General features: G+C 61.9%; 44 protein-coding genes and 1 pseudogene (2 of these 45 only partly in view). 16 read left to right on the plus strand and 29 right to left on the minus strand.

What is annotated here, in order from left to right:
* The 14 genes in view from EPZ47_RS02220 to EPZ47_RS02285 are tightly spaced (at most 53 nt apart) and all read right to left on the minus strand, a layout consistent with a single transcriptional unit that may run on beyond the window.
* On the minus strand, positions 1-969 hold the 5' portion of the coding sequence (locus EPZ47_RS02220) for an NAD(P)/FAD-dependent oxidoreductase (RefSeq protein WP_135843338.1). The gene continues 279 nt to the left of window position 1, outside the view; 969 of the gene's 1,248 nt are visible here — the first part of the coding sequence; its start codon is at positions 967-969; its stop codon lies off the left edge, out of view.
* Complete coding sequence (locus EPZ47_RS02225; RefSeq protein ID WP_135843339.1) at positions 956-2,113, minus strand: cation:proton antiporter; 1,158 nt, start codon at positions 2,111-2,113, stop codon at positions 956-958. The genes EPZ47_RS02220 and EPZ47_RS02225 overlap by 14 nt, the downstream gene beginning before the upstream one ends.
* Positions 2,110-4,452 (minus strand): MMPL family transporter, encoded by a 2,343-nt coding sequence (locus EPZ47_RS02230; RefSeq protein ID WP_135843340.1) that lies wholly within the window; start codon positions 4,450-4,452, stop codon positions 2,110-2,112. Before EPZ47_RS02230 ends, EPZ47_RS02225 begins: the two co-directional genes overlap by 4 nt.
* Positions 4,436-5,029, minus strand: a complete 594-nt coding sequence (locus tag EPZ47_RS02235) for an outer membrane lipoprotein carrier protein LolA (protein ID WP_135843341.1) — start codon at positions 5,027-5,029, stop codon at positions 4,436-4,438. Before EPZ47_RS02235 ends, EPZ47_RS02230 begins: the two co-directional genes overlap by 17 nt.
* Complete coding sequence (locus EPZ47_RS02240) at positions 5,026-5,451, minus strand: acyl-CoA thioesterase (RefSeq protein WP_135843342.1); 426 nt, start codon at positions 5,449-5,451, stop codon at positions 5,026-5,028. The genes EPZ47_RS02235 and EPZ47_RS02240 overlap by 4 nt, the downstream gene beginning before the upstream one ends.
* Positions 5,444-6,988 carry an HAL/PAL/TAL family ammonia-lyase gene (locus EPZ47_RS02245; protein WP_135843343.1) on the minus strand — a complete coding sequence of 515 codons (1,545 nt, stop codon included), beginning with the start codon at positions 6,986-6,988 and terminating at the stop codon, positions 5,444-5,446. The genes EPZ47_RS02240 and EPZ47_RS02245 overlap by 8 nt, the downstream gene beginning before the upstream one ends.
* The gene (locus EPZ47_RS02250; protein ID WP_135843344.1) at positions 6,969-7,913 is read right to left on the minus strand and encodes an LpxL/LpxP family acyltransferase; all 945 of its coding nucleotides are present in this window, start codon (positions 7,911-7,913) and stop codon (positions 6,969-6,971) included. Before EPZ47_RS02250 ends, EPZ47_RS02245 begins: the two co-directional genes overlap by 20 nt.
* Positions 7,910-8,644, minus strand: a complete 735-nt coding sequence (locus tag EPZ47_RS02255; protein WP_135843345.1) for a glycosyltransferase family 2 protein — start codon at positions 8,642-8,644, stop codon at positions 7,910-7,912. Before EPZ47_RS02255 ends, EPZ47_RS02250 begins: the two co-directional genes overlap by 4 nt.
* 53 nt (positions 8,645-8,697) lie before the next feature.
* Complete coding sequence (locus EPZ47_RS02260; protein ID WP_135843346.1) at positions 8,698-10,377, minus strand: ApeI family dehydratase; 1,680 nt, start codon at positions 10,375-10,377, stop codon at positions 8,698-8,700.
* Positions 10,374-10,919, minus strand: coding sequence for a COG4648 family protein (locus tag EPZ47_RS02265; protein WP_135843347.1), 546 nt, complete (start codon positions 10,917-10,919; stop codon positions 10,374-10,376). The genes EPZ47_RS02260 and EPZ47_RS02265 overlap by 4 nt, the downstream gene beginning before the upstream one ends.
* Positions 10,916-11,170, minus strand: a complete 255-nt coding sequence (locus EPZ47_RS02270; RefSeq protein ID WP_135843348.1) for an acyl carrier protein — start codon at positions 11,168-11,170, stop codon at positions 10,916-10,918. Before EPZ47_RS02270 ends, EPZ47_RS02265 begins: the two co-directional genes overlap by 4 nt.
* A gap of 9 nt (positions 11,171-11,179) precedes the next feature.
* Entirely contained in the window at positions 11,180-11,437 is a 258-nt protein-coding gene (locus EPZ47_RS02275) for a phosphopantetheine-binding protein (protein WP_014336216.1), read from the minus strand.
* Positions 11,418-12,227, minus strand: a complete 810-nt coding sequence (locus EPZ47_RS02280) for a lysophospholipid acyltransferase family protein (protein ID WP_135843349.1) — start codon at positions 12,225-12,227, stop codon at positions 11,418-11,420. The genes EPZ47_RS02275 and EPZ47_RS02280 overlap by 20 nt, the downstream gene beginning before the upstream one ends.
* Positions 12,203-12,922, minus strand: a complete 720-nt coding sequence (locus EPZ47_RS02285) for a beta-ketoacyl synthase chain length factor (RefSeq protein WP_135843350.1) — start codon at positions 12,920-12,922, stop codon at positions 12,203-12,205. Before EPZ47_RS02285 ends, EPZ47_RS02280 begins: the two co-directional genes overlap by 25 nt.
* A 359-nt stretch (positions 12,923-13,281) precedes the next feature.
* Here EPZ47_RS02285 and EPZ47_RS02290 point away from each other — a divergent pair, with 359 nt between their 5' ends.
* Positions 13,282-14,052: a ParA family protein gene (locus tag EPZ47_RS02290; protein ID WP_135843351.1), complete on the plus strand. Its 771-nt coding sequence runs from the start codon at positions 13,282-13,284 to the stop codon at positions 14,050-14,052.
* 126 nt (positions 14,053-14,178) lie between these two features.
* Here the strand turns inward: EPZ47_RS02290 and trxC are convergent, their stop codons facing one another.
* Together trxC and ycaC are read right to left on the minus strand one after the other, a co-directional pair.
* Positions 14,179-14,601, minus strand: a complete 423-nt coding sequence (gene trxC / locus EPZ47_RS02295; RefSeq protein ID WP_135843352.1) for a thioredoxin TrxC — start codon at positions 14,599-14,601, stop codon at positions 14,179-14,181.
* 175 nt (positions 14,602-14,776) lie between these two features.
* A complete protein-coding gene (gene ycaC, locus EPZ47_RS02300; protein ID WP_135843353.1) occupies positions 14,777-15,403 on the minus strand; it encodes an isochorismate family cysteine hydrolase YcaC in 627 nt (208 codons plus the stop codon).
* Between the two features lie 207 nt (positions 15,404-15,610).
* Between ycaC and EPZ47_RS02305 the strand changes: the two genes are divergently transcribed.
* On the plus strand, positions 15,611-16,516 hold the full coding sequence (locus tag EPZ47_RS02305) for a LysR family transcriptional regulator (protein WP_202879090.1): 906 nt from the start codon (positions 15,611-15,613) through the stop codon (positions 16,514-16,516).
* 78 nt (positions 16,517-16,594) lie between these two features.
* Here EPZ47_RS02305 and selO read toward each other — a convergent pair whose 3' ends face one another.
* The 5 genes and pseudogenes from selO to EPZ47_RS30705 form a co-directional block, all read right to left on the minus strand.
* The gene (gene selO / locus EPZ47_RS02310) at positions 16,595-18,058 is read right to left on the minus strand and encodes a protein adenylyltransferase SelO (protein WP_135843355.1); all 1,464 of its coding nucleotides are present in this window, start codon (positions 18,056-18,058) and stop codon (positions 16,595-16,597) included.
* 38 nt (positions 18,059-18,096) lie between these two features.
* On the minus strand, positions 18,097-21,459 hold the full coding sequence (gene mscK, locus EPZ47_RS02315) for a mechanosensitive channel MscK (RefSeq protein WP_135843356.1): 3,363 nt from the start codon (positions 21,457-21,459) through the stop codon (positions 18,097-18,099).
* A gap of 34 nt (positions 21,460-21,493) precedes the next feature.
* On the minus strand, positions 21,494-23,236 hold the full coding sequence (locus EPZ47_RS02320; protein WP_135843357.1) for a potassium/proton antiporter: 1,743 nt from the start codon (positions 23,234-23,236) through the stop codon (positions 21,494-21,496).
* A 197-nt stretch (positions 23,237-23,433) separates the two neighbouring features.
* On the minus strand, positions 23,434-24,306 hold the full coding sequence (locus tag EPZ47_RS30700; protein WP_406550200.1) for a methyl-accepting chemotaxis protein: 873 nt from the start codon (positions 24,304-24,306) through the stop codon (positions 23,434-23,436).
* A 30-nt stretch (positions 24,307-24,336) separates the two neighbouring features.
* Positions 24,337-25,110 (minus strand): annotated as a pseudogene (locus EPZ47_RS30705) (MCP four helix bundle domain-containing protein); the annotation flags it as partial.
* A gap of 205 nt (positions 25,111-25,315) precedes the next feature.
* Between EPZ47_RS30705 and EPZ47_RS02330 the strand changes: the two are divergent.
* Both EPZ47_RS02330 and EPZ47_RS02335 read left to right on the plus strand, forming a co-directional pair.
* Positions 25,316-25,546, plus strand: coding sequence for a hypothetical protein (locus EPZ47_RS02330; RefSeq protein ID WP_135843359.1), 231 nt, complete (start codon positions 25,316-25,318; stop codon positions 25,544-25,546).
* On the plus strand, positions 25,543-25,845 hold the full coding sequence (locus tag EPZ47_RS02335; RefSeq protein ID WP_135843360.1) for a cell division protein ZapA: 303 nt from the start codon (positions 25,543-25,545) through the stop codon (positions 25,843-25,845). Before EPZ47_RS02330 ends, EPZ47_RS02335 begins: the two co-directional genes overlap by 4 nt.
* Positions 25,846-26,064: 219 nt before the next feature.
* Here the strand turns inward: EPZ47_RS02335 and EPZ47_RS02340 are convergent, their stop codons facing one another.
* Both EPZ47_RS02340 and putA read right to left on the minus strand, forming a co-directional pair.
* Entirely contained in the window at positions 26,065-27,867 is a 1,803-nt protein-coding gene (locus EPZ47_RS02340; protein WP_135843361.1) for an acyl-CoA dehydrogenase, read from the minus strand.
* A gap of 241 nt (positions 27,868-28,108) precedes the next feature.
* On the minus strand, positions 28,109-32,062 hold the full coding sequence (putA, locus tag EPZ47_RS02350; RefSeq protein WP_135843363.1) for a trifunctional transcriptional regulator/proline dehydrogenase/L-glutamate gamma-semialdehyde dehydrogenase: 3,954 nt from the start codon (positions 32,060-32,062) through the stop codon (positions 28,109-28,111).
* Positions 32,063-32,523: 461 nt separating this feature from the next.
* Between putA and putP the strand changes: the two genes are divergently transcribed.
* Positions 32,524-34,008: a sodium/proline symporter PutP gene (gene putP, locus EPZ47_RS02355; protein ID WP_135843364.1), complete on the plus strand. Its 1,485-nt coding sequence runs from the start codon at positions 32,524-32,526 to the stop codon at positions 34,006-34,008.
* Positions 34,009-34,128: 120 nt separating this feature from the next.
* Here putP and EPZ47_RS02360 read toward each other — a convergent pair whose 3' ends face one another.
* Positions 34,129-34,623, minus strand: coding sequence for a DUF2165 family protein (locus EPZ47_RS02360; protein WP_135843365.1), 495 nt, complete (start codon positions 34,621-34,623; stop codon positions 34,129-34,131).
* Positions 34,624-34,890: 267 nt separating this feature from the next.
* Here EPZ47_RS02360 and EPZ47_RS02365 point away from each other — a divergent pair, with 267 nt between their 5' ends.
* From EPZ47_RS02365 to EPZ47_RS02375, 3 genes are all read left to right on the plus strand, one after another.
* Positions 34,891-36,945 (plus strand): type VI secretion system Vgr family protein, encoded by a 2,055-nt coding sequence (locus tag EPZ47_RS02365; RefSeq protein ID WP_135843366.1) that lies wholly within the window; start codon positions 34,891-34,893, stop codon positions 36,943-36,945.
* Positions 36,942-37,673 (plus strand): DUF4123 domain-containing protein, encoded by a 732-nt coding sequence (locus EPZ47_RS02370; RefSeq protein ID WP_135843367.1) that lies wholly within the window; start codon positions 36,942-36,944, stop codon positions 37,671-37,673. The genes EPZ47_RS02365 and EPZ47_RS02370 overlap by 4 nt, the downstream gene beginning before the upstream one ends.
* A 166-nt stretch (positions 37,674-37,839) precedes the next feature.
* The gene (locus tag EPZ47_RS02375; RefSeq protein WP_135843368.1) at positions 37,840-38,679 is read left to right on the plus strand and encodes a 23S rRNA (adenine(2030)-N(6))-methyltransferase RlmJ; all 840 of its coding nucleotides are present in this window, start codon (positions 37,840-37,842) and stop codon (positions 38,677-38,679) included.
* 143 nt (positions 38,680-38,822) lie between these two features.
* On the opposite strand, the gene msrA is transcribed toward EPZ47_RS02375, so the two are convergent.
* From msrA to aceE, 5 genes are all read right to left on the minus strand, one after another.
* Positions 38,823-39,470: a peptide-methionine (S)-S-oxide reductase MsrA gene (msrA, locus tag EPZ47_RS02380; protein WP_135847936.1), complete on the minus strand. Its 648-nt coding sequence runs from the start codon at positions 39,468-39,470 to the stop codon at positions 38,823-38,825.
* Between the two features lie 84 nt (positions 39,471-39,554).
* Positions 39,555-42,248, minus strand: coding sequence for a putative bifunctional diguanylate cyclase/phosphodiesterase (locus EPZ47_RS02385; RefSeq protein ID WP_135843369.1), 2,694 nt, complete (start codon positions 42,246-42,248; stop codon positions 39,555-39,557).
* A gap of 193 nt (positions 42,249-42,441) precedes the next feature.
* Positions 42,442-43,833 carry an alkaline phosphatase D family protein gene (locus tag EPZ47_RS02390; protein WP_135843370.1) on the minus strand — a complete coding sequence of 464 codons (1,392 nt, stop codon included), beginning with the start codon at positions 43,831-43,833 and terminating at the stop codon, positions 42,442-42,444.
* Positions 43,834-44,259: 426 nt separating this feature from the next.
* A complete protein-coding gene (gene aceF, locus EPZ47_RS02395) occupies positions 44,260-45,903 on the minus strand; it encodes a dihydrolipoyllysine-residue acetyltransferase (protein WP_135843371.1) in 1,644 nt (547 codons plus the stop codon).
* An 11-nt stretch (positions 45,904-45,914) separates the two neighbouring features.
* Positions 45,915-48,560, minus strand: a complete 2,646-nt coding sequence (gene aceE / locus EPZ47_RS02400; RefSeq protein ID WP_135843372.1) for a pyruvate dehydrogenase (acetyl-transferring), homodimeric type — start codon at positions 48,558-48,560, stop codon at positions 45,915-45,917.
* A 383-nt stretch (positions 48,561-48,943) separates the two neighbouring features.
* Here aceE and glnE point away from each other — a divergent pair, with 383 nt between their 5' ends.
* The 8 genes from glnE to EPZ47_RS02440 form a co-directional block, all read left to right on the plus strand.
* Complete coding sequence (glnE, locus tag EPZ47_RS02405; protein ID WP_135843373.1) at positions 48,944-51,883, plus strand: bifunctional [glutamate--ammonia ligase]-adenylyl-L-tyrosine phosphorylase/[glutamate--ammonia-ligase] adenylyltransferase; 2,940 nt, start codon at positions 48,944-48,946, stop codon at positions 51,881-51,883.
* Positions 51,884-52,075: 192 nt separating this feature from the next.
* Positions 52,076-53,110 (plus strand): lipopolysaccharide heptosyltransferase II, encoded by a 1,035-nt coding sequence (waaF, locus tag EPZ47_RS02410; RefSeq protein WP_135843374.1) that lies wholly within the window; start codon positions 52,076-52,078, stop codon positions 53,108-53,110.
* Between the two features lies 1 nt (position 53,111).
* Positions 53,112-54,170, plus strand: a complete 1,059-nt coding sequence (gene waaC, locus EPZ47_RS02415) for a lipopolysaccharide heptosyltransferase I (protein ID WP_135843375.1) — start codon at positions 53,112-53,114, stop codon at positions 54,168-54,170.
* Positions 54,170-55,294: a glycosyltransferase family 4 protein gene (locus EPZ47_RS02420; RefSeq protein WP_135843376.1), complete on the plus strand. Its 1,125-nt coding sequence runs from the start codon at positions 54,170-54,172 to the stop codon at positions 55,292-55,294. The genes waaC and EPZ47_RS02420 overlap by 1 nt, the downstream gene beginning before the upstream one ends.
* Positions 55,291-56,097 (plus strand): lipopolysaccharide core heptose(I) kinase RfaP, encoded by an 807-nt coding sequence (gene rfaP / locus EPZ47_RS02425; protein WP_135843377.1) that lies wholly within the window; start codon positions 55,291-55,293, stop codon positions 56,095-56,097. The genes EPZ47_RS02420 and rfaP overlap by 4 nt, the downstream gene beginning before the upstream one ends.
* Complete coding sequence (locus tag EPZ47_RS02430) at positions 56,097-56,831, plus strand: lipopolysaccharide kinase InaA family protein (RefSeq protein WP_135843378.1); 735 nt, start codon at positions 56,097-56,099, stop codon at positions 56,829-56,831. The genes rfaP and EPZ47_RS02430 overlap by 1 nt, the downstream gene beginning before the upstream one ends.
* Positions 56,828-57,580: a lipopolysaccharide kinase InaA family protein gene (locus tag EPZ47_RS02435; RefSeq protein WP_135843379.1), complete on the plus strand. Its 753-nt coding sequence runs from the start codon at positions 56,828-56,830 to the stop codon at positions 57,578-57,580. Before EPZ47_RS02430 ends, EPZ47_RS02435 begins: the two co-directional genes overlap by 4 nt.
* Positions 57,580-57,671, plus strand: the start of a protein-coding gene (locus tag EPZ47_RS02440) for a lipopolysaccharide kinase InaA family protein (protein ID WP_135843380.1). The gene runs 1,366 nt beyond the window's last position; the window shows 92 of its 1,458 coding nt (coding positions 1-92); the start codon lies at positions 57,580-57,582; its stop codon lies beyond the right edge, outside the window. Before EPZ47_RS02435 ends, EPZ47_RS02440 begins: the two co-directional genes overlap by 1 nt.

The raw sequence follows: 57,671 nt of genomic DNA on the forward strand, positions 1-57,671 counted from the left end.
GCCAGCCGCCATGCTCGCCGAGCGCATGGCGATGGTCACGCCGGAGGAGAACACCGGGTCGAGGAATTCCGCGGCATTGCCCAGCAGGGCGAAGCCGGGACCGTGCAGGGTCTTGACGTTGGCCGAATAGCCGCCGATGGTCCGCGCCGGGGTATCCCACACCGCGTTTTTCAGCACCGCGGCCAGGCTTGGGGTTTCGTCGATGAAGCCGCGCAGGCAGGCATCGAGATCGTCGGTGCGGCCGGCGAAATGCTCTGCTGCCGCGACCACGCCCACCGAGCAGCGTCCGCCGCTGAACGGAATGGTCCAGAACCACACGTCGCGTTTGCTCGGGTGGGTGGTGATCAGGATTTTTTCCCGATCAAAATTCGCCGAGTCAATGCGATCTTCAATGTGGGTGAACACCGCTTGGCGGATCGGGAAATTCGACGGAGCCTCAAGGTCCAGCTGGCGTGGCAAGACCCGCCCATAGCCGCTGGCGTCAAGCACGAAATCGGCCTCGACCCGGTACTCGCTGCCATCTTCGCGCTGCACGCCCAGTTGGGGTTTGGTGAGGGTGAAATCGGCGTTGGCAATGGCTTGGCCATAACGGATCTCCACGCCTTGCAGCGCGGCCTGGTCGGCCAGCAACTTGTCGAAGTCGGCGCGCTGCACCTGGAAGGTCGTGGGCTTGCCATTGCTGAAGGTTTCGCCGAAATCGAAGGCGCTGTAGCGCTCGCCCCAGGCGAACGCTGCACCGTTCTTGCGTTGGAACCCGGCGGCGTTTACCGCCTCGAGCATGCCGGCCTCTTCGACGAAATCCAGGCAATGGGACAACAAGCTCTCGCCGATGGAGAACCGTGGGAAATGCTGGCGTTCGACGACCAGCACATCATGGCCTTTGCGCTTGAGCAGCGCGGCCGCGATGGCCCCGGAAGGGCCTGCGCCGATGATGACGACCTGTCGACGTTCCATTTCAACTGTTGGCACTGGGGCTCCTGGCCGGGACGGCAATCAAGGGAATACGGTGGAAGCCGGCCATGGCCGGCAGCAATGTCGCGATCAGGCCCATCAGCATCAGGGCAAAGTACAACGCCGGGCTGATGAGCTGTTGTTGCAGCAGCAGGTTGAGGAACACGATTTCACTCAAGCCGCGAATGTTCAGCAAAACACTTTCGCGCCATCGACTGGCGCCGGCGAACGAAGCCCCCGCCCAGCCCAGCCCCAGCCAGTTGCCCAGCAGCTTGCTGGCAATCGGTAACAGCAGCAATGCGCCCATCTGTACCCAATCGAGGCGACTCATCGCGCTGTGGACATCGACTTGCACAATGCCGAAGGTGAGGATCAGCGGTATCGCCACGTAGGTTTGCAAACCTTGCATCCAGCTTGCTTTGAGCGGCAATACCAACGGCACCTTGAGCATGGCCATGCACAGCAGATAACCGATGCCGACAATCAGTGCGTTGAGCCGGTAGTGTTCGGCCGCCACCAGCAGGGCGAAAAAGATCCCGCTGTGCAGCAACGGTTGGCGCAGGCCGAGCAGTCGCAACAGCAGCGGCACGCAGGCGCTGGCCAATGGCAGCAGCAGGCTGCCCAGGTGCAGGCTGCCCTGGGCCAGGGCGAACAGGCTCCAGCAGGTCAGGTCGATCAGAATCGCGGTTTGCACCAGGCGCCGGGTGGCGGTGGACGGATAGCCGATGTGCCGCAGGTACAGGTACAGCACCGGGATCGCGGTAATTGCAAACAGCAGTCCCACCGCCAGGGAGCTGATCCAGGGCTGGGGCGGCAGCAGCCAGAGCGCCGTCGCCAAACCGCAGGCAAACGGAACGCCGAAGCTTGGCAAGGCGATCTTCAGGCTTTGGCGGTCCAGGCGCAGGTCGATCACATCGCTGAGAATGTGCCCCAGCAACAGCGCAAACCCGAGGCTGTAGAGATTTTTCAGCCACACCGGCGATACCAGTTGCGCGCCGTTGAGTGACCAGCCGGGCTCGATCCAAAAGTACATCAGCAACGGCAGGCCAAACGTCGCCAACAGCAATTGGCTGACAATCGGGATCAGCCCGAAGCGACGACCTATGAGTGTCGTTACCGCGAACAGCCCCAGGGCCATGAGCCAGAACGCCAGGATCATCATGGGGTGGGCTCCGCGACCGTCGCCGCGTGGGCCTGACGCCCACCTGCCCAAGGCGCCAGCATGAAACTGAACGCCAGCCCCAGGCTCACCGCCAAGCCGAAATTACTCACCGCCGGCGTGCTGGAAAGCGCCAGCAAGCCGAACGACAGCCAAGTGGTGACCGCTGCCAGCAACGTGCCCAGCAGGCTCACCGCCGCGCCGCCGATCTGCTCGCGCATCAGGATCGCGTAGTCGACGCCGATGGCCGTCACCAGCAACAGGCCGAACAGGCTGAACAGCGTCAACGGCTCTCCCAGCCAACCGAGGCTCGCCAGGCTGCACAGCGCGGCCAGCAGCGGCAGGGCGACGATGCGCAGGGCGCCGCCGACGCCGAACGGCCAGATCAACACCAGTACGATCAGCACGCAGGACGCCAGTTTCAACTCGGCGGCGCTGATCTGCGTGGCGGCGAACACCCGGTTCAGGTCCCCCAGGCGATCCACCAGTTGTACGCCGGGCAAATCTACCGCTTGCACCCGCAGCAGTGCGGCGTCGTTCAAACCTTGCAGGCTGACCATCGCCGCTACGCCTTGCGCTGTCGGGCCGAGCCAGAGCGTGCGGTACGGCTCGGCCAACGGACCGGTCAGCGCGGCGTTAATGTCGGTCACCGGCAGGGCTTGTAATTGCGCCAGTTCCGCTTGCAGTGTGGCGACCGGTACGCCCAGATCCAGCAGCGGTTGCCAGAACGCCGGCAACCGGGCCAGGGCCTCGCGCACTTTCTGCTGTTCGGCCGGGGAGTTGACCAATTGGTTCAGGGACAGATAGCCCTGGAGTTTTTCCAGGCCGATCAATTGGTCCAGTCGCTCGTTGAGCGCTGTCTGGCGCTCCAGCAGTTGTGATTGATCGGTGGCGCGGATCAGGAAGAACTGGCTGGTGGGCTGGAAACCGGTGATGCGAGCAATGTCGCGGGCTTCGTCGGTCAGGTGCTGGGGTGTGCCGATCCACTGGCGGATGTCGTTCTTCGTGGTCAGGTGCCAGAGCCCGCCCGCGCAGAAGGCCAGCAGCAGCACCAGCAGGACGGGGGTGCCCACCCGCGTCACCAGCGTTGTGCGGGCGTTGAGCAGGTGTTCGCAGAGCTGCAGCGGCCACTGGGCCGGACGCAACTCGGCGCCCTTGAGCAGCGCCGGCAGCAGGCAGACCGCGCTCAGGTAGGCGCCGATCAGCCCGGCGGCGGAAAATATCGCGATCTGGGTCAGGGCCGGGAATGGCGTCCAGGCCAGGGCCAGGTAACCGATGCAGGTGGTCATCAGGCTCAGGCTCAGCCCCGGCAGGGTCAGGCGCAGGGCTGGCCAACTGCGCCAAGGCTTGAGGCTCCAGCTTTTGGACAGGTAGTGCAGCGGGTAATCCACGGCCACGCCGATCAGGCTGGAACCCAGCACCAGGGTCATGACGTGCATGCGGCCAAACAGCGCCACGCAGGCCACCGCGCCGAACAGCATGCCCACCAGTACCGGCACGAATGCCAGCCACACCCGCAAGCGCCGGAAGGCCAGCAACAGCAGCAGCAAGATGCCGACCGTCGCCCCACCGCCGACCCAGGTGATTTCCCGTGATGCCTGTTGCTGGCCGCTGGCGGCGTACAGCAGGCCGCTGGCCGCCAGCAGTTGCCCCTGGGCCTGGCCCGCCTGATCGCGGCTGTGCTGCAGTAACTCGGCGACTTTCAGCGGCAGGTTCATGTCGAAAGCGTTGCCATGGGTACGGGCCCGCAGCATCACCCAATGTTTGCCATCGGCTTCGGCGATCAACGCACCGCTGCCCACGTCCAGCTGTATCGCGCCGCGTTGCGGCTGGCTGTTCTGGATGCGCCCGGTCAGGCCCAGCCAGTCGTCCTGACTCGGCACCAGGCTGAAGCCGCTGAACGGGTCGAACAGGGCCTGCACCCGTTGTTGGATGAACACCTGGGGCTGGTCGATCAACTGCTGGCGGTCTGCCGCCGAGAGCATCGCCAGCCGTCCGTTAAGCAATTGCGTGCGCAGCGCCGGCAGGTCGGCCTGCAACGTCCACTGGACCTGGTCGAACAGGCCGCTGGCTTGCCACTGCTCGCCAAGTTTCTGCGCCAGGGTGATGGCTTGTTTGCGGTCGGCGTGACCGACCAGCACCAGCACCTCGCGGTTCAGCGGCTCCTGCATACGTTGCTCGGCGGTGATCTCCAAGGCATCGGGAGACGTCCCCGGCACCAGTTCCATGAGATTGGCCGACAGCGGCGCGCCGTTGCGCCATTGCCAACCGGCAAGCGCCAACACCGCCAGCAGCAGGATCAGGAACAGCCGCGGCAGCCTCCGTTCACTCGGCAAAATCATGTTGTTCCGCTTCGCTCAAAGGTTGTGCGTGGGTAGCGTCTTGCATGCGCAGTACGGTGCTGTCGCCCTGGGTTTCCAGCAGCTCGATGCGTTGCACCAGTTCGCCGCCGTCGATGTTGATCTGGTTGAAGACCTGTTTGAGCAGCATCGAACGTGGGGTCAGGGTGAGTTTCCACTGCTGCGGTTCGCCTGACAGGCTCAGCTCGAAGTCCCGTTGCAAGCCAGTGCTGTCGCCCTGCAACACCGCCAGGAACAGACGGTTCTGCTCGGCCCCGGCGCTCTTGTTCGGCAGCATCTGCCAGGTGTTGCCATCCCGCCGGGCGATGCCCTGGGCGGTGATGCGGTAGTCCTGTTGCAGCGGGGTTTGCAGCAGCCAGAGCAGGCCGTGGTTTTTCGCCAGGACAAAACGGCCCTTGCTGGTGAGGGGCTGGGGCAGGGCGCGCAGGTGTTTTTCCTGGATGAACTGGCCGTGGATCACGTCCGGGCGGGCCAGTTGATCGCTCAACTGTTGCAGGTCAAAGGCCTGGGCCAGGGGCGACAGGCAGCACAACAGTAGCCAGGCAGACAGGCGCTTCATGGCAGCATCCTTTCGACGGCTTCGACAAACACCCGGGGCGAGGCCAGCAGCATTTCACGGCGGCTCATGTCCACGGCCACCTGTACGGAGCTGGCGCGGGTCAGGCGTTCGCCGGTTGCTGCGTCGCTGATCAGGTAGTTGATCTTCAGGCGGTTTTCCCATTCCACCAGGCTGGCGCGCACGGTCAGGGTCTGGCCGAACACGGCGCTGCGCACGTAGCGCAGTTGCAGGTCGATGATCGGCCATGCATGGCCGGATTCGAGCATGTCGTTGTAGTTGTGGCCGATCCGGTCGAGCAAGGCGCAGCGGGCCACTTCCAGGTATTTGACGTAGTGACCGTGCCAGACCACGTTCATCGAATCGACGTCGAAAAATGGCACCACAATCTGGGTGTCGACGTGCAGCAGTCCCTTGCTACGCATGCAGCCTCCAGTGTTGTTCGGCGATGCGTTGCAGGCACAGGCGCAATTCGCCTTCCAGGGCGCGGTCTTCGATAACCGGTGCGAAATCCTCGGCCAGTTGTTCGTGCATGGCGGCCAGGGCCGGTGGCAGTGGTCGCGCGTCTTCAGCACGGCTGCGCAGCCATACGCCCTGATTGGCAGCCAGCAGCGTCGCGGCGGCGACTTGTTCGGTCAGTTCCAGCACGCGGATCGCATCCCGGGCGGCAATGGTGCCCATGCTCACCTTGTCCTGGTTGTGGCACTCGGTGGAGCGTGAGAACACGCTGGCCGGCATGGTGTTTTTCAGAGCCTCGGCGGTCCAGGCGCTGGTGCCGATCTGCACGGCCTTGAAACCATGGTTGAGCATCGCCCGCTCGGCGCTGGCGCCGGACAGGTTGCTCGGCAGGCCATGGTTGTAGCGCTCGTCCACCAGCAGCGCGAGTTGTCGATCCAGCAAGTCGGCGACGTTGGCCACCAGGTTCTTCAGGCTGTCCATGGCGAAGGCGATATGCCCGCCGTAGAAATGCCCACCGTGCAGCACCCGCTCGGCTTCGGCGTCGATGATCGGGTTGTCGTTGGCGCTGTTGAGTTCGGTTTCGATGAACGAGCGCAGCCAGTTCAGACTGTCGGCCAGCACGCCGAGCACATGGGGCGCGCAGCGCAGAGAGTAGCGATCCTGCAGGCGATGCAGCGGTGCAGTCGGGGCGTCGATCGCCAGGTCCTTGCGCAGCCACGCGGCGACTTGCATCTGCCCCGGGTGTGGCTTGGCGGCGAACAGGCGCTCGTCGAAGTGTTCCGGGTTGCCTTGCAGGGCGACGACGTTGAGCGCGGTGATGCGGGTTGCCAGTTGCAGCAGGTAATCGGCGCGGGCGAAGGCCAGGCAGGCCAGGCCAGTCATCACGGCGGTGCCGTTCATCAGCGCCAGGGCTTCCTTGGGCCGCAGCACCAACGGGGTCCAACCGAGTTCGCGGTGCACATCGGCGGCCAGGCGGCGTTCGCCACCGAACATCACTTCCCGCTCGCCGGACAGGGTCGCGGCGACGTAGGACAGCGGCGTCAGGTCGCCGCTGGCGCCCACCGAGCCTTCTTCCGGAATCAGCGGCAGGATGTCGTGTTCGAGAAAGGCCTGCAGGCGTTCCAGCAACTCCACCCGGACCCCGGACACGCCGTGGCACAACGACTGCAAACGCGCCGCCAACACCGCGCGAGTGGCCTGGGCGTCCAGCAGCTTGCCCAGGCCGCAGCCGTGGAACGTATACAAGTGACGCGGCAGGGCTTCGACGTGGTGCAACGGCACGGCCACTACGCAGGAATCGCCGTAACCGGTGGTCACGCCGTAGATCACGCCTTCCTTGTCCAGCAAGGAATCGAGGAATTGCGCACCCTTGGCGATGCGCTGGCGGAACGCCGGGTCATCCTGCAACTGCGTCGGCGCGTGACGGTTGGCCAGGGCCAGCACATCTTCGATGCGCAAGGGGCGTTCGCCGAAGGTTACCGGCTCAAGAGTGGGCATCGTCATCGGTCTTCCAGAAAGGGTAAAAGTTGAACCACTGTTGGGGGGCCTGGAGGCAATACTGCGCCAGGCGTTCGGCGTAGCGGCCGGCCCAGTGGGCGATCACTTGCTCGCGGTCGTTGCGTTTCCACAGTACGGCATCGGCGAAGGGCTCGAGGGTGACGCGATAGCGCCCCTCGTGCTTGAGGCACATCAGCAGGTTGATCGGGCATTTCAGCAGGCCGGCCAGCAGCCACGGCCCTTGGGGAAAGGCGGCGCGATGGCCCATGAAGTCCACGGTCACGCTGCGCCCGCCGTGCAGCGGCACGCGGTCGCCGGCAATCGCCAGCCACTCGCCGCGCTCCAGGCGTTCGCTCAGTTGCAGCATGATCACCGGGTCCAGCTCGCTGACCTGGATCAGCCGCAGGTGCGTGGCGCCGGCTTCACCCAGCAAGCGATTGAACTGCTCGGCGTGTTTGGTGTGCACCAGCACGTTCATGGTCACTTTCTCACCCAGCTCGGCCAGGGCCCGGCACATTTCCAGGTTGCCCAGGTGCGCGCCCACCAGCATCTGACCGCGGGTGTCACGCAAATGATTGCGCAGCAGCGCCTTGTCGACGATTTCGATCTGTTCGATGCTCAGCTTGCCGTTCCAGACATCGAGCTTGTCCAGCAGGGAGTCGGCGAACGCCATGAACTGGCCGAACACCCGCCGATGGGTCGGGCGCAGGTCGGGGCGCTCGCTCCAATCGGCCAGGCGCTGCTGATATTGCCAGGCGGCCTGCCGGGCGCTGCGACCGAACACGAAGAAATACAGGACGATGCCGTACAGCAGTGGGCTGAGTAGCCGGCGGCCCAGCACCTTGGCGGCGAACGCGGTGAATTTCATCAGCCAGAAACTGCCGCGTTCCTGACGGTCGGCCCAGTGTTGTTTATCTGCCTGAAGGCTCATGCCCGCCACCGTCGCCAGAGAATCAAGGGAGAACGCACCAGCATGCCGAAGAACAATCGGGTGTGCATGCTGGAAATCAGCACGTTGTCGTGGAACAGGCGAAAGTGCGAGACCCCGTCCTGGGGGTAGTGAACCCGGGTGTGCAACCAGCGCATCGGTTGGTTGCGCCAGGCCAGGCGCACGAGGATGTCGGAGTCGAAGTCCATGCGCTTGCCGATGTTCGCCGAGTCGATCAGCGCCAGGGTCGGTGGCAAGGGATAGACCCGAAAGCCGCACATGGAGTCGCGGATTTGCAGGGACAGGCTGTTGATCCAGACCATGACGTGCGTCAGGTAGCGCGCATAGAGACGGCCTTTCGGCACGCTGGCGTCGTATTGCGGATAGCCGCAGATCACTGCGTCCGGGTGGGCGCGGGACTGCTCGATAAAGGCTTTAACGTCGCCAAGGTCGTGCTGGCCGTCGGCATCCACCTGCAAGGCGTGGCTGAAGCCCAGGCGCGAAGCCTCCCGCAGGCCGGTCATCACCGCGCCGCCCTTGCCCTGGTTGACTGCCAGCCGTATCAGATGCACCTGCTCGCCGTCGGCCAGTTGCTCCAGCACGGCCGCGCAGCCCGGGCTGCTGGCGTCGTCCACCAGCACACAGGGCAGGCCGTTGGCGAGCAACGCCTGGACCACGGCGCAGATGGCGGTTTCGTGGTTGTAGACCGGAATGACGGCGCAGGGGTTATGCATGCGGCATGTCTCGGTGGCTAAAGTGCATTGTGTGGCGAGGGAGGGCGGTGCAATTAATCATTAGCCATCCCCAACACAATCCGCCCACTGGAACAGGCTGCGGTGTCATTGCGGTAGGCGAAGTACAGCTTGCCGCGTTCGCGGTCGAAGCGCAGGTGCAGCTGGACCTGATCGCCGGGGCGGACCAGTTGCTGGAATTTCAGCACTTCCATGCCGACGAATCGGGGCGGCAAGTCCAGCAGTTGTCGGCCCAGGCTCATGGCCCAGTCGACCTGCACCACGCCGGGCAGTACCGGTGCGGTGGGGAAGTGGCCGCTGAAGTACGCCAGGTCAGGCGGCACGACCAGTTGCAGGTTCCATTCACCGTCGGTTTCGACTTGTTCCAGCACTTCAGGCGCTTTGGGGCGCGGCGCCATCAGCAGGGCTTCGACTTCGGCCTGGGGCAGTTTGCCCTGGGCGTTGAGCGGCAACTGCCGCAGCCAGCGCCAGCGCCGAGGCAGGGCGAGGGTTTCGCAGTGCTCGCTCAGGTGTCGGCGCAGGCCTTCGGTAACGGCGCGCCGGCCCAGGTTGCGCAAGGCGTGCAGGCCGCTTTCGCTCAGCACCAGCAGTGCGCCGAGGGAGGCGCGGTTTTCCTGCACCACCCCCAGCCGCGCTTCGCTGACCCAGTCGTGGGCCACCAGCGCCTGTTCCAGCATCGGCAGGGAAATGCGTTTTTCTTCGAGTTTGACGATGCGGTCCAGCCGCCCGAGCAATTCGAAGCGTCCGTCCGCGGCGATTCGCGCCGCGTCGGCGGTGTGTTCCACATGCCCGGCTGGCAAGTAAGGCGAAGCGATCAGCAAGGCGCCGTCGCTGTCCTGGCTCAACGCGATACCGCAGAACGGTTGCCATAGCCCACCGCCCTGGCGCCAGGCGATGCCGCCGGTTTCCGAGCTGCCGAAGATCTCTGTTGGCCACTGACCCAGGCGTTGCTGCAGGCTTTGGGCAGCCTCGGCCGGCAAGGCGCCACCGGAGGAAAACACCCGGCGCACGCTGCTCAAGGCCGGCCAGTCGAGGTTGTCACCCATTCGCTTGAGCAGCGCCGGGCTGGCGACCCAGGCGAAGGCCGGGTGCTCGCGGCTGGCGCGCTGCAGGTCCTCCGGGAAGGCCAACTGCCGACGTACGAACACACGTCCGGCGCACAGTGGCCACAGCACTCGGAATAGCAGGCCGTAGATGTGCTGGGTGGCGACGCTGCCGATCATGCAGGCCGGGCCCAGGTCGGCGCCCCACAACTGCTCCAGGGCGTGGACTTCGTTACTCAACTGGCGCAGGTTTTTCTCGATGCGCTTGGGCTCGCCGCTGGAGCCGGAGGTGCACAGGCTCAGCCAGCAGTGATCGAGGTCCAGTTCGGCGGCGTCCAGCGGCGCCAGTTGCAAGTCGCCTGGATGGGTGTCACCGGGCTGGTCGGTCAGCCACAGGTCGACATCCGCCGCCCAGCGCTGGCGTGTTTGCGCTTGCAGGTCGGCCGGAAGCAAGACGCGAACCCCGGCGCGCCAGGCGCCAAGCAGGGCAATCGCCAGGTCGGCGGCATCTTCCAGGTGCACGGCCACATGCCGAACACCCCGGGCCTGGAGGCCGGCGGCCAGGCACAAGGCTGCGCCTCGCAGCTGCGAGTGATTCAGTGCCGGGTCGACTGCAACAGCGCGATCCGGCTGAGCCTCGAGCAACATCTGCTCAAGTGTTATCCAATTCATGGGCGGCCTCTTACCCGTTGTCGTATGAGCCATTCAATGGCAAACAGCAGCCCCATCAATCCGTAGGAAATCAGGCCGGTGTACAACATCCACCAGCTCAGCGGCGCCCAGAGGGTCAGGGCGGCGGCGAGCAAACCGTTACACAGGAAAAACACACTCCAGGCCACCGTGACCTGGCGGGTATACACCACTGCCTTGGCCGGTAGCTGCGGTTCGCGCAGGCGGGCCAGGCGTTCGATCACCGGCGGGCCGTATTTCAGGCTCAGGGCGAACAGCCCGAGCATGAAGGCGCTGATCAGCACGGGGTACCAGCGCAGCAAGAGTGGGCTGTCGAACAGCGCGAGCAATACGCAAAACATGATCGCCGTGGCCGCCATCCAGCGACTACCGGGCCCGCCCTTGCCAAGCAATGCCCGGGCCAGCCACAGGCTACCCAGTAGCAGGCCGAACTGCCACGGGGCGAAGTGCTCCATGCCGAAATACACCGCAAAGGGGTACAGCAGGCCCGCCAGCAGCAGGCCGAGGCCAATCAGCCGGGTCATGCGGCCGGTTGGACCAGTCGATAGACCGCCTCGACCACGTCGTTGACGGTGCGTACCGACTTGAATTCTTCGGCGGCGATTTTCTTGCCGGTCTGGCGCTTGATGTGGTCGATCAGGTCGACCGCGTCGATGCTGTCGATTTCCAGATCCTGGTACAGGTTCGATTCCAGCGTTACACGCTGAGGGTCCAGCTCGAAAAGCTCGACCAGAGCATCGCGCAGGGTGTTGAAAATATCGTCACGAGTTTGCATGGTCCGGTCTCAGGGGCGTTTTGCAGTGACGAAGGCCGCAAGGCTTGCCACATTGCTGAAATGGTTACGGGTGTCCTTGGCGTCGGCATCTATCTTGATGCCGTACTCCTTCTGGATCGCCAGGCCTAGCTCCAGGGCATCCACCGAGTCCAGGCCCAGGCCTTCGCCGAACAGGGTCTGGTGGTCGCCGATGTCGTCGATGCCGATATCCTCCAGGCCCAGGGCGTCGATGATCAGCTGTTTGATGTCACGGTGCAGATCGCTCATCTTCGGCGAGCTCCTTGATGTAATAGTGATGCAGAAAATCGTTGAGCCTGCGCGAAGCCTGGGGTGGCGGGCCGAGCGCGGCGAACGCCTGTGGGTCTATATCGGCCCCCACGCGAAAACTGAAGTGCACGCGGCGATGGGGGATGCGATACCAGGGTTCGGCCTTGGTCAGGGTGGTAGGGCTGACCTTGATGGTGACGGGGGTGAGGATTTTCGCACCGCGCAGGGCAATGGCCGCCGCGCCCCGATGAAAGGCTGGTGCATGGCCGGGTTGGGTGCGCGTACCTTCGGGAAATACGATCAGGCTCTGGCCGTCTTGCAGGGCATCGCTGGCGGCAGCGAGCATGTCCATGCTGCCGTCGTTGCTGATGTATTGGGTCGAGCGCAGCGGCCCGCGGGTAAAAGGGTTTTCCCACAGGCTTTGCTTGACCACGCAGTTGGCGTCGCGCACCAGCCCGATCAGGAACACCACGTCGATCAGCGACGGGTGGTTGGCGATGATCATCTGCCCGGGCCGACCGAGTTTTTCGGCGCCGTCGATCTGATAGGTGAGCACGCCGGTGCGGGCCATGAACCGGATAAAGAACCAGAACAGCCGTCCGACCGTACGCCGGGCCCGCTGTCGATGGGCCTGGGCATCGCCAGGCAGCCAGGCCAGCAACGGAAACACCAACACACGCAGGCACAGCCCGCCCAGCCCGAACAGGGCGAAGCTTGCGGCGGTCGCGAACAGGCGCCAGTAATAGGCGTCGCGATGTTTACCGGTCACCGGCTGCGTTGCCAGGTCCATACACGATTTTTCCAGGCATGTTGGCAGGTGGTTGCGTTGTTCAGTAGCGTACGCAACAGATCCAGGGCATGGGGCCAGTCGCTGCCGGGGATCTGGCCGATTGGCGCGCAAAGGTCCAACTGCCAGTCGTTGCCCGGGGTCAGCAGCAGGCCCACCGCATAGGGAAACGGTACGTCGTCGACCCAGGGGGCATACACCTGGGGTGGTTGTTCTTCGGTGACCACCAACAGCACGGCTGGTGCGCCCTCGTTCAACAGCGCGGCGGCCTCCAGCACGCCGTGTTCCAGCCCGTCACCCGTGGCGGCCAGGGCGGTCATTTCGCTGGTTTCGCCACGCATGATCGACCACAGACCGATCACTGCGTTATGCACCGACAGGCTGAACTGGGTTGGCGACAAGGGTTGGTCAGCCGCCAGGTCCTTGAGAATCTCGAACGTGCGCGGGGTTTCGCCGTGGCGGGAAATAAAGACCAACGGTAGGTCCGCTCGCCCCTCGGCCAGTGGCCAGCCGACACTGAAGGCCATCCGCGCCAGGCGGCTGAGGCGCCGGCGCTGCATGGCCGGCAGAAACGATACGTCTGGGGCGGCATCGCTGGCCGGAACTACCACCGGCTGTCGGCTCCATGCCTGCCAATCGTCCACGCTTTCGAGCCCAGGGGCCCATGCGCGCCATTGGGCGATGTTGAAATTGATCACAAAATTCACCCCACCCCTGCGGGCTTTTATTGTCACGGTTCAGTGGTTTGACCCGCGTCCAACCCTGCATGGTCTTGCGACCCAAGTGGCGCGCATTATCCCGGTGCGATTGGCTTGTAGCAAATACTGGTTACATTTTGTCCAGCAAAATGTACTGGTTGGTCCGCTTAAATGTCAGGCAGTGACATTGTCACGATCATGACGAGCATGTCTGTCGGTTGTTTCTGTCAGGTCCCAGTCGAATTGACGACTCATTGGTGGAAAAAGCCACTGATGCTGTAGTCCTTCTTCGCAGAAGGTAGCTAAGCGGTATCCCGGCCTACTACACTCGGGAATCTTTGATACACGGAGGTTTTGACATGCGGCGTGTGGTGTTCAATCAGAAAGGTGGCGTGGGCAAGTCGAGCATCGCCTGCAACCTGGCGGCGGTCAGCGCCAGCGAGGGGTATCGCACGCTGTTGGTGGATCTGGATGCCCAGGCCAACTCGACGCAATACCTGACTGGCCTGACCGGCGATGACATCCCCATGGGCATCGCCGACTTCTTCAAGCAGACCCTGTCGTCGGGGCCATTCTCGAAAAAGAACAAGGTGGATATCTACGAAACACCGTTCGATAACCTGCACGTCATTACCGCCACCGCAGAGCTGACCGATCTACAGCCCAAGCTCGAGGCGAAACACAAGATCAACAAACTGCGCAAACTGCTTGAAGAGCTGGAGGAGGACTACGACCGGATTTATCTGGACACCCCGCCGGCCCTGAACTTCTATGCAGTTTCAGCGTTGATCGCCGCCGATCGTGTGCTGATCCCCTTTGACTGTGACAGCTTTTCCCGACAGGCACTGTACGGCCTGCTGGCGGAAATAGAAGAACTCAAGGACGACCATAACGAAGGCCTGGAAGTCGAAGGCATCGTGGTCAACCAGTTCCAGGCCCGCGCCAGCCTGCCACAGCAGATCCTCGACGAATTGATTGCCGAAGGCTTGCCGGTATTGCCGGTGTACCTGAGCAGTTCGGTGCGCATGCGCGAATCCCATCAGGCCAGCCTGCCGCTGATCCACCTGGACCCGCGGCACAAGCTGACCCAGCAGTTCGTGGAGTTGCATGGGTTGCTGGAAAGCGCCTGACTCACTGGCTTGTACAACACCAATGTGGGAGCGGGCTTGCTCGCGAAGGCGGTGTGTCAGTCGACATCTATGTGTCTAGTACGCCGCATTCGCGAGCAAGCCCGCTCCCACAGGGATCCCATGGTTTCAGATGCCCTGGCTACGCAACCAGCCCATCAATTGCGGCAACGGCAGCGCCCCACTCTGGCGCGCGACTTCCCGACCGTCCTTGAACAGGATCAGGCTGGGAATCGAGCGGATCCCCAACTGCGCCGATAGTTGCTGATTGGCCTCGCTGTCGAGCTTGGCCAAGCGGCATTTACCCGCCAATTGCACAGCGGCCTGTTCGAACACGGGCGCGAAGGATTTGCAGGGCCCGCACCAATCGGCCCAGACATCCACCAACAGCGGCAGGTCGCCCTTGATCTGGCTGGCGTAGTCGCCTTGCTTGAGTTCGAACGGTTTGCTCAATAACACCTGGGCCTTGCAGCGCCCGCACTTGGGCTGATCGCCCAGGCGTTCGGCGGGGATGCGGTTGAGCCCGTTGCAGTGGGGGCAGGGGATCAGCATCAGGTCAGTCTCCAGAAAAAATCATCGATATAGATTGAACACTATATAGAAACCACCGCAAAAACCTGTGGGAGCGAGCTTGCTCGCGATTGCGGTCTACCAGTCAATGATGCATCGACTATCAGACTGCTATCGCGAGCAAGCTCGCTCCCACAGGGTCGCTTATTGCTGCCGCTTATTTAGCGTTGGTCAGCGTGTTGTAGCTGGTCATCAGGTTGCGGTAGTCCGGGATGTGGTTGGAGAACAAGGTCGCCAGCCCTTCCACATCGTTGCGCCAGTCGCGGTGCAGCTCACAAGCCAGGCCGAACCAGGTCATCAGTTGCGCACCCGAGGAAGACATGCGGTCCCAGGCCGATTGACGGGTCAGCTCGTTGAAAGTGCCGGAGGCATCGGTGACCACGAACACCTCGAAACCTTCGGCCAGGGCCGACAGTGCCGGGAAAGCCACGCAGACTTCAGTCACCACGCCGGCGATGATCAGTTGCTTCTTGCCGGTGGCCTTGATGGCCTTGACGAAATCTTCGTTGTCCCAGGCGTTGATCTGGCCGGGGCGAGCGATGTACGGCGCGTCCGGGAACAGGGTCTTGAGCTCGGGCATCAGCGGGCCGTTGGGGCCGGTTTCGAAACTGGTGGTGAGGATGGTTGGCAGCTTGAAGTATTTGGCCAGGTCGGCCAGGGCCAGCACGTTGTTCTTGAAGCGGTCCGGGTCGATGTCACGCACCAGGGACAGCAGGCCAGCCTGGTGGTCTACCAGCAGAACGGCGGCGTTATCTTTGTCGAGACGTTTGTAGGAAGTAGTCATGGCGTAGCCCTCATTAAGTTTTGGTTGCCGAAGGTCTCGGCTTGGTTAAGGTTTTTAATGTCGGTGTAGCGATTGATCGGTGACTCATCCGGTCGAAGCGCTCCGGCGTCAATCCGTGTTGCGTTTCGATGGGTGTAGATTAAAACTGGCACCTTTGATGCGCTAGACTGCAAAAATTCGCCTTAGCGTTCTATTTGGAGAACGATCATCGAAGACCTCAACACGCTTTACTACTTCACCCAGGTGGTCGAGCACGGCGGTTTCGCCGCTGCCGGCCGGGCGCTGGACATGCCCAAGTCGAAGCTCAGCCGGCGGATTGCCCAACTGGAAGAGCGCCTTGGGGTGCGGTTGATCCATCGCACCAGTCGTCATTGCTCGTTGACGGAGATCGGCCAGGCCTACTACCAGCGCTGCCTGGCGATGCGGGTCGAAGCCGAGAGCGCGGCCGAAGTGATCGAACGCAACCGCTCCGAACCCCAGGGGCTGGTGCGCATCAGTTGTCCGACGGCGCTTCTCAACAGCTGGGTCGGGCCGATGCTGACCCGCTACATGCTCAAGTTCCCGCGGGTGGAGTTGTTCATCGAGAGCACCAACCGCCGGGTCGACCTGATCCATGAGGGTTTCGACATCGCGTTGCGGGTGCGCTTTCCGCCGCTGGAAAACACCGACATGGTCATGAAAGTCCTGGGCAACAGCACCCAATGCCTGGTGGGCAGCCCGGCTTACCGCGAGCGCTTGTCTTCACCCGCCTCCCCGGCGGACCTCAACGGTTTGCCGAGCGTGCACTGGGGCGCGGCGCAGCGCGAATATCAGTGGGAATTGTTCGGCCCGGACGGCACCCGCGCGCTGATCCGCCATGAACCGCGCATGGTCACCGATGACCTGCTGGCCCTGCGTCACGCCGTGCTGGCGGGTATCGGCATCGCCCATTTGCCCGCCGTGGTGGTACGAGAAGACATCGCGGCCGGTCGGCTGGTGGAGCTGGTGCCGGGCTGGACGCCCAAGTGCGGCATCGTCCATGCGATCTTCGCCTCGCGGCGCGGGTTGCTGCCGTCGGTGCGTACGTTGATTGATTTTCTCGCCGAGGAATTCAGCCAGAGTGATATGGCGTAGGGCAGGAGCCTTTGAGTGTGAGTGCTTTTGTGGGAGCGAGCTTGCTCGCGATGACTGTCGTTCAGGCAAACCTGAAAGTTACGACGAACAACTGATCTCCAGATGCTTGCCCCACTCCGGTGGGCGTTGCGCGTAGCTGTCCATGCCCGGTTGTTCTTCGAATGGGTGGCTCAGCACCGTGTGCAGGCGGCGGACTTCGTCGTAGTCGCCTGACTCGGCGGCGTCGATGGCTTTCTGCGCCAGGTAGTTGCGCAGTACGTACAGCGGGTTGACGGCGTGCATGCGGGCGCGGCGCTGATCCTGGTCGACAGCGCCCTCGCGGCTGACGCGGGCGATGTAAAGCTCACCCCAGGCGTCGAAGCCCTTGAGGTCGGCGAAGTCATCGCGAAGGATGGCGACGGCGTGTTCGGGGAATTGATCGCCCAGCCGGCGGAAAAACAGGCTGTAGTCGACGCCGCTGTTCTGCATCAGTTGCAGCAGACGCTCCACCAGTTTCTGGTCGTCTTCTTCGGCAAGGGTCAGGCCGAGGCGGCGGCGCATCAGGTCCAGGTAGTGAGCCTGGAACAGTGGCAAGTACAGGCCGAGGGTTTCGCGCAGGGCTTCGACGCTGATGAACGGCGTCAGGGCCTGGGCCAGGGCGCTGAGGTTCCACTGGCCGATGGGCACCTGGTTGCTGAATGAGTAGCGGCCCTGGTCATCGGAGTGGTTGCAGATGAAGTTGGCATCGAAGTCGTCGAGGAACGCGAACGGCCCGAAGTCGAAGGTGATGCCCAGGATCGACATGTTGTCGGTGTTCATCACGCCGTGGCAGAAACCGTAGGCCTGCCATTTGGCAATCAGCTCGGCGTTGCGCTCGACGATCTCGCGGAACATCGCCAGGTACGGCTCCGACTGCTCGCGGCACTCGGCGAAGTGCAGGTTCAACACGTGCTCGGCGAGGGCGGCATGCAGCTCGGGCTTCTTGGTGTAGTAGAAATATTCGAAATGGCCGAAACGCACATGGCTGGGCGCCAGGCGCAGCACCATGGCGGCGCGCTCCTGCTTTTCGCGCCACACCGGGGTGTCCGAACCGATTACGCACAAAGCGCGGGTGGTGGGGATGCCCAAGGCGTGCAGGGCTTCGGAGGCGAGGAATTCGCGGATCGAGGAACGCAGTACCGCCCGTCCGTCGCCCATCCGTGAGAAGGGCGTCTGGCCGGCACCCTTGAGGTGCAAGTCCCAGTGCTCGCCGGCCTCGTTGTACACCTCGCCCAGCAGCAACCCGCGACCATCGCCCAGTTGCGGGTTGTAGTGACCGAACTGGTGCCCCGAATACACCATCGCCCGAGGCTCGGTTTCGGCCCACAACTTGTGGCCGCCAAATATCTCGGCAAACAGCGGTGCCTGGGCTTCGCTCGGGTCCAGATCCAGCAACGCCATGGCCGCCGGGCTGGCCACCACCAGCCGTGGGTTGTCGATGGGCTCGGGCAGCACATGGGTCGAGAAGCTGTCGCCCAGGCGGGCGAAGCGGTTATCGAAGGTCAACGTTTCCAGCGTTTTCATGGCCGTCTCCGGCGCGATGCCAGCAAGGCATCCCGCGATCAGTCGAGTGTGTCTTGCGGCGGCTCGGGCACCGGCTTGATGCTGGCTACGGTCGAGGGCACGGGGGCGATGGTTTTATCGTCAGGCTCGGCGGGCACCAGTTTGTATTCCTGGCCGTGAAGGTTCTTCAGATAGATTTCCATCTGCCTGAAGGAGATGTTGATCTTCTCTTTCTTGAATTCGCGGTTGATGAAACGGTTGATCTCGTCCAGTACCGGGTTGCGGTCGCCGAGGTCGCGCACATGCATGCGCAACTCATGGTCCAGGGTGCTTTCACCGAAGTTCAGGAAATACACGATGGGCTCCGGCTCCTTCAACACCCGTGGGTTCTCGCGGGCGGCCTTGAGCAGCAGCTCGCGAACCAGATCCAGGTCCGAGCCGTAGTCCACGCCCAGCTTCAGGGTCACCCGGGTGACGGTGTCGGTCAGCGACCAGTTGATCAACTGCCCGGTGATAAAGGTTTTGTTCGGGACGATGATGTCCTTGCGGTCGAAGTCGGTGATGGTGGTCGCACGAATGCGGATCTTGCTGACCGTGCCCGACAGGTTGCCGATGGTGATGGTGTCGCCGATCCGCACCGGACGCTCGAACAGGATCATGATCCCGGAGATGAAGTTGGCGAAGATCTCCTGCATGCCGAAGCCCAGGCCCACCGACAGCGCCGCCACCAGCCATTGCAGTTTGTCCCAGCTCACGCCGAGGGTGGACAGCGTGGTGACGAAGCCGATGCCGGCAATGACATAGGACAGCAGTGTGGTGGTGGCGTAGGCGCTGCCCTGGGCCAGATTCAGCTTCGAGAGTACGAACACTTCCAGCAAGCCCGGCAGGTTGCGCGCCAGGGCGAAGGTGATGCCGATGATGATCAGCGCGCCGAGCATGTCGCCGATGCTGATGGGCACCATGCTCATGTTGGCGCCGGTGCCGCTGGTGTATTCGTAGAGGGTGATGTTGTCCAGGTACGAGAACACGCTGATCAGGTCCGACCAGACCCAATACAACGCGGCGATGAAGCCGCCCAGCAGGGCCAGGCGGATCAGGCGCAGGGACTGTTCGTTGACCTTCTCGATATCCAGTGTCGGCTCTTCGATCACCGCTTCGCCGTCGCCGGCCTCCTTGGCCGCCTGACGCTTGGCCAGCGCACGCTGATAGGCCAGGCGCCGCGCCGCGACCGAGAGGCCGCGCACGAAGGTGGCTTCGATCACCAGCCAGAACATCAGCAGGTACAGGGTGTTGATCAGCCGGTCGCTGAGTTTCAACGCGGTGTAGTAGTAGCCAAAGCACACCGCCACAAACAGCGCGATCGGCAGCGCGGTGAACATCACCCCGAGAGCCTTGCGAAACAGCGAGGTATTCTGGTGCGTCGGGCTGTTGAGCAGCAGGCGGCTGAGCAGCCACGCCATCAGGGCGTAGCAGGTCAGAACCACCGGCATGCCGAGCACGTCATCGGCCAGGGCCGAGGGTTGCAGTTCGGCCACGGCCACCACGGCCACCAGCGCCAGCACCACCAGCCCGAGACGGCGGATCCAGCCCTGCAGGAACTCGACCTGGGGTTTCTCCCAACGGAAATGCAACTCGGCCACGCCGCCGGGGGCCAGCACGCGATAGGCGGTGTAGAACACCAGCCAGGCCTGGCCGATCTGCAGCAGCGCCGCGCCGAGGTTGGCGTTCTGGCCACGGGCGTCGATTTGCAAGGCGTAGCCACACAGGGCCAGCGCCAGGGCCAACGGCATTGCCAGGAGGATATTGATCAGGATCGCCTGGGGCGTGTGCCACTGGCTGTCGCGCTTGAAGTGGCCAACGTCCTGGTGAACCTTGTTCAGCCGGGCGTAGAGACTTTTGCGCCGCCACAGCAATGCACCAATCAGCAACGCCAGGGGCAGGAACAGCAGTGGCCGTTGTGTCAGGCCATCGGCCAGTTCACTGAGGCTCGAGGCCCAGGGCAGCGAGTCGACCTGTTTGCCCAGGCGCGCTGGCACCCCACGCATCCATTCGAAATCCAGCGGCTTGTTGCTGGGAATCCAGAACATCTGCTCTTCGAGGGTCGCCCGCAGGTTCTGGGCGGTGCTGAGCAGTTGTTTCTGGTTGAGCTGCAAGGTGATGGATTCGTTGAGCACCGCGCTCAATTCGCGGTTCAGGCGTTCCAGCAAATCGACGCGGGTCAGCGCCAGTTCCAGCAAGGTCTTGCGCAGCTGCGGTGTGGCTTGCTCCGACGGTTGGGACGCCAGCAGGTTGTCGACATAGGCGCTCGGATTGTTCAGCAACTCGCGCTGTTGGCTGACTTCGAACTGGTACAGGCGGATGTCGGCGATCTGGTCGGCCAGGTTCTGGTCCAGCTTCAGGCGCGGCAGGGTCTGGCGCTGCTTGTAGAGAATCTTGGAGAGCAGCAGGCTGCCCTTGAGCACGCTGATCTGCTCGTCCAGGGCGGCGTCGGTCTGGGTGACGCTGTCCAGCAGTTGCTTGGTCTGCAGGTTCTGCTGGGTGACTTCGTTGAGACGGTCGGTGCTCTTGAGCAGGTAGTCGGAGAGCTTCAGGTTGGCCGCGCTTTCGGTCGCCAGCAGGCTGCTGCCGCCGGCCTTCTGGGCTTCGATGGATTGCTGGGTCACCGTCTCCTGGGACTGGGCCAGGCGCTTCTGGTTGATCAGGTTTTGCAGGTCCTGGATTTCCTGCTCCGTGCGGGCGATTTTTTCCATCAGCAAGTCGTGCTGGCCGTTGCCCAGATCCTGCAGTTGGCTGTTGCCGGCCAGTTCCTGGCGGCGCAGCGGAATCAGCGCATTGAGGGCCGCCAGCTCGGCGGTGAGCTGGTCGCGTTGCTCGCCACTCAGGGTCTTGCCGGCATCCCGGCCGGCCTTGAGGATGGCGTTGATCTGCTGGATGCGGGTCTGGCTGCTGGAAATTTCCGCCTGGGCCCGCTCGGGACGGGTCTGGGCGGTGATGATCAAGCTGTTGGCGTCGGCCAGGGCTTTTTGCAGGTCACCCTGCTGGGTGGAGCGTTCCGTCAGCATTTGTTCGAGCTGGGGAATCGGCAGGTTGGCGTAGCGCTGCGCCACGGGTACTAGCGTGGTGCCCTTGAGCCGCGCCAGTTCGCGCTGGTTTTCGATGTTCTGCTTGGGGGCGCTTGCCAATTGCTGCTTGAGCGCGAGCAGCTTCTGTTCGTACTCGGCCTTGCTGTTGAGCTGGGTCAGGGTGCTTTGCAGCACCGCCTGCAAGGCCTTCTGCTCGGCTTCCGGCAGTTTGCGGTCGGCAATTTTGTCCAGGCTGGCCTCTACCGAGGCGCTGGTGAGCGGTTCGGCGGCTTGCAGTGAGCAGACGGAAAGACTCAAGCCCAGCAGGGCGATGGCGAAAAAGGAGCGCAGGGTAGGCATATAGACCGGTCAAGCAAGTGAGAGTGGGAGCAGTTTAGAGGAACAAGCCGGGACCCGGGCGACTTCCTTCGGGGAATCTGACGCCCACTTTGCCGATCTTGTTCCCGTCCATGACCGCAACAGTCCACAAGGTGTTGTTCCACTCCACCTGGTCGCCGACCACTGGTGCGCCGCCGACTTTCTGAGCGATGAAGCGGCCCAGGGACATGTCGGGATCGATACCGTCGAGTTGCAGCCCATATAGCGCCGCAACCGCGGCCAGCTGGGCGTCTCCTTCGAGTACAAAGTCGCCGAAAAAGCGCAGATCCAGGCCGCGTTGCGGCGCTTGGCTGAACAGTTTTCCCAGGGCCGGCAAGTCGTGTTCATGGCCGATAACACACAGCAAATCATTGACTTCCAGCACGGTACTACCCGACGGATGGAGCAGTTGCTGGCCACGAAACAGTGCCGCGATGCGCGTGCCCTCGGGCATTTTCAGCTCCCGCAGGGGCGAGCCGATGCACCATTTTTCCGCGCCGAGGCGATAGATGAACAGCTCCCACTCGCTGGTGACGTGGACTTCCAGCGCGGCCCGGGAAATCGGCAGCGGCTCGGGCGGGACGGTAACGTGCAGCAGCTTGGCGACCCACGGCAGGCTCGTGCCCTGCACCAGCAGCGAGACCAGCACGATAAAGAACGCCAGGTTGAAATAGAGCTGGGCGTGGGGCAGGCCGGCCATCAACGGGAACACCGCGAGGATGATCGGCACCGCGCCGCGCAGGCCGACCCAGGAAATGAACGCTTTCTCGCGACCATGGAAGGCCTTGAACGGTAATAAGCCGACCATGACCGACAGTGGGCGGGCAAACAGAATCATCCACAGCGCCAGGCCCAGGGCGGGCAGGGCGATGGGCAACAGGTCATGGGGCGTGACCAGCAGCCCCAGCACCAGGAACATGCCGATCTGCGCCAGCCAGGCCATGCCGTCGAGCATGTGCAGGATGCCGTGGCGGCTGCGCACGGGGCGGTTGCCGATCACCAGGCCACACAGGTACACCGCGAGGAAGCCACTGCCATGCAGGGCGTTGGTCAAGGCGAATACGGCCAGGCCGCCGCTGATGACGAGGATTGGGTAGAGGCCGTTGGCCAGATTGATGCGATTGACCAGTTGCAGCATCAGCCAGCCACCGCCCAGGCCGATCACCGCGCCAATGCCGAACTCGCGCACCAGATGCCCCAGCAGGCTCCAGTGCAAGCCGGTTTCACCACTGGCGAGCATGCCGATCAGGGTCACGGTCAGGAACACCGCCATGGGGTCGTTGCTGCCGGATTCGATCTCGAGGGTGGCGCTGACCCGTTCGTTCAGGCCCTTGCCGCCGAGCAAAGAGAACACCGCCGCGGCATCGGTCGAGCCGACGATGGCGCCGATCAGCAGGCCCTGGATCAGGTTCAGGTTGAACAGCCACGCCGCCGCGAGGCCGGTCAGCCCGGTGGTGATCAATACGCCGACCGTGGCCAGGGACAGCGCCGGCCACAAGGCCACGCGAAAACTCGAGACTCGCGTGCGCAAGCCACCGTCCAGCAGGATGACGGCCAGGGCGAGGTTGCCGACCAGATAGGCCGTGGCGTAGTTATCGAAAAGAATACCGGCGCCGTCGACACCGGCCACCATGCCCACCGCCAGGATGATCACCAGAATCGGGATGCCCAGGCGGGACGAAAGAGAACTGACCAGAATGCTCGCACCCACCAGCAACGCGCCGATCAAGAACAGGCTGTTGATGGTCGTCGCAGTCAAAGGCGTTACTCCGGGAAAACTGAAGGGCGGGCACAAACTGACCATGCAGTCTGCGTGCCAGCGATTCTAACCTGTTGAAATGTGATGCTGTCAAAAAAGGTTGGGATGAGCGGTTCACATGCAGCGGATCCCAGGCGCCACAAAAGCTGGTGAGTTGATCGCCCACCCAGTCGGTGAGCGATCAGCAACTGCACGGGTTAAAGGCTGAACCGCCCAACCATGCTGTTCAGGTCCACGGCCAGGCGCGACAGTTCGGCACTGGCGGCGCTGGTCTGGTTGGCGCCGGTGGCCGATTGCACCGAAAGATCGCGGATGTTCACCAGGTTGCGATCCACTTCACGGGCCACCTGGGCCTGTTCTTCGGCGGCGCTGGCGATCACCAGGTTGCGTTCATTGATCTGGACGATGGCGGTGTTGATCGTGTCCAGGGACATGCCGGCGCCGCGGGCGATGTTCAGGGTCGACTCGGCGCGTTCGGTGCTGTTGCGCATCGAATCCACGGCGTGTTCGGTGCCGCTCTGGATGCTGCCGATCATGCGTTCGATCTCGCTGGTCGACTGTTGGGTGCGATGGGCCAGGGCGCGCACCTCGTCGGCCACCACAGCAAAACCGCGACCGGCCTCACCGGCACGGGCGGCTTCGATGGCGGCGTTCAGGGCCAACAGATTGGTCTGGTCGGCCAGGCCGCGAATGACGTCCAGCACCTTGCCGATGTCGCGAGACTCATCGGCCAGGTTGCCGATCAAGGTCGCGGTGCTTTGCACATCGGCGCTCATGCGTTCGATGGCGCTGACGGTTTCCTGCACCAGGTCGCGGCCGTCGCCAGCGGATGTGGTGGCGTTTTTCGAGGCCTCGGAGGTGCTGACGGCGTTACGCGCCACTTCTTCAACGGCGCTGGTCATCTCATTGACCGCCGTGGCGGCCTGTTCGATTTCATTGTTCTGCTGGGTCAGGCCCCGGGCGCTTTCGTCGGTGACGCTGTTGAGCTCTTCGGCGGCGGAAGCCAGTTGGGTGGCCGAGCCGGAGATCCGCTGCAGGGTGTCGCGCAGTTTTTCCTGCATGGTCGACATCGCCCGCAACAGGCGACCGGCTTCGTCGCTGCCGTCCACGATGATCGGTCGGGTCAGGTTGCCCTTGGCGATTTCTTCGGCGGCGTCCAGGGCGTTGGCGATCGGCTTGGTAATGCTGTTGGTCAGCAACCAGGCGAACAGCAGGGTCAGGCCGGTGGCGATGACCAGCAGGGTGATGACCCAATTGAAGGCCGTTGAATATTGTTGCTTCGCACCCTGATTGAGGGCCTCGGCTTGCTGGTTGTTGATCTCCACCAAGCGATTGATCGCGGCGTTGATGGCGTCGGAATTGCTTAGCAGTTCCGTGTTGAGCAGTGCACGCAATTCCTCGAGTTGATTGTTGCGCGAAAGGGTTTTCATCCGTTCTTCGAGCTGACGGTATTGGCTCAGCAATTGAAGGTACTGATCGTAGGCGGCCCGTTCTTGCGGGGAGCTGATGAGTTTTTCATAGGTGCTTTGAGCGGCCTGGATCTGCTGGTTACGTTGTTCGAACAGGCCGAAGGTTTTCTGCTGGACGTCCGGTTCGCGGTTGACCAGCAAGCGGTAGGACAGCACGCGCAGGCGCAGGGTCAGCGAGGTGAACTCATCCAGGGCCTTGATGCTGGGCACGCTGTTGTCGACGATGTTTTCGCCGGACTCGCGGATTTTGCCCATCTGGGTCAGGGCAAACACCCCGAGGGCCAGCATCAGGGCGCCGATCAGGGCAAACCCGAGGAACGCCCGCGGCGCGATATTCATATTACGTAGAGACATGGAAGGTACCGGGATGAGGCGCGTCCGTGCGGGGCTGTGACGGGTGTTCATGACTTATCGGTCATACGACTAAAGTCTTGAGGGGCTGCGTGCTTTTTGTCGCAGCGCAACGGTTGCGGTACGACGAAGGGTAGGAACCAGATTCTCCATTCGCAGTCTCTACAGCTCGCGGCGAAGTACCGCGGCCCGTAAATCGTGGCATCGGCGGTGACTTTTCTTTATCGTACGCGCCCCTTGAAAAAGCCTGGAAATCAATATGTTGGAAACATCCCTCAGTCAACTGGAGCAACTGGTCAATGACTTGGTGCAACAGAATCGTGACCTCACCGGCCTCAATGAAACCCTGAGCGCGGAACTTGCCAGGGCCAAGGATGAAAACGAAAGCCTGCAACTGAGCCTGATGGAACAGGAAGAGCTGCACGGCACCACTGCCGCCCGCATCCAGGCCCTGATCGAGCGCGCCAGCACCGGTCCCGTCAGCGCATGAAGCACGGTGCCGATGGGGTGACCGTCATTTCGATCCTGGGGGAAGAGTATTCAATCAAGGCGCCGGCCGGGCAGGAACAGGCCCTGCTGGACGCCGCGTCGATGCTCAAGGCCGCCCTGGCCGACACCAAGAGGAAATACCCGACGCTGATCGGTGATCGCCTGCTGGTGCTGGCGGCGATGAACCTGTGCTCGCAACAGATTGAAATGCAAAAGCAGCACAAAGCGGAACTCGACCGTTATCAAGAGCAAGTCAGCGCCACGGTCGATGTCATTGCCAAGACGATCCAGCAGGCTTGAAGCCTTTTAGAGCCAAGGGTTGGCGGTGATCCAATGTGAGAGTGGGCTTGCTCGCGAAGGCGGCGTGTCAGACAGCATATTTGTAGCTGATACACCGTCTTCGCGAGCAAGCCCGCTCCCACAGTAGATTAGGTGGTGACAAAATTTGTGTTCACCGCCGATCCACTGTGGGAGCAAGCCTGCTCGCGATTGGATTTGAGCTACACCGCAAGAACTGGATCAGAACCACTCATCCCGCATCCCCAGGCACGTATCATCCCGCGCCTCGAGCAGTTCCAGCTCATGGTGGCAACCCGGCACTTCCCAGGTCAGGAAATACCGCGCCGCTTGCAGCTTGCCCTTATAGAAGTCGCTGTCCGCCGCATTTCCCTTGGCCAAGCCTTCCTCGGCGCGAATCGCCTGTTCCAGCCAGCGCCAGCCAATCACCATGTGACCAAACACCTTGAGGTACAACGCCGAGTTGGCGAGGCTGCTGTTGACCTTGCCTTGGCCCAGGTCGGTCAGCAGGCCCAGGGTGACCGTTTGCAGGCGCGCCACCAGGGCTTCCAACGGCTGACGCAGCGGCGTCAGTGATGCGTGCGCCTGGGCGCGTTCGCTGGTGTCGGCCACCAGGCGGATCAGTTGCTTGAGCCCGGCGCCGCCGTTTTGCGCCAGTTTGCGTCCCAACAGGTCCAGGGACTGGATGCCGTGGGTGCCTTCGTGGATCGGGTTCAAACGGTTGTCGCGGTAATACTGCTCCACCGGGTATTCACGGGTGTAACCGTGGCCGCCGAGAATCTGGATCGCCAGCTCGTTGGCCTTCAGGCAAAACTCCGATGGCCAGGATTTGACGATGGGGGTCAGCAAATCCAACAGTTCATGGGCGCGTCTGCGCTCGGCTTCGCTTTCCAGGGTCGTGGTGTCGTCGAACAGCCGCGCCGCGTACAGGCCCAGGTCAAACGAGCCTTCAACGTAGGCCTTCTGGGTCAGCAACATGCGGCGCACGTCGGCGTGCTGGATGATCGCCACGGGAGCGGTGGTCGGGTCCTTGCTGTCGGGCACCCGGCCCTGGGGGCGTTCGCGGGCGTACTCCAGAGAATACAGGTAGCCGGCGTAGCCCAGCATCACGGCGCCCATGCCGACGCCGATCCGCGCTTCGTTCATCATCTGGAACATGTAGCTCAGGCCGTGGTGCGGTTTTCCTACGAGGTAACCGACACACTCGCCGTTGTCGCCGAAGTTCAGCGCCGTGGAGGTGGTGCCACGCCAGCCCATCTTGTGGAACAGCCCGGCCAGCAGCACGTCGTTGCGCTGGCCGAGGCTGCCGTCGTCATTGACCAGGAACTTGGGCACGATAAACAGCGAAATGCCTTTCACCCCCGGTGGCGCGTCCGGCAGTTTCGCCAGGACCATGTGCACGATGTTTTCCGACAACGGATGATCACCGCCGGAGATGAAGATCTTGTTGCCTTTGAGTCGATAGCTGCCGTCAGGCGCCGGTTCTGCACGGGTACGAATATCCGACAGTGACGAGCCCGCGTGGGGCTCGGTCAGGGCCATGGTGCCGAAGAAACGCCCATCGATCATCGGTTGCAGGAAGCGTTGCTTTTGCTCCTCGCTGCCGAAGCTTTCGATCAGGTTCGCCGCGCCCATGGTCAGGAACGGGTAAGAGGTGGAAGCGGCGTTGGCCGACTGGAAGTGCGCGAAACAGGCTTGGGACAGCAACGTCGGCAGTTGCATGCCGCCAGCGTCGAAGCTGCGCGCGGCGTTGAGAAAGCCCGCCTCGAGGAAGGCGTCCACCGCCGGCTTCACTTCCGGAATCAGGATCGCCTGGCCGTTCTCGTAGCGCGGTTCGTTTTCATCGTTCTTGCGGTTGTGCGGGGCGAAAAATTTCTCGGCGATGCTACGGGCCGTACCGATGGCCGCGTCGAAGGTTTCGCGATTATGTTCGGCAAACCGCTCGCGCTGGGTCAGGCCCTCGGCATCAAGGACTTCATACAGCTCGAAAGCCAGATTGCGGGAACTGAGCAGCGTCTCGGACATGGCGGCCTACCTTTTTTGGAATGGGCCGAGTCTAGGCGTGGGAATAGAGGCTGAACAGGATGATTGATGGCAGTGATGCAGAGGTTAGGGCGACACTAATCCAATGTGGGAGCGGGCTTGCTCGCGAAAGCGGTAGGTCAGGCAAAGCAACTGCGACTGATACACCGCTTTCGCGAGCAAGCCCGCTCCCACAGGGATTCGATGGCCAGGCACCCATTGCAGGTGCCTGCTTTACAGCAGTTTAGCCGATAGTCATCAGGCTGGCGTTACCACCCGCGGCAGCCGTGTTGACGCTCAACGCCCGCTCGATCACCAGGCGCTCCAACGCAATGTTGGTTTCGCCCTGGGACAAACCGTGGACCCCGACGATGGCGCCGGCACGCTTGGCCACTTGCTGGCAAACGCTACGCAGTTGATCCGAGTCGCCGTGGTGCAGGACCGCGTCATACACCACTTCGTCCTTGGCCCAGTCGGAAATCCGCTGGATACGTGCCTGAATGTCCTTCGGCAAGCGTGCGAACAAGGCTTTGCTGGTGTCGGTTTCCGGCCATACGGCCGAGCCACCTACGGCCAGCACGGCCGCCAGTTGCGTCAGCAGATCGCCTTCCACGTCCGCCAGGCACAGCACGTGCTCGCGGGGCAGGATGGCGTAGCTGTTGCGTTCGCCGGTCGGGCCGGTCAGGGTCCGGGTGATACCGCTTTGCGATTGGGCGGCGAACTGCACGCACAGGGTACTCAGTTCGGCGAGCTTCTGGCTGTCGGCCCAGGCTTGCAGGGCCGTCAGCGGCTTGCTCATGGCATCGCGCAAACGCAGGTCCGGCGCAGTGAGGGCATCGCCACGCACGAAGGATTGCTGGATCGCATCGGTCGGACGGGTCGACAGCAGGCGGTACAGGTACAGCGGACCACCGGCCTTGGGGCCAGTGCCTGACAGGCCTTCGCCGCCGAACGGCTGCACCCCGACCACGGCACCGACAATGTTGCGGTTCACGTAGACGTTACCGGCGTGGACGTTATCGATCACCTTGGCGATGGTCTCGTCAATGCGGGTATGCACGCCGAGGGTCAGGCCATAGCCGGAGGCGTTGATCTGGTTGATCAACTGATCCAGCTCCTTGCGCTTGTAGCGCACCACGTGCAGCACCGGACCAAAGATCTCGCGCTGCAGTTCGTCGAAGCTCTCCAGCTCGATCAGGGTTGGCATCACAAAGGTGCCGCGCTTGCACTCGTCGCTGTCGGCGATTGCCATCTGGTACACGGTGCGACCTTTGTCGCGCATGGCCTGGATGTGCTTCTCGATGCCGGCCTTGGCTTCGGCGTCGATTACCGGACCGATGTCTACCGACAGGCGCTCGGGGTTGCCGAGGCGCGACTCAGCCATGGCGCCCTTGAGCATTTCGATGACGCGGTCGGCGGAATCTTCCTGCAGGCACAGGACCCGCAGCGCCGAACAACGCTGGCCGGCACTGTCGAAGGCCGAGGACACCACGTCGATGACCACTTGCTCGGTCAGCGCCGAGGAGTCGACGATCATCGCGTTCTGGCCGCCGGTTTCGGCGATCAGTGGGATCGGACGGCCCTGGTTGTCCAGGCGACCGGCGATGTTGCGTTGCAGCAGGCGCGCGACTTCAGTGGAGCCGGTGAACATCACGCCTTTGACCCGCTCGTCACCCACCAGGCGAGCACCGACGGTTTCGCCACGGCCCGGCAGCAGTTGCAGGACGCCTTCCGGAATGCCAGCTTCGAGCAACAGGCGTACAGCTTGAGCGGCCACCAATGGCGTCTGCTCGGCTGGCTTGGCCAGTACCGGGTTACCGGCGGCCAGGGCGGCGGCGACTTGGCCGCTGAAAATCGCCAGCGGGAAGTTCCACGGGCTGATACAGACCACCGGACCCAGTGGGCGGTGGGCATCGTTGGTGAAGTCGTTGCGGGCCTGCACCGCGTAGTAGCGCAGGAAGTCCACGGCTTCGCGCACTTCGGCGATGGCGTTGGCGAAGGTCTTGCCGGCTTCGCGGGCCAGCAGACCCATCAACGGCTGGATCTCGCCTTCCATCAGGTCGGCGGCACGCTCGAGGATTGCGGCGCGCTCGGCCGGTGGCGTGGCCTGCCAGATCGGCGCGGCGTTAAGGGCGCACTGGATCGCGTTATCAACGTCGGTGACCGTGGCTTCCTGCACATGGCCAACCACGTCACGGTGATCGGACGGGTTCAGTACCGCTGCCGGTGTTTCCTGGCTGGCGGCGCAACCGAGCATCGGCACGGCTTTCCAGTCGTTATGGGCCGTTGCGAGCAGGGCGCAGGACAGCGAAGCCAAACGATGTTCGTTGGCCAGGTCGATGCCGCTGGAGTTGGCGCGGTCGCTGCCGTACAGGTCGCGAGGCAGCGGAATACGCGGGTGTGGCAGGCCGAAGCCGCCTTCCAGCGTCGCCATCTGCTCGATGCTGGCCACTGGATCGGCCACCAGCTCCTGGATGGAGATGGACTGGTCTGCGATACGGTTGACGAACGAGGTGTTCGCGCCGTTTTCCAGCAGACGACGTACGAGGTACGCCAGCAAGGTTTCGTGAGTACCCACCGGAGCGTACACGCGGCACGGACGGTTCAGCTTGCCTTCGGAAACCTTGCCTACAACCTGTTCGTACAGCGGTTCACCCATGCCGTGCAGGCACTGGAACTCGTACTGACCCGGGTAATAGTTCTGACCGGCAATGTGGTAAATGGCCGACAGGGTGTGGGCGTTGTGCGTAGCGAACTGCGGGTAAATGACTTCCGGCACCGACAGCAACTTGCGGGCGCAAGCGATGTAGGAAACGTCGGTGTACACCTTGCGGGTGTAGACCGGATAGCCTTCCAGGCCTTCGACCTGGGCGCGCTTGATTTCGCTGTCCCAGTACGCGCCTTTCACCAAGCGGATCATCAGGCGATGACGGCTGCGACGAGCCAGGTCGATGACGTAGTCGATCACGTATGGGCAACGCTTCTGGTACGCCTGGATCACGAAACCGATGCCGTTCCAGCCGGTCAGTTGTGGCTCGAAGCACAGGCGCTCCAGCAGATCCAGGGACAGCTCGAGGCGGTCGGCTTCTTCGGCGTCGATGTTCAGGCCGATGTCGTATTGCTTGGCCAACAGGGTCAGCGACAGCAGGCGCGGGTACAGCTCTTCCATCACGCGTTCGTACTGGGCACGGCTGTAGCGCGGGTGCAGTGCGGACAGCTTGATGGAAATGCCCGGGCCTTCATAAATCCCACGACCGTGGGACGCTTTGCCGATCGAGTGGATGGCTTGTTCGTACGAGGCCAGGTACTTCTGGGCGTCATGTTCGGTGAGTGCGGCTTCACCCAACATGTCGTAGGAATAGCGGAAACCCTTGGATTCGAACTTGCTGGCGTTGGCCAGGGCTTCGGCGATGGTTTCACCGGTGACGAACTGCTCGCCCATCAGGCGCATGGCCATGTCGACGCCCTTGCGGATCATCGGCTCGCCGCTCTTGCCGATGATGCGGCTCAGGGAGGAGGTCAGGCCCGCTTCATTATGGGTGGCGACCAGTTTGCCGGTCAGCAGCAGGCCCCAAGTGGCGGCGTTGACGAACAGCGACGGGCTGTTACCCAAGTGCGGCTGCCAGTTGCCGGTGCTGATCTTGTCGCGGATCAGGGCGTCGCGAGTACCTTTGTCCGGAATGCGTAGCAGCGCTTCGGCCAGGCACATCAGCGCTACGCCTTCCTGGGACGACAGGGAAAACTCCTGCAGCAACCCCTGAACAATCCCGGCACGGCCGCCGGCGCTCTTCTGATTGCGCAGTTTCTCGGCAATCGAGGCGGCCAGCTTGTTGGTGGCTTCAGCCATGGTGGCCGGCAGGCGTGCCTGCTCAATCAGCATCGGCACCACTTCCGGTTCCGGGCGACGGTAAGCGGCGGTGATAGAGGCGCGCAGGACCGATTGCGGCAGGATGCTCTCGGCAAATTCCAGGAAGCACTGGTGGGCGTGGTCGGCCTGGACTTCGCCGGCATCATCGCTGTCGGCACGGGTTGAACCGTTCAGCTCGGTCAGGGTTGCACCACCCTCGAGTTTTTCCAGGTAATTGAAAATTGCCTGCTTGATCAGCCAGTGAGGCGTGCGATCAATCGAGGTTGCGGCCGCCTTGAGGCGTTCGCGGGTCGGGTCATCGAGTTTGACCCCAAGGGTGGTGGTAGCCATATTTTTATCCTCATGTTTACCACGTATGGCGTGGCATCAGCTGGCGGCAAGATTAGCTGCGCACCGAAGGAGGTGCAACCGGGTGCAACCCTTTTTTTGTCGAAATCCCCAGCAGCTCATCTGGAAGTAAACGGGATTACCTCAAAGCTGCACCGCCTTGGTGCTTTGGCTTCTAGTTGGGTCTCGTCAACTGCACTAAAAGGGAGCAAAAACGCTGTTTTCACGATAAAACCGATCAGGTGCAACTGAATCGAGCGAAACTGGTTGCACCTTATTTGATTTGTTGAATAGCATTCGTGGCCAAGGTGCAACCGGTCCAAAACCGAGGGGCATCGGCTGATGGCTTTCCTGGGGAAACATCAGTCATAAATTCGCGGGACTGCAAATCGTCGCTACAACATCTGTGTTGTCGGCGCTTTCAACTGCCACCGCTACATAAAAACAAAGCCAGGGCGTAACTCATGAGTGTTAGTAATCCCACCTTGATCACCTTCGTGATCTATATCGCAGCCATGGTCCTGATCGGCCTGATGGCTTATCGCTCCACCAATAACCTTTCCGATTACATCCTGGGCGGTCGTAGCCTGGGCAGCGTCGTGACTGCACTGTCTGCCGGTGCTTCCGACATGAGCGGTTGGTTGTTGATGGGGTTGCCCGGTGCAATCTACATGTCCGGCCTGTCGGAAAGCTGGATCGCCATCGGCCTGATCGTCGGTGCCTATTTGAACTGGTTGTTCGTGGCCGGTCGCCTGCGGGTACAGACCGAGCACAACGGCGATGCGCTGACGCTGCCGGACTACTTCTCCAGCCGTTTCGAAGATAAGAGCGGCCTGCTGCGGATCATCTCTGCGGTGGTGATCCTGGTGTTCTTCACCATCTACTGCGCTTCCGGTATCGTCGCCGGTGCCCGCCTGTTCGAAAGCACCTTTGGCATGTCCTATGAGACCGCGCTGTGGGCCGGTGCGGCAGCGACCATTGCCTACACCTTTGTCGGTGGTTTCCTGGCCGTGAGCTGGACCGACACCGTACAAGCCACCCTGATGATTTTCGCGTTGATCCTCACGCCGATCATCGTACTGCTGGCCACCGGCGGCGTGGACACCACGTTCCTGGCCATCGAAGCGAAAGACCCCTCGTCCTTCGACATGCTGAAAAACACCACTTTCATCGGCGTGATCTCGCTGATGGGCTGGGGCCTGGGCTACTTCGGCCAGCCGCACATCCTGGCGCGCTTCATGGCGGCTGATTCGGTCAAGTCGATCGCCAAGGCTCGTCGTATCTCGATGGCCTGGATGATCCTCTGCCTGGGCGGCACTGTTGCCGTGGGCTTCTTCGGTATCGCTTACTTCTCGGCCCACCCTGAAGTGGCCGGTCCTGTGACCGAGAACCCTGAGCGCGTATTCATCGAGTTGGCCAAGATTCTGTTCAACCCATGGGTTGCCGGTGTACTGCTGTCGGCCATCCTGGCGGCGGTGATGAGCACCTTGAGCTGCCAACTGCTGGTGTGCTCCAGTGCCCTGACCGAAGACTTCTACAAGACCTTCCTGCGCAAGAGTGCTTCGCAGCTGGAACTGGTCTGGGTCGGCCGCGCCATGGTGCTGCTGGTGGCGTTGGTCGCCATTGCCCTGGCCGCCAACCCGGAAAACCGCGTACTGGGCTTGGTGAGCTACGCCTGGGCCGGTTTCGGTGCCGCCTTCGGTCCTGTGGTCCTGATCTCCGTGATCTGGAAAGACATGACCCGTAACGGCGCACTGGCCGGCATCCTGGTGGGTGCGATCACTGTGATCGTCTGGAAGCACTTCGAGCTGCTGGGCCTGTACGAAATCATCCCAGGCTTCATCTTCGCCAGCCTGGCCATCTACTTCGTCAGCAAGATGGGCGCGCCTACCGCTGGTATGTTGCAGCGCTTCGAAGCGGCGGAAAAAGATTTCCGTCTGAACCAGTAAGGTTTTCAGCGAGGCCTTCAAGGCTCGCTTGGGGAATAAGAAAACGGCCCGTCTCCCATGGAGGCGGGCCGTTTTTTTGGGTGGGTTTTGTCGGGCTCAGCCCGCTCCCACACTGGATCTTCAATGAATGTCGGTATCGGGCTGGTTGAGGAAGATCAATACGCCCAGTATCGCCATGTAGAACCTGAAGGCGGCGTCCTGGCCATTCCAGATCTCTGATTGCCACATCAGGAACCATTCGCCACCGACCACCATGAAGCCAAAAAACCAGACGAAGAAGCCCATCGTCAAACCGACGATGGTCCACCGCTTGGCCTGTGAGAACACCACGCCCGCGGCCTTGCGGGCCTGCCACAGTTTCAGCGCGCCGTAGCCCAGCAAGCCCGCCGTCATTGCTTCGCCGAGGATGATCAGCCAGTAGGCGCCGTGCCACATCCATGGCTGGTCGATGGCCCGATACCGGGCGGCGTTGTCGGGGAAAGTAGTGTCCATGCTCAAGACGTGATGGACGAAATTGAAATTGGAGCTGTAGTCCGTGAGGTTATTGAACACGGTCAGGACAGCGAATGCGGCGAGCGCCAGGGTCATTGCTATTTTGGCGTAGCGAGTTGTCATGGAGGCGTCCTTTGCTTTTTTACGACGAAAGAACGTTAGCACGCTCAATTGCAGTCCCGTGTTCTATCACTTCGTAGGAAGTTGCTGATTGTTTCGTGCGACGACTTCTGTTGGCCGCCACGCGAGGAATGTCTGTCGGAAAACGCAGCGCGTGTTGCGGCTTTTATCTCCTTGGGTGTAAGGCAAATCTGTTTTTCATGACGGTCGATCAGCTTGCCATAGGGCTCATGCAGAATCGCTCGCTTTCATTCAGCAGAGGCACATCGGATGTTCGCGCCTGCCAACCAACCGCGTTTCACGCTGACCCTCGACAGCGGGCCGAATGAACTCGAGGTGCTTGAGTTCAAGGGCAAGGAAGCCATCAGTCAGCCCTATTGCTTTGATCTGGAGCTGGTCAGCGAGCGGCCCGACCTGGCACTGGAAGAACTGCTGCACCGTCAGGCCTTTCTGGCTTTCGATGATCAGGGCCGTGGCATACACGGCCAGGTCTACGGCGTGGCCCAAGGGGATTCGGGCAAGCGCCTGACCCGTTACCAGATCAGCCTGGTACCGCGCCTGGCTTATCTGCGTCATCGCATCAACCGGAGAATTTTCCAGCGTCTGACTGTGCCAGCGATCATCGCCCGGGTGTTGAAGGATCATGGCATCCAGGGCGATGCCTTCCGGTTCAGCCTCATCGGGCAATACCCCGAGCGTGAATATTGTGTGCAGTTCGGTGAAAGCGATCTGGCCTTCATCGAGCGAATTTGCGCCGAGGTCGGCATCCATTACCACTTCCAGCACAGCCCTGAAGGCCACTTGCTAGTGTTTGGTGATGACCAGACGGTGTTTCCCCGTTTGCCCAAGCCGACAGTGTATTTGCCGGGCAGCGGCCTGGCGGCTGACGAACCGGCGATCAAGCGCCTGGCTGTGCGGCTCCAGACTCGAACCACGGGTGTGACGCTGCGCGACTACGATTTCAGCAAACCCAGCCTGTTGTTGCAGACGAGCCTCAATGATCAGCGGCAACCGGCGCTGGAGGACTATCGCTACCCTGGTCAGTTCTCCGACCGCGAACATGGCCGGTACCTGGCCCGACGCGCACTCGAACGCCATGGTGCCGATTACCGGCTGGCCGAGGGCCGCAGCGATCAGGCCGCATTCGTCAGCGGGCATTTCATGCACATCAATGGGCACCCCCGGGCGCAGTGGAATGATCTGTGGCTGCTCACGGAAGTCATCCACCGTGGTCGCCAGTCGCAAGTGCTCGAAGAAACGGCCGACACCAGCCCGGATGAATTCCAGGGTTACAGCAATACCTTCCTGGCCACCCCATGGGAGGTGTTCTTCCGTCCCCCCTTGCACCACGAAAAACCGCCGGCCCACGGTTATCAGCCGGCAGTGGTGACTGGGCCTGTCGACAGCGAGATCCATTGCGATGAATTCGGCCGGGTCAAAGTACAACTGGTCTGGGATCGCGATGGCAAACGTGACGAACATTCCAGTTGCTGGCTGCGGGTGGCTTCCGGTTGGGCTCACGATCGCTACGGCGCGGTGCTGATCCCCCGGGTCGGTATGGAAGTATTGGTGGGTTTCATCGATGGCGACGTGGACAAGCCTCTGGTGGTGGGTTGCCTGCCGAACGGCGCCAACCCGCTGCCACTGGATCTGCCGGCGGACAAGACCCGCAGCATATGGCGCAGCCAGAGCAGCCCCGGCGGAGGCGGTTATAACGAATTGCGCATCGAAGATCGCAAGGGGGCCGAGGAGATCTACCTGCGAGCCCAGCGCAACTGGACCCAGCATGTGTTGCATGACCAGCGGGTGCAAGTCGATCACGAGCGTAGCGTTGTCGTCACCGGTACGGCACGGCATGAGCTCAAGGCCGATGAACAACGCGTCACCCACGGTCGGCGCCAGGCCGAAGTCAGGCTGGACGACCACTTGCTGGTGGCCGGCGAGCGGCACATCCGCGTGACCAGCCAGGCCCTCAGCGCCAGCCAGCATTTTCACGTCCGTGCGGGGCAGCAAGTGGTCTTGGACGGTGGCGTCAGTGCGACCATCCAGGCCGGCGGGCATTGGATCAACATTGGTGCGGACGGGATTTTCAGCAGCGTCCCCATTAAGGTCGGTGGTGGGCTGATGGCGGCCATGAGCGTGGCGCCAGGTTCACCTGGCTTTACCGAGAAATCTGTCGCTGCGGCGGCTCCACTTTTCCTCGCGCAAATTCTCAGCCTGCAAGGCCACGCACCGTTTTGCGAGGAGTGTGAGCGTTGTAAAAACGGCGTCTGCGCAATGCCGACGACCTCTGGCAAGCCTTTTGATATTCAGGGGCGTCCATGACTACCGATCAATCTCCCCGCGCTTGGTTGGAGCGGCACCCTTTGCAGGCATCCGAGCAGCTTTTCGCTATCCTCAGCAGCGCCAGTACCGCCGCGCCGTTGACGGCCTGGAAGCGCTCGATGACGTCGGCGCCCAGCCCGATCTGGGCCGATACGCCTTACGCCGATTGGGAATCGCTCATGCCCTTTGTAGGGCTTGTCGCTGTCGACAGTGAGTTTCTTGATTGGGTGGCGGCCACCGACGCCCACGATTGGGGCTGGCTGGCTGTGTCTTCTGCCGGCCAGGAAACCCTTGCCGAACATCTGCGTGGGCTCACGCAGGTTCTATTACCCGGTGGCAAGCCGGTTTTTTTCCGCTTTTGGGATGGGCGCTTTTTGCGACCGATCCTGCAATCGGCAGCGGTCGACGTCGGGCAGCTTTTGCCAGTCATCAGTCGTTGCCTGGTCAACGGTCATTCGCTTGAGGTGATGGGAAGTCCCCGGCGGCCGCCTCGGGCTTTTCCTTGGTGGGAAGTGCCCGACGTGCTGCTGAAAACAGGGGGTGGGAATTCGACGGATTGCCTGCTGAATAACCTGCTGCAATGGTTGAGCGAGGAACATCCGTACCTGTTCGAACGGGTCGACGAGCGTATCCTGCGGCGCAAGATCGCACACTTCCTCGAGACCCCCGGGCTGGCCCAGGCGCCAAAGGCGCAATTGCAGGCGTATCTGGTGCAAGAGCTGGACTGATTGTGACGGGGCTTGGCGGTGACCTGTGGCGAGGGGATAAATCCCCTCGCCACAAACTCATTCCACCCCTTTAAAGGGTTTTCTTTCAAGGCGCGCCCGCTGGGCTGCGAACCCCTGACGTTCGACGCGCTTCAGGGTAAACTCCTCGCCCTTCGCAGGAGCCGCCATGAACTATCGCCACGCCTTCCACGCCGGCAATCACGCCGATGTGTTCAAACACCTGACCTTGACCCGCCTCATTGCCTTGATGTCGCGCAAGGAGCAGCCCTTCGCCTACCTCGATACCCACGCGGGCATCGGGCTGTATGACCTGCAGGGCGATCAGGCCAATCGGACCGGTGAATACCTGGAAGGCATCGCGCGGTTGTGGGGCCAGGATGATCTGCCACCGCTGACTGCCGATTACATGAAGGTGCTGCACGAGATGAACCCGGACGGGCAATTGCGCTACTACCCGGGTTCACCGGAGCTGGCGCGGCGCCTGACCCGGCCGCAGGATCGGGTACTGCTCAATGAGAAACACCCCGAAGACGGCGTGCTGCTCAAGGACAACATGCAGGGCGACCGTCGGGTGAAGGTTCATCTGGGCGAAGGTTGGCATGTCCCGCGTGCGTTACTGCCGGTGCCGGAGAAACGAGCGGTGATGCTGATCGATCCACCCTTTGAACAACTTGACGAGATGCAGCGCTGCGCCGCTTCTCTGAAAGAAGCCATTGGTCGTATGCGCCAGACGGTAGCGGCGATCTGGTACCCGGTGAAGGACCAGCGGATGTTGCGCCGTTTCTACCAGGACCTGGCCGGCACTGGGGCGCCGAAGCTGTTGCGGGTGGAGTTGCTGGTGCACCCGTTGGCCACACCCAATAGTTTGAACGGCTCCGGCCTGGCGATTGCCAATCCGCCGTGGGGGCTGGAGGAAGAGTTGCGTGAGCTGCTGCCGTGGTTGTCGAAAAAGCTCGGGCAGACCCAGGGTGGCTGGCAGATGGATTGGTTGATTGCTGAAAGCTGATCAGATGCATTGATACCGTCTGACGGGGCGCCTTCGCGAGCAAGCCCGCTCCCACATGGTTCTGTGTCTGACCACGCTCTTATGGTCAACATAGATCTAATGTGGGAGCGGGCTTGCTCGCGAAGCTTTTCAGCGGCAAAGAGTCAGATCGGGCAAGTCACGCCCGTACCGCCAATCCCGCAATAGCCTTCAGGGTTCTTCGCCAGGTATTGCTGGTGATAGGCCTCGGCGAAGTAGAACGTCGGCGCTTCGTCGATTTCGGTGGTGATGGTGCCTTTGCCAGCCTTGGTCAACTCCGCCTGGAATACTTGCTCGCTGTGCTTGGCCGCGGCCAGTTGTGCCGGGTTGGTGGCATAGATGACCGAACGGTATTGGGTGCCAATGTCATTGCCCTGGCGCATACCCTGGGTCGGGTTGTGCAGTTCCCAGAACATCTTCAGAAGCTCCTCATAGCTGACCTTTGCCGGTTCGTAGACCACCAGTACCACTTCGCTGTGGCCGGTAAGGCCGGAGCAGACCTCCTCATACGTCGGGTTCGGCGTAAAACCCCCGGCGTAACCCACCGCCGTACTGACCACGCCTTCGCGCTGCCAGAACTTGCGCTCCGCACCCCAGAAACAGCCCAGGCCGAAGATCGCGAAATCCACGTCCATGGCAAACGGGCCCAGCAGCGGCGCATCGTGGACGAAGTGTTTTTCCGGCACGGTCATTGGGGTTTCGCGGCCAGGCAAAGCTTGTTCTTGAGTAGGGAGCACGTTTTTGTTCACCAGAATTTCCGAGCGCAAGACCATCATCAGTCCTCTCAGTCAGATTGAGTTGAGTGAATAAGACCGTCAGTGTGCCTTAGAAAAGCCGGTTCGAGCTATAAGTTGCCGTCAGATGAGCGGCCCGCGCGGGTAACGCCTGAGCTTCTCGACCAGCTCTGCGCCGGGGATCGGTCGGTCGAACAGGTAGCCTTGGCCGACATCGCAGCGATGACGGCGCAGGAAAGCCAACTGCTGGGACGTTTCAATGCCTTCGGCCACGACTTTGAGTTTCAGGTTATGGGCCATGGCGATCACCGCGGAGGTGATTTCCATGTCGTCCTGGTTGTCCGGGATCTCATGGATAAAGCTGCGATCGATCTTGATGATGTCGATCGGGAATTTTTTCAGGTAACTCAGGGATGAATACCCAGTGCCGAAGTCGTCCATGGCCAGGGTCAGGCCCAGGCGCTTGAGCTGATCGAGCTGCAGGTGGGTGTCTTCGGTGGCTTCCAGCAGCAGGCCTTCGGTCAGCTCCAGTTCCAGCAGGCAGGCAGGCAGTTGTTCTTCCTTGAGGATGCTGGCGATGGAGGCAACCAGATCCGGGTCGGAGAACTGCTTGGGCGACAGGTTGATCGCCACTTGCAGGTTGCCCAGGCCGGCGGCGGTCAACTGCTTGCTCATGCGGCAGGCCTGGCGGGCGATCCATTTGCCGATGGGGATGATCAGGCCGGTTTCTTCGGCCACGCTGATGAACTGGTCCGGGCGGATCATGCCCTTTTCCGGATGGTTCCAGCGCAATAGCGCCTCCATGCCCAGCAGGCGGCCGCTGCGCAGGCACAGCTTGGGCTGGTAAAACACGTCCAGTTCGTTCTGGGTCAGGGCACGACGCAGGTTGTTTTCCACGAACAGCTTGTAGCTGGCCTCGGCGTTCAGCGCCTCGGTGAAGACCTGGACCTGGTGTTTGCCGTTGGCCTTGGCCTTGTGCAAGGCAAGCCCGGCGTTGCGCATCAGGGTCTGCGGGTCGCGGCCGTGCAGCGGCGCGCAGGCCAGGCCTACGGAGCCGGTCACGCTGATCAATTGGTTGTCGACGAACATTGGCTTGTCGAGGGTCATCAGCAATTGGCTGGCGACCTGCTGCCCGGCTTCCAGGTCGGTGTCGTCCAGCAGCACGGCGAATTCATTACTGGCGAACCGCGCGAGGCTGCCGCTGGGGCTCAGGCTGTTGCGCAAGCGCCGGGCCAGGCTGATCAGCAGCTTGTCGCCGGTCTGGTGGCCGAGGCTGTCGTTGATGCGCTTGAAGTTGTCGATGTCCACCAGCAGCAGGCTGATGGGTGAATTACTGTCCCGGGCGAAGCGTTCATCTAGGTTGCGGATGAAGGCCGGACGGTTGCCCAGGTTGGTCAGGTTGTCGGTGTAGGCCAGGCGCTCGATGCGCTGCTGGGCCAGTTTGGTCTGGGTGATGTCTTCGTAGATGCCGATGTAATGGGTCAGTTCGCGGTTGTCGCCGTAGACCTTGGAAATCGACAGTTGGCCCCAGTAGGGTTCCAGGTTCTTGCGTCGGCTTTTGAATTCGCCCTGCCAGCTGTTGCTCTGGGCCAAGGCCGATGGCGCGTCGAACAGCAGTTCGCTGAGGTTCTCCAGGGCCGGCAGCTCGGACAGACGTTGGCCGTGGACTTCTTCGGTTGAGTATTGGGTGATGGCGGTGAAGCTCGGGTTGACGTACTCCACCACGCCGTCGCAATTGACCAGCAGGAACGCGTTGGCGCTCTGCTCCACGGCGCGTTGGAACAAGTGCAGGGCGCTGGTCGCGGTTCGTCGATTGTGGTTGTTGATGACCTGGGCGAACTGGTCGGCCAGCTCACCGGCAAAGGCGATTTCGTCCGATTGCCAGGCGCGGGTGACGCCCACCTGCTCCAGGCACAGTACGCCGACCACCTGGCCGTCGATACGGATGCTGGCGTCGAGGATGGCGTTGACGTCGCGGGCGCGCAGGCTCTCTGCCAGCTCCCGGGTACGCGGGTCGCGCATCGCATTGTGGGCGTCGATGGCGCGGCAGGTCTGCAACGCTTCCATGTAATCGGGATACTGGGTGACGTCGATCACGTCGGGCAGGAAGTAGTCCTGGGCGCCGCGGCTGAAGGCCGAAATTGGCACCAGCTTGCTATCCACCAAGTCCCAGATGCTGGCGCAGTCGATCTGGTAGATATCGCAGGCGCTGCGGGTGATGAGTTCGGCGGCTTCGTGCAGCGAGTTGTTGGCGCTGTAGCGCTGACGGGTCAGCAGCAGGATCAGGTCCTGTTGGGCACGCACCCGGTCCAGGTGCTGGAGCTGCTCCTGCTGGGCTCGCTGGTTCAATTCCAGGGCGATCTGCAGGCGCGAGTTCTGGGTTTCCAGGTCCAGCGCCGGTATCGATGGTTCGCTTTGCGGCAAGCTGTCCACCACCAGCAGGTAACCGCGCAACAGATGGCGATTGTGCTGCTTGTAGGCTTCACCCGTTTCCAGAAGGCTCATGGGGCCCTTGGTGGTATGGAGCGTATAGCGGATCTGGTAATGCGAGGACTGGGCCAGTTGTTGCTGGATTGCGTCGTGCAGTTGATAACGCGCTTCAGGTTCCATCAGGCTGGCATAGGGTGCGCTGACCAGCGAGCAAAGCTCTACTGCCGGCAGGCCGAAGTAACGTTCGCAATTGGGGTCAAGGAACAATAGCGCCCAGCTCGCTTCATTCAGCCGTTCGAAACGCAGCATGCCGAGCCGCGAGGGCACCGGTAACTGCGTCACTACCTCGGCCGCCATACGGCTGGCGGCATCGGGTTGGCTTTTCATGAGAAAACTCGCTTCGAAAATGCTGATCGCGCCGGGCTGACGCCCTTGTTATTACGGACTGCGGCAAGGTTGCATCATTGCGGCACTGGCTGACAAGAGAGATGAAGGCCAAGTGCTATAAACCTTTATCGGCCGGCAAGGGGATTTCTACAGTTGCCAGTCGATCAGAGGGCCTGGGTGGTTATACCACCCGTCAGCGCAACGGGATATCGAGCGTTTGCAGTGGGCTGCCGTCGCGGTCGTGAAAAGTGACCTGAACGCTCTGCGCCGTGACATACAGCCGGGCGAAATTGTTCTGGCTGACCACTTTGCTGGTCAGTTCATATTGATATTCACCGTTTTCAGTCCGGGCCAGGGGGTGGTCGAAAATAAAGTCCGAGGATTTTGCAAAAGGCAGCAGTTTGCTGTTGTAAAACGGCGAGGAGACGAGGGTGTTGACTTCAAAATCAGGATCCTGGCTATGAAGCAGGCGGCTGGTCATGGAGCCGTGGACATCACCGGATACGAAAATCACGTTTTTGATCCCATGGCTGCGAATGGTTTCCAGCAGGCGCAGGCGTTGTTGTGGGAAGGCCTGCCAGGCGTCCCCGTCATTGCGTTTGCTGTCAGGGAAGAACATGACACTGGTCACGACGAATTTGACCCGGGCAGGGCTGTGGATAAGCCATTTGAGCAACGACTGCTCCTGTTCCTCGTCCAGGATGCGCCGATCGTCGGCCGACAGGTTGCGTTGGGTCCGGCTGTCGGTGACGAACCATTCGATATCGCCGTGGGCAAATCGGTACCAGTAGCGTTTCAACGATTTATTTAATGTTCCATCACTTGAAAGTTCATGGGTTGGGCTGTGGCTGGCCTGGTAAAGCGCATAAGCGTTCATGGCGTTGGCGTATAAGACTTCGTCGTTACCGGTTTTATTGGCCGGCCAGTTGTCTTCGATTTCATGGTCGTCGAGGGTCATGTAAGTGGGCACTGCAGACATTAACTTTCTGATCTGTGGCTGGGCAAAGGCGGTGCGGTATTTAAAGAGAATGTTTTTATAGTTTCGGTCCGGGGCAAGCACATTCAAGTCATCGAGGTAAACCTGGTCACCGGTCATCAAGACGGCGCTGATCGGCGGGTTGGCCTGCTCCACGATGCGATTGATGCCGGCAAAAGTACGGTCCCCCAGCCCGGGCAGCAACGGGATGCCACGCGTGATCCGCAGGTAACGGCAAGAGCCCACGATATAAGCGCGTGGTGTGCTGGTTTTGCCGGTTGGGGTGCGTAAACAGTAAGTTTCCCTGGGCCATTGCAACGGCAGTTCCTGAATCGTTTCCACGGTATGGGTCGGGCTTAAGGGGCTGAGCCAACCTGCCTGGTATTCATAGGTGGTGTCGGGTTGAAGGCCTTGCAAGACGATGACATCGGACATGTCACGGTAGGCCTTCAGTTGGACAAAATGCCCTTTCGACCAGGTTTTATCGCCTTGGCGCCTATGGCGAATACCGGCGAATACCAGGTTGTTATCGCGGTCGCCACGCAGGAATATCCGTGCGTGATCCGTTGTTGTGTGGCCGACAATAGGGCCGACGGTAGGTTTGAACATATTCGAATCCATTCGAAGTTTTTATTGGGTACAAGTATCAAGTTGCTTTGGCGGTTTGATGCTAAAGCCCGGCGAGCCATAAATATTGGTAGGGAAGGGGGCGCAAGTTGTGGGTAATGACTAATAGAAGGCGTAGTCATTTAAAACTTGTGTGGTAGGAAAATTGCCGTGTTGCCTGACATTCCGCCATCGCGAGCAAGCTCGCTCCCACAATGGATTTGCGGTGCTGCATCGTACTTGCAATAAATGAGGCCCTTGTGGGAGCGAGCTTGCTCGCGATGAGGCCGGCATGCCCACACCTCCATGATGTTCGACTTAAATTTCAGGCAAAAAAAAGCCCCGCCAAACGGGCGGGGTTGAGGTACGAGCGTGGCGCTCGGAAAACAGTGTTCCGAATGGCCCTCCGCAAGGGAGGGCCGCCCGGTGTTACAGCAAGATGGTGCGGATGTCGCCCAGCAGGTCGCTCAGGCGCTTGGTGAAGCGTGCAGCGGCGGCGCCGTTGATCACACGGTGATCGTAGGACAGCGACAGTGGCAGCATCAGCTTCGGCTGGAAGGCTTTACCGTCCCAGACTGGCTGGATGGTGGCCTTGGAAACACCCAGGATCGCCACTTCCGGCGCGTTGACGATCGGCGTGAAGCCGGTGCCGCCAATGTGGCCGAGGCTGGAGATGGTGAAGCAGGCGCCCTGCATGTCGTCGGCGGTGAGCTTCTTGTTCCGGGCCTTTTCGGCCAGGGCAGCCGCTTCGGCAGCCAATTGCAGCAGGCTCTTCTGGTCGACGTTGCGGATGACCGGTACCAGCAGGCCTTCCGGGGTGTCGACGGCAAAGCCGATGTGCACGTACTTCTTGCGGATTACAGCCTTGCCGCTTGGAGCCAGGGAGGCATTGAAGTCTGGCAGCTCCTTGAGCAGGTGCGCACAGGCCTTGAGCAACAGCGGCAGCACGGTCAGCTTCACGCCGGCCTTTTCCGCCACGGCTTTCTGCGCGACGCGGAAAGCTTCCAGCTCGGTGATGTCGGCCTGGTCGAACTGAGTCACGTGCGGAATGTTCAGCCAGCTGCGATGCAGGCTCGACGCGCCGATCTGCATCAGGCGAGTCATGGCCACTTCTTCGGTTTCGCCGAAACGGCTGAAGTCTACCGCCGGGATCGGCGGGATGCCTGCGCCGCCCGTGGCGCCGCCTTCGGCCGGTGCGTTCTTGGCCTTCTGCATCATGGCCTTGACGTAAGCCTGCACGTCTTCCTTCAGCACGCGGCCGTGTGGGCCGCTCGGGCTGACGGCAGACAGCTCGACACCGAATTCACGGGCCAGCTGACGCACCGCAGGACCGGCGTGCACCTTGGCACCGCTTGGCGCAGCCGCGGCGACAGGGGCTGGAGCCGCCTCGGCCTTGGCGGCAGGCGCGGCGGCGGCCGGCACCGGAGCAGCTTCGGTCTTGGCAGCGGGTGCTGCGGCCTGGGCTGGCGCGGCAGGTGCCGCAGCACCGGCCACTTTCAGCTTCAGGATCAGGTCGCCGGTGCCCACTTCGTCTTCCAGCTTGATCTCGACGCTTTCCACCACACCGGCGGCTGGCGATGGGATTTCCATGCTGGCCTTGTCGGATTCCAGGGTGATCAGCGACTGGTCGGCTTCGACGGTATCGCCGACCTTGACCAGCACTTCGATGATCTTGGCCTTGCCCGACGAGCCGATGTCCGGAACATGAATGTCCTGGACCGTGGCGGCGGCAGGCGCAGCGGCCGGGGCGGGAGCTGCCGCGGCAGCCGGTGCAGCAGCGGCAGGCTTTTCAGCCGCCGGGGCCGCAGCAGGAGCAGCCGCTTCAGGCGCCGCAGCGGCGCCCTCGACTTCCAGCTCCAGCAGTTCGTCGCCTTCTTTCAGGCGGTCGCCCAGCTTCACTTTCAGGCTCTTGATGATACCGGCCTTCGGCGCAGGCACTTCCATGCTGGCCTTGTCCGATTCAAGGGTCAGGATGCTCTGGTCGGCTTCGATACGGTCGCCGACCTTCACAAACAGTTCAATTACTTCACCTTCACCGCTGCCGATGTCAGGTACGCGAATGAGTTCGCTCACGAAAATTCTCCTCAGCAGTCCAGTGGGTTGCGTTTTTCTGGATCGATGCCGAACTTGACGATGGCCTCGGCCACCACCTTAGGTTCGATATCGCCACGGTCAGCCAGGGCTTCCAGGGCTGCCAACACAACGAACTTACGGTCGACTTCGAAGAAGTGACGCAGCTTCTTGCGGCTGTCGCTACGGCCGAAACCGTCGGTGCCCAGCACTTTGAATTCCTTGGAAGGAACCCACTGACGGATCTGCTCGGCGAACAGCTTCATGTAGTCGGTAGAGGCGATGACCGGACCTTTGCGGCCGTTCAGGCATTCTTCGACATAGCTCAGCTTGGGCTTCTGGCCAGGGTGCAGACGGTTGCTGCGCTCTACGGCCAGGCCGTCGCGACGCAATTCGTTGAAGCTGGTAACGCTCCACACGTCAGCGCCGACGTTGAACTCTTCACGCAGGATCTTCGCTGCTTCACGCACTTCGCGCAGGATGGTGCCGGAGCCCATCAGTTGGACGTGGTGCGCCGCTTCGCGGGTGTCTTCTTCGAGCAGGTACATGCCCTTGATGATGCCTTCCTCTACACCGGCCGGCATGGCTGGCTGCTGGTAGGACTCGTTCATCACGGTGATGTAGTAGAAGACGTCCTGCTGCTCTTCGGTCATCTTCTTCATGCCGTCCTGGATGATCACCGCCAGCTCGTAGCCGTAGGTTGGATCAAAGGTGCGGCAGTTCGGGATGGTGGCAGCCAGGATGTGGCTGTGACCGTCTTCGTGTTGCAGGCCTTCGCCGTTCAGCGTGGTCCGGCCAGCGGTACCGCCGATCAGGAAGCCACGGGTGCGGCTGTCGCCAGCGGCCCAGGCCAGGTCGCCGATACGCTGGAAGCCGAACATCGAGTAGAAGATGTAGAACGGCAGCATCGGCTGGTTGTGGCTGGAGTACGAAGTACCGGCAGCGATGAAGGAGCTCATGGCGCCCGCTTCGTTGATGCCTTCTTCGAGGATCTGGCCCTTCTTGTCTTCCTTGTAGAACATCACCTGGTCTTTATCGACTGGCTCATAGAGCTGGCCGACGGAGGAGTAGATGCCCAACTGACGGAACATGCCTTCCATACCGAAGGTACGGGCTTCGTCCGGAATGATTGGAACGATGCGCGGGCCGATTTCCTTGTCCTTGACCAGTTGCGCGAGGATCCGCACGAAGGCCATGGTGGTGGAAATCTCACGGTCGCCCGAACCATCGAGAATGGCCTTGAGGGTATCGAGCGACGGCGTCGGAACGCTGAAGCTCTGCGCGCGGCGCTGTGGCACGAAGCCTCCCAGTGCGGTGCGGCGTTCGCTCAGGTAACGGGCTTCGGCGCTGTTCGGCTCCGGCTTGAAGAACGGCAGGTTCTCCAGCTCTTCGTCCTTGACCGGGATGTCGAAGCGGTCGCGGAACAACTTCAGGCTGTCGACATCGACTTTCTTGGTGTTGTGCGCAGTGTTCTTCGCTTCGCCGGCACCGGTGCCATAACCCTTGATGGTCTTGGCCAGGATGACGGTCGGTTGTTCTTTGTGGTTGACCGCTTCGTGGTACGCCGCGTAGACCTTGTACGGGTCGTGGCCGCCACGGTTGAGTTTCCAGATCTCGTCGTCGGACAGGTCTGCAACCATCGCCTTGAGTTCAGGCGTGTTGAAGAAGTGCTCACGGACGAACGCACCGTCCTTGGCCTTGTAGTTCTGGTACTCGCCGTCGATGACTTCGTCCATGCGACGTTGCAGGATGCCGTCGACGTCCTTGGCCAGCAGTGGGTCCCAGAAACGGCCCCAGATGACTTTGGTCACGTTCCACTGGGCACCGCGGAACACGCCTTCGAGTTCCTGGATGATCTTGCCGTTGCCGCGAACCGGGCCGTCGAGGCGCTGCAGGTTGCAGTTGATGACGAAGATCAGGTTGTCGAGCTTCTCGCGGCCGGCCAGGGAGATCGCGCCGAGGGATTCTGGCTCGTCGCACTCGCCGTCGCCCAGGAAGCACCAGACTTTCTGTTTGCCTTCCGGGATGAAGCCACGGGCTTCCAGGTACTTCATGAAGCGTGCCTGGTAGATCGCCTGGATCGGGCCCAGGCCCATGGATACAGTCGGGAACTGCCAGAAATCAGGCATCAGCCAAGGGTGCGGGTAGGACGACAGGCCCTGACCGTCCACTTCCTGGCGGAAGTTGTTCATCTGTTCTTCGGTGATGCGGCCTTCCATGAACGCACGGGCGTAGACGCCTGGCGAGGTGTGACCCTGGAAGTAGATCAGGTCGCCGCCGTGTTCGTCGGTCGGGGCCTGGAAGAAGTAGTTGAAGCCGATGTCGTACAAGGTTGCGCTGGAGGCGAAGCTGGAGATGTGACCGCCCAGGTCAGAATCTTTCAGGTTCGTACGCATCACCATGGCCATTGCGTTCCAGCGTACCAACGAGCGAATGCGGCGTTCCATGAACAGGTCGCCAGGCATGCGTGCTTCGTGGGTGACGGGAATTGTGTTGCGGTACGGCGTGGTGATGGCGTAAGGCAATTGCGAACCGCTGCGGGTTGCGAGTTCGCCCATACGGGTCATCAGATAGTGAGCACGGTCTTCGCCTTCTTTGTCGAGAACCGATTCCAGGGCGTCCAGCCATTCCTGGGTTTCGACGGGATCGAGGTCTTGCATGGCTTGCTCCAGGGCGGAAAGGCTACCAGAATCGGTTGCCTGAGTTTGCGACTGGCCTTGTGGGCAGACGATTATAAATTCTTGGATTGCCGAAGGTTGGCTCGGCGGCGTGTAGTTTTACTACAAATCGTCGGCCGTTTCAGCCTTTCGAATGTATAGACGAGTAGTAAAACTACACATGAGCGGCTCGTGGCCTCTCGTTTTGTTGTGAGAATAATCGTTACTGTTGGTCTTTAGCCAACACGAACAGGTAAAAACTTGATGCCGGCTGCCAATAAAATCAGATTTTCAGCTATTTATCATCTTTGTTCGACAGTCGATCAGGTAGTGTCTTTTGAAAAAACACTACATCCAGCCTTTCCCGCGCCGATCAAGGATAGACCATGAGCCTGCCCTCGCTTGCCGAAATTCCGGCCATTCTCCAGTCATTGGTCAGCCGTGCCGAGCAGTCGTTCCGCGCGGTGGTCGCGTTGCTGGGTGACGACCACGGCCTGTCGGCCTGGACCCCCGAGCGCTGGGACGCGTTCAAGCGCGTTGCCGCTGCCAGCGACTTTGTCAGCGAGCAGAGTCTACGTGACCCCGTGATGCTCTTGGAACTGGTGCGCAGCGGCGAACTGGACCGCAGCCTGGCCCCTGGTGAAATGTGCGCGCAGATCGGTGCCGCGGTGCAAGCCGCCGAGACCGAAGATGAACTGGGCCGCGTCCTGCGCCGCCAGCGCACCCGCCAGCAGGTGCGGATCATCTGGCGTGACCTGACCCGCCAGGCCGATCTGGTCCAGACCTGCCGCGACCTTTCGGACATGGCCGACACCTGCATCGACCAGGCTTACCAATGGCTATATCAGCGCCTCAGCCAACAATTTGGCGTACCCACCGGGCGGCGTAGCGGCGAGCCGCAGCAGATGGTCATCCTGGGCATGGGCAAGCTCGGTGCGGTGGAGCTGAACCTTTCGTCGGACATCGACCTGATTTTTGCCTACCCCGAGGGCGGCGAAACCGTCGGCGTGAAACGACCGCTGGATAACCAGGAGTTTTTCATCCGCGTTGGCCAGCGCCTGATCAAGGCCCTGGACCCGATGACTGTCGATGGCTTCGTGTTCCGCGTCGACATGCGTCTGCGCCCCTATGGTTCGGCCGGTGCGTTGGTGCTGAGCTTCAACGCGCTGGAGCAGTATTACCAGGATCAGGGCCGCGACTGGGAACGCTACGCCATGATCAAGGCGCGGGTGGTGGCAGGCGACCAGGTGGCGGGTGCGCAGTTGCTCGACATGTTGCGCCCGTTCGTTTATCGGCGTTACCTGGATTTTTCCGCCATCGAAGCGCTGCGCACCATGAAGCAGCTGATTCAGCAGGAAGTGCGGCGCAAGGGTATGGCCGACAACATCAAGCTGGGCTCGGGCGGCATTCGCGAGGTGGAGTTCATTGCCCAGGCGTTTCAACTGATCCACGGCGGACGCGACTTGAGCTTGCAGCAACGGCCGTTGCTCAAAGTGTTGGGCACCTTGGAAGGCCAGGGCTATCTGCCGGCCAAGGTGATCGACGAGTTGCGCCAGGGCTATGAATTCCTGCGTTATACCGAACACGCGATCCAGGCCATTGCCGACCGTCAGACCCAGATGCTGCCGGACAGCCCGCAGGACCAGGCGCGCATTGCGTTCATGTTGGGTTTTGCCGACTGGACGGCCTTCCATGCGCAATTGATGCACTGGCGCGGGCGTGTGGCCTGGCATTTCGGCCAGGTTATCGCTGATCCGGATGAAGACGAGGGTAGCGAAAGCGAAGTGGTGGTCGGCGGCGAATGGTTGCCGTTGTGGGAAGACAGCCAGGATGAAGAGGCGGCGTGTCGCCAGTTGGAGGCGGGCGGTTTTGTCGATGCGCCCAAAGCCCTCAAGGCCCTGGCCGCTCTGCGCGGCAGCCCGCAATTGCGCGCGATGCAGCGCCTGGGGCGCGAGCGCCTGGATGCGTTCATTCCACGCCTGTTGGCCCAGGCCGTTGAACATGCCAACCCGGACCTGGTGCTTGAGCGGGTGCTGCCGCTGGTGGAAGCGGTGGCCCGTCGTTCGGCCTACCTGGTGCTACTGACGGAAAACCCCGGGGCCCTGCGGCGCTTGCTGACGCTGTGTGCGGCGAGCCCGTGGATCGCCGAGCAGATCACGCGTTTCCCACTGTTGCTCGATGAACTGCTCAACGAGGGGCGTTTGTTCAAGCCGCCCCTGGCGCCGGAGCTGGCAGCGGAGTTGCGTGAGCGTCTGACGCGGATCCCCGAGGATGACCTGGAGCAGCAGATGGAGGCGCTGCGGCATTTCAAGCTGGCGCACCGTCTGCGGGTGGCAGCCTCGGAAATCGCCGGCAGCCTGCCATTGATGAAAGTCAGCGACTACCTGACCTGGCTGGCCGAGGCGATCCTCGAGCAAGTACTGGCTCTGGCCTGGCGCCAGACGGCGGCCAAACACGGCGTGCCACTGCGCACCGACGGCAGCCTGTGCGATCCGGGCTTCATTATTGTCGGTTATGGGAAAGTCGGCGGCCTGGAATTGGGGCATGGTTCCGACCTGGACCTGGTGTTCATCCACGATGGCGATCCCCAGGCGGAAACCGATGGGCCGAAACCTATCGATGGCGCGCAGTTCTTCACCCGGCTCGGCCAGCGGATCATTCACTTGCTGACGGCCCAGACCAACTCCGGACAGCTGTACGAAGTGGACATGCGCCTGCGACCTTCCGGAGCGTCGGGGTTGCTGGTCAGTTCCCTGGGGGCGTTTGCCCGTTACCAGGAGAACGAAGCCTGGACCTGGGAACATCAGGCGTTGGTGCGGGCCCGTGTTCTGGTGGGCAGCCAGGACGTGGGCCAGGCGTTCGAGAAGGTCCGCGCCCAGGTGCTGGGACGCAAGCGTGACTTGCCGACGCTGCGCCAGGAGGTCAGCGAGATGCGCGCCAAGATGCGCGATAACCTCGGCAGCAAGGCCACCGCCGCCGGGACCGCGCCGAATGCCTTCGAGGCCACGGCACCCTTCGACCTCAAGCAGGACGCCGGAGGTATCGTCGATATTGAATTTATGGTGCAATACGCGGCCCTGGCGTGGTCCGAGGAACACCCGTCGCTGCTGCGCTACACCGATAACATCCGCATCCTGGAAGGGTTGCAGGAGGTTGGCTTGATGCCGGTAGAAGACGCCACCCTGTTGCGCGAGGCCTATAAAGCCTACCGCTCCGCCGCTCACCGCCAGGCCTTGCAGAAAGATGCCGGGGTGATTACCGGCGACCAGTTCGTGGATGAGCGCCAGCAGGTGCTGCGGATCTGGCGTGAGCTGGGGCTGAGCTGAAGATTTAAATGTGGGAGCGGGCTTGCTCGCGAAAGCGCTGGGTCAGGTAGCGTTGATATTGGATGTGACGGCCTCATCGCGAGCAAGCTCGCTCCCACAGTTGTAGATTGAAGGCAACGGGCAACGACCTAAGCCACAGTGATTCTCGAGGCGGGGAGGCGTAGACCTCCCCGCATCGTTTTTGGAAACCACATGAATATTCTGATCGTTGGGCCCAGCTGGGTCGGTGACATGGTGATGGCGCAGACACTGTTCCAGTGCCTGAAACAGCGTCATCCACAGTGCGAAATCGACGTCCTGGCTCCAGAGTGGAGTCGGCCGATTCTTGAGCGTATGCCCCAAGTGCGCAAGGCCTTGAGCTTCCCGCTCGGCCACGGCGTGCTGGAATTGGCGACCCGTCGACGCATCGGTAAATCCCTGGCCGGTCAGTACGACCAGGCGATCCTGCTGCCCAATTCCCTGAAGTCGGCGCTGGTGCCGTTCTTCGCCGGGATCCCCAAGCGTACCGGCTGGCGCGGCGAGTTCCGTTACGGTCTGCTCAATGACGTACGCACGTTGGACAAAGACCGCTACCCGCTGATGATCGAGCGCTTCATGGCCCTGGCCTGCGAGCCGGGTGCCCAGTTGCCCCAACCGTATCCGCGCCCCAGCCTTGCGATCGATCCGGTCAGCCGTGAGGCGGCGCTGGCCAAGTTCGGCTTGAGCCTGGACCGCCCGGTGCTGGCTCTGTGTCCGGGGGCCGAATTTGGTGAGTCCAAGCGCTGGCCGGCGGAGCATTACGCCCAGGTCGCCGAGGCGAAGATTCGCGACGGCTGGCAAGTCTGGCTGTTCGGCTCGAAAAAAGATCACCCGGTAGGCGAGGACATCCGCTCGCGGCTGATCCCGGGCCTGCGCGAGGAGTCGGTGAACCTCAGCGGCGATACGTCCCTGGCGGAGGCGATCGACTTGCTGTCCTGCGCCGATTCCGTGGTGTCCAACGACTCCGGCCTGATGCACGTGGCTGCGGCCCTGAACCGCCCGTTGGTGGCGGTCTACGGTTCCACCTCGCCAGGCTTCACGCCACCGCTGGCCGACAAGGTCGAAGTCGTGCGCCTGGGCATCGAGTGCAGCCCGTGCTTCGACCGCACCTGCCGCTTCGGTCATTACAACTGCCTGCGCCAGCTCATGCCGCTGTCGGTGAACGAAGCCTTGGAGCGTTTGCAAGGCACACCCGTGGAGGTTAAGTAACTTGCGGGTATTGCTGATCAAGACCTCTTCGCTGGGGGATGTGATTCACGCGCTGCCGGCGCTGACTGACGCGGCGCGGGCGATTCCCGGCATTAAATTCGATTGGGTGGTGGAAGAAGGTTTCGCTGAAATCCCAACCTGGCACCCGGCCGTGGGCAAGGTCATCCCAGTGGCGATTCGTCGCTGGCGCAAGAACCTCTGGCAAACCATCAAGAGCGGCGAGTGGCGACGTTTCAAGCAGAGCATGCGCGGCGAAAAGTACGACCTGGTCATCGACGCCCAAGGCCTGCTGAAAAGCGCCTGGCTAACCCGTTACGTCAAGGCCCCGGTCGCTGGCCTGGATAAGCACTCGGCACGCGAACCCTTGGCCGCGCGTTTCTATTCGCGCCGCCTGGCGGTGGCCCGTAGTCAGCACGCGGTTGAGCGCGTGCGGCAGTTGTTTGCCCTGGCGCTGGGGTATGACCTGCCCAAGACCCAGGGCAGCTATGGCCTGAACGTCGATCGCCTGGTCGAATTGCCGCGCAAATATCCCTATGTGGTGTTCCTGCACGGCACGACGTGGGAATCCAAGCATTGGCCGGAGCTCTACTGGCGTCAACTCACCGAACGCATGGGCCAGCTCGGCGTGGTGGTGAAGCTGCCGTGGGGCAACCCGCTGGAGAAAGCCCGGGCCGAGCGGATCGCCAAGGGCCTGCGCAATGTCGAGGTGCTGCCGAAACTGAACCTGGGCGGCGTCGGCAAGGTGCTCGCCGGGGCCCAGGCCTGCGTGGCAGTGGATACCGGTCTCGGGCATCTGGCCGCAGCCCTGGACGTGCCGACCATTTCGCTGCTGGGCCCGACCAATCCGCAGCTGACCGGCGCCTATGGCAAGAGTCAGATTCACCTGGCCAGCGATTTCCCTTGCGCGCCCTGCATGCAGAAACAATGCACTTACCCGCCGACCGCCGAAGATGCCCGGCGATTTGACCTGAAACGCGAGCAGCCCCTGTGCTTCACGCGTCTGAACCCCGAGCGTGTTGCCAGCCACCTGAGCACGTTATTGGCTGAGGAGCCGCGCTGATGCAATTGGCTTTTGTCCTTTACAAGTACTTCCCCTTCGGAGGCTTGCAGCGTGATTTCATGCGCATCGCCCTGGAATGCCAGCAACGCGGTCACCAGATCCGCGTCTATACGCTGATCTGGGAAGGTGACGTCCCACCGGGCTTCGAAGTGCTGGTGGCGCCGGTCAAGGCGCTGTTCAACCACCGCCGCAACGAGAAACTCAGCGCGTGGATGGAAGCCGACCTGGCCAAGCGCCCGGTGGATCGTTTGATCGGCTTCAACAAGATGCCCGGCCTGGACGTGTATTACGCCGCCGACGGCTGTTTCGAAGACAAGGCGCAGAACCTGCGTAACTCGCTGTACCGGCGTTGGGGCCGCTACCGGCACTTCGCCGAGTATGAGCGGGCGGTGTTCGCCAAGGATGCCAAAACCGACGTGCTGATGATCTCCGAAGTCCAGCAGCCGCTGTTCATCAAGCACTACGGCACGCCGCTGGAACGCTTTCACCTGCTGCCGCCGGGCATCGCCCTGGACCGGCGTCGGCCCGCCGATGCCGACGAAGTCCGTGCTGCATTCCGTGCCGAATTCGAGCTGGCCGACGATGACCTGCTGCTGGTGCAAATCGGTTCCGGGTTCAAGACCAAGGGCGTGGATCGCAGCCTCAAGGCCCTGGCCGCGTTGCCCACCGAGTTGAGAAAACGCACCCGGCTATTTGTAATTGGCCAGGACGACCCCAAAGTATTCCAACTCCAGAGCGCCGCGCTAGGGCTTGGTGAGAACGTGCGTTTCCTCAAGGGGCGCAGCGATATTCCGCGTTTCCTGTTGGGTGCCGACCTGTTGATCCATCCGGCGTACAACGAGAACACCGGCACCGTATTGCTCGAGGCGCTGGTGGCCGGGTTGCCGGTGTTGGTCAGCGCGGTGTGTGGGTACGCCCATTACATCGCCGAGGCCGACAGCGGCCTGGTGCTCGACGAGCCATTCGAACAGGCCCAGCTCACCGAATACCTGGGGCGTATGTTGAGCGACGCTGACGCACGGACGGCCTGGAGCCGCAACGGGCTGGCCTTCGCCGAGACGGCCGACCTCTACAGCATGCCGCAGCACGCGGCCGATGTGATATTGGCGGAGCACGCGCAATGAAATTGATGCTGGCCGAACCGTTCAAGAGCCTTTGGGCCGGGCGCGATGCGTTCGCCGAAGTCGAGGCGCTCAAGGGCGAGGTCTATCGCGAACTGGAAGCCCGGCGCACCTTGCGCACGGAGGTGGATGGTCGCGGCTTTTTCGTGAAGATCCACCGGGGCATTGGCTGGGGCGAAATCTTCAAGAACCTGCTCACCGCCAAGCTACCGGTACTCGGCGCAGGGCAGGAGTGGAAAGCCATCCAGCGTTTGCAGGAAGTCGGTGTGCCGACCATGACCGCCGTTGCGTATGGCGAGAAGGGCAGCAACCCGGCGGATCAGCACTCCTTTATCGTCACCGAAGAGCTGGCGCCGACCGTCAGCCTCGAAGATTTCAGCATCGACTGGGCCAAGCAGCCACCGCAGCCGACGCTCAAGCGTGCACTGATCGCCGAAGTCGCGCGCATGACTGGCATGATGCACCGCGCCGGGGTCAACCATCGCGACTGCTACATCTGTCACTTTCTGCTGCACACCGACAAACCGGTGACGCCTGGGGATTTCAAACTCTCGGTGATTGACCTGCACCGCGCCCAGACCCGTCCGGCCATCACCACTCGCTGGCGCAACAAAGACCTCGCGGCGCTGTATTTTTCGGCGCTGGACATCGGTCTGACCCGTCGCGACAAGCTGCGTTTCCTCAAGGGCTACTTCCAGCAGCCGCTGCGCCGGATCCTGGCTGAAGAGGCTTCGCTGCTGGCCTGGCTCGAAGGCAAGGCCAACAAGCTTTATGCCCGTAAACAACGGTACGGGGACGCGCTCTGATGTCGGGTTGGACGCTGGAGCCGGCCTATGCCGAGCTGACAGAGGATTTTGGCAGTCTCGAAGCGGTGTTTGCCCTGCAAGGGGAGCGTTTGACCCGCGACCCGCTCTCAGAGGTGATCCGGGTGCAGCGCAACGGCGTGAATTATTACATCAAGCGCTACGTCGGGGCGGGCAAGGGCTTGCGCCGTTACCTGGGCAGGCCGCGAGTCAAGTCCGAATGGCAGAACCTCAAGCGCTTCGCCAAGTGGGGCATCCCTACCGCCGAAATCGTCGCCTGGGGCCTGGAGCGAAACGGCGCGGCCTATGCCCGTGGCGCGATGATCACCCGCGAACTGCCGCATACCGAAGACCTCTCTGCCCTGGCCGAGCGTCACGATTCGAGGCTGACAGATCGCGCCTGGGTCGACCGGGTCAGCCAGCAATTGGCCGGTTATACGCGGACCATGCACGACCATCGCTTCACCCATAACGATCTGAAGTGGCGCAACCTGCTGATCGATGACCAGTCGAAGCTGTTTCTGATTGATTGCCCGAACGGTGATTTCTGGCGCGGCTTCTGGCTCAAGTACCGCATCACCAAGGACCTGGCGTGCCTGGATAAAGTGGCCAAATACCACTTGTCGGCCACTCAACGCCTGCGCTTTTACCTGCAATACCGTCAGCACGACCGACTCGATGCGTGTGACAAGAAACGCATCCGTCACGTGGTGAGATTTTTCGAGGGGCGTGAATGACTGATTTCCTGGCCGCTGAAGACCGGGCGTTGCTGCAACGTCACGGCCTGGACAGCTTTGAGGCCTTGTGGGCACGGCAACTGGACGCGGTGGATGAACCCAATACCTCGGGCGGTGGCTGGAGCAGCGTGTTCCGGCTGGAGCTGGAGGGGCAGGGCTATTACCTCAAGCGCCAGAGCAATTACCTGACCCGGACCTTGTCCCACCCGTTTGGCGAGCCGAGTTTTTCCCGGGAGTTTCGCAACATCAGCCGTTATCGCCAGTTGGGGATTCCGGCCCTGCAAGCGGTGTTCTATGGCCAGCGCAAGGTGAACGGCGAGGTGCGAGCGGTCTTGCTGACTCGTGCCCTGGACGGCTGGGATGACCTGGATTCACTGCTGCAGCGCTGGCCGACCCTGACGGCGGCGCAACGCACCACCATTTTGAAAGCCTGCGGCCAGTTGGCGCGGCGCCTGCACGGCATGCATCAGGTGCACGGTTGCTTCTATCCAAAACACATCTTTCTGCAAGCCAGCGACAGCGGTTACCAGGCGCAATTGATCGATCTGGAAAAGACCCGGCCACTGCTGTTCGGCCAGCGGGATCGGATCAAGGATCTGGAGCCATTGCTGCGTCGCGCCTCGATCTGGAGTCACGATGATGTGCGCCAATTGCTATCTGTCTATCTGGACCAGCCGCTCGACAGTGCGCTGGTCGACAGCTGGATGACCCGCCTGACCATCCGGCGCAGCCACAAGGAAGCCCGTTGATGCACTTGTCCGAATTGAAGAACGCTGGCCGCAGTCCCAGCCTGCCCCTGAGCCTGGAGCTGGCCGATGCCGCCGGTCCGGCGAAGTTGCA

Origin of the sequence: Pseudomonas viciae (assembly GCF_004786035.1) — a bacterium.
In the GTDB taxonomy this organism is placed as follows: domain Bacteria; phylum Pseudomonadota; class Gammaproteobacteria; order Pseudomonadales; family Pseudomonadaceae; genus Aquipseudomonas; species Aquipseudomonas viciae.

Excerpts from the sequence above, each read along its gene's own strand:
- EPZ47_RS02245 (WP_135843343.1), bottom strand. The coding sequence starts at position 6,988 with ATGACGATGCCCACTCTTGAGCCGGTAACCTTCGGCGAACGCCCCTTG.
- EPZ47_RS02235 (WP_135843341.1), bottom strand. The coding sequence starts at position 5,029 with ATGAAGCGCCTGTCTGCCTGGCTACTGTTGTGCTGCCTGTCGCCCCTG.
- EPZ47_RS02260 (WP_135843346.1), bottom strand. The coding sequence starts at position 10,377 with ATGAATTGGATAACACTTGAGCAGATGTTGCTCGAGGCTCAGCCGGAT.
- EPZ47_RS02275 (WP_014336216.1), bottom strand. The coding sequence starts at position 11,437 with ATGAGCGATCTGCACCGTGACATCAAACAGCTGATCATCGACGCCCTG.
- EPZ47_RS02225 (WP_135843339.1), bottom strand. The coding sequence starts at position 2,113 with ATGATGATCCTGGCGTTCTGGCTCATGGCCCTGGGGCTGTTCGCGGTA.
- EPZ47_RS02365 (WP_135843366.1), top strand. The coding sequence starts at position 34,891 with ATGTTCGCGCCTGCCAACCAACCGCGTTTCACGCTGACCCTCGACAGC.
- glnE (WP_135843373.1), top strand. The coding sequence starts at position 48,944 with ATGAGCCTGCCCTCGCTTGCCGAAATTCCGGCCATTCTCCAGTCATTG.
- EPZ47_RS02270 (WP_135843348.1), bottom strand. The coding sequence starts at position 11,170 with ATGCAAACTCGTGACGATATTTTCAACACCCTGCGCGATGCTCTGGTC.
- EPZ47_RS30700 (WP_406550200.1), bottom strand. The coding sequence starts at position 24,306 with ATGTCGACCATGCAGGAAAAACTGCGCGACACCCTGCAGCGGATCTCC.
- EPZ47_RS02290 (WP_135843351.1), top strand. The coding sequence starts at position 13,282 with ATGCGGCGTGTGGTGTTCAATCAGAAAGGTGGCGTGGGCAAGTCGAGC.
- EPZ47_RS02230 (WP_135843340.1), bottom strand. The coding sequence starts at position 4,452 with ATGATTTTGCCGAGTGAACGGAGGCTGCCGCGGCTGTTCCTGATCCTG.
- EPZ47_RS02420 (WP_135843376.1), top strand. The coding sequence starts at position 54,170 with ATGCAATTGGCTTTTGTCCTTTACAAGTACTTCCCCTTCGGAGGCTTG.
- EPZ47_RS02240 (WP_135843342.1), bottom strand. The coding sequence starts at position 5,451 with ATGCGTAGCAAGGGACTGCTGCACGTCGACACCCAGATTGTGGTGCCA.
- EPZ47_RS02330 (WP_135843359.1), top strand. The coding sequence starts at position 25,316 with ATGTTGGAAACATCCCTCAGTCAACTGGAGCAACTGGTCAATGACTTG.
- EPZ47_RS02280 (WP_135843349.1), bottom strand. The coding sequence starts at position 12,227 with ATGGACCTGGCAACGCAGCCGGTGACCGGTAAACATCGCGACGCCTAT.
- putP (WP_135843364.1), top strand. The coding sequence starts at position 32,524 with ATGAGTGTTAGTAATCCCACCTTGATCACCTTCGTGATCTATATCGCA.
- EPZ47_RS02250 (WP_135843344.1), bottom strand. The coding sequence starts at position 7,913 with ATGAGCCTTCAGGCAGATAAACAACACTGGGCCGACCGTCAGGAACGC.
- EPZ47_RS02385 (WP_135843369.1), bottom strand. The coding sequence starts at position 42,248 with ATGAAAAGCCAACCCGATGCCGCCAGCCGTATGGCGGCCGAGGTAGTG.
- EPZ47_RS02360 (WP_135843365.1), bottom strand. The coding sequence starts at position 34,623 with ATGACAACTCGCTACGCCAAAATAGCAATGACCCTGGCGCTCGCCGCA.
- rfaP (WP_135843377.1), top strand. The coding sequence starts at position 55,291 with ATGAAATTGATGCTGGCCGAACCGTTCAAGAGCCTTTGGGCCGGGCGC.
- EPZ47_RS02370 (WP_135843367.1), top strand. The coding sequence starts at position 36,942 with ATGACTACCGATCAATCTCCCCGCGCTTGGTTGGAGCGGCACCCTTTG.
- EPZ47_RS02390 (WP_135843370.1), bottom strand. The coding sequence starts at position 43,833 with ATGTTCAAACCTACCGTCGGCCCTATTGTCGGCCACACAACAACGGAT.
- EPZ47_RS02340 (WP_135843361.1), bottom strand. The coding sequence starts at position 27,867 with ATGTCCGAGACGCTGCTCAGTTCCCGCAATCTGGCTTTCGAGCTGTAT.
- EPZ47_RS02255 (WP_135843345.1), bottom strand. The coding sequence starts at position 8,644 with ATGCATAACCCCTGCGCCGTCATTCCGGTCTACAACCACGAAACCGCC.
- EPZ47_RS02375 (WP_135843368.1), top strand. The coding sequence starts at position 37,840 with ATGAACTATCGCCACGCCTTCCACGCCGGCAATCACGCCGATGTGTTC.
- trxC (WP_135843352.1), bottom strand. The coding sequence starts at position 14,601 with ATGCTGATCCCCTGCCCCCACTGCAACGGGCTCAACCGCATCCCCGCC.
- EPZ47_RS02265 (WP_135843347.1), bottom strand. The coding sequence starts at position 10,919 with ATGACCCGGCTGATTGGCCTCGGCCTGCTGCTGGCGGGCCTGCTGTAC.
- EPZ47_RS02435 (WP_135843379.1), top strand. The coding sequence starts at position 56,828 with ATGACTGATTTCCTGGCCGCTGAAGACCGGGCGTTGCTGCAACGTCAC.
- waaF (WP_135843374.1), top strand. The coding sequence starts at position 52,076 with ATGAATATTCTGATCGTTGGGCCCAGCTGGGTCGGTGACATGGTGATG.
- aceE (WP_135843372.1), bottom strand. The coding sequence starts at position 48,560 with ATGCAAGACCTCGATCCCGTCGAAACCCAGGAATGGCTGGACGCCCTG.
- ycaC (WP_135843353.1), bottom strand. The coding sequence starts at position 15,403 with ATGACTACTTCCTACAAACGTCTCGACAAAGATAACGCCGCCGTTCTG.
- EPZ47_RS02335 (WP_135843360.1), top strand. The coding sequence starts at position 25,543 with ATGAAGCACGGTGCCGATGGGGTGACCGTCATTTCGATCCTGGGGGAA.
- EPZ47_RS02430 (WP_135843378.1), top strand. The coding sequence starts at position 56,097 with ATGTCGGGTTGGACGCTGGAGCCGGCCTATGCCGAGCTGACAGAGGAT.
- mscK (WP_135843356.1), bottom strand. The coding sequence starts at position 21,459 with ATGCCTACCCTGCGCTCCTTTTTCGCCATCGCCCTGCTGGGCTTGAGT.
- selO (WP_135843355.1), bottom strand. The coding sequence starts at position 18,058 with ATGAAAACGCTGGAAACGTTGACCTTCGATAACCGCTTCGCCCGCCTG.
- putA (WP_135843363.1), bottom strand. The coding sequence starts at position 32,062 with ATGGCTACCACCACCCTTGGGGTCAAACTCGATGACCCGACCCGCGAA.
- msrA (WP_135847936.1), bottom strand. The coding sequence starts at position 39,470 with ATGGTCTTGCGCTCGGAAATTCTGGTGAACAAAAACGTGCTCCCTACT.